The sequence below is a fragment of the Tamlana sedimenti genome, from assembly GCF_038148895.1.
Lineage (GTDB): Bacteria > Bacteroidota > Bacteroidia > Flavobacteriales > Flavobacteriaceae > Tamlana.
The window spans coordinates 115343-173013 of sequence record NZ_JBBVGQ010000003.1 but is presented as its reverse complement, the minus strand read 5'-3'; the positions used below and the strand labels follow the sequence as shown (position 1 = coordinate 173013).

Annotated in this window: 56 protein-coding genes (1 of these 56 cut by a window edge); 34 read left to right on the top strand and 22 right to left on the bottom strand. The window is 35.7% G+C overall.

Going from position 1 to position 57671, the window contains the following annotated elements:
• Positions 1-653, top strand: partial view of a polysaccharide biosynthesis/export family protein gene (locus WJN01_RS09140; protein WP_445196850.1) — the 3' portion only. The gene continues 124 nt to the left of window position 1, outside the view; the window shows 653 of its 777 coding nt (coding positions 125-777); its start codon lies beyond the left edge, outside the window; its stop codon occupies positions 651-653.
• 10 nt (positions 654-663) lie between these two features.
• Positions 664-3060: a GumC family protein gene (locus WJN01_RS09135; RefSeq protein WP_445196849.1), complete on the top strand. Its 2397-nt coding sequence runs from the start codon at positions 664-666 to the stop codon at positions 3058-3060.
• Between the two features lie 76 nt (positions 3061-3136).
• Here WJN01_RS09135 and aroB read toward each other — a convergent pair whose 3' ends face one another.
• A complete protein-coding gene (gene aroB / locus WJN01_RS09130; RefSeq protein ID WP_445196848.1) occupies positions 3137-4204 on the bottom strand; it encodes a 3-dehydroquinate synthase in 1068 nt (355 codons plus the stop codon).
• A 92-nt stretch (positions 4205-4296) separates the two neighbouring features.
• Between aroB and WJN01_RS09125 the strand changes: the two genes are divergently transcribed.
• A complete protein-coding gene (locus tag WJN01_RS09125) occupies positions 4297-5472 on the top strand; it encodes a proline dehydrogenase family protein (protein WP_445196847.1) in 1176 nt (391 codons plus the stop codon).
• Between the two features lie 2 nt (positions 5473-5474).
• On the opposite strand, the gene WJN01_RS09120 is transcribed toward WJN01_RS09125, so the two are convergent.
• From WJN01_RS09120 to WJN01_RS09105, 4 genes are all read right to left on the bottom strand, one after another.
• Positions 5475-6545 (bottom strand): polysaccharide biosynthesis protein, encoded by a 1071-nt coding sequence (locus tag WJN01_RS09120; RefSeq protein ID WP_445196846.1) that lies wholly within the window; start codon positions 6543-6545, stop codon positions 5475-5477.
• A 92-nt stretch (positions 6546-6637) separates the two neighbouring features.
• A complete protein-coding gene (locus WJN01_RS09115) occupies positions 6638-7234 on the bottom strand; it encodes a sugar transferase (RefSeq protein WP_445196845.1) in 597 nt (198 codons plus the stop codon).
• The gene (locus WJN01_RS09110) at positions 7234-7608 is read right to left on the bottom strand and encodes a hypothetical protein (RefSeq protein WP_445196844.1); all 375 of its coding nucleotides are present in this window, start codon (positions 7606-7608) and stop codon (positions 7234-7236) included. The genes WJN01_RS09115 and WJN01_RS09110 overlap by 1 nt, the downstream gene beginning before the upstream one ends.
• A 38-nt stretch (positions 7609-7646) precedes the next feature.
• Positions 7647-8846: an alanine dehydrogenase gene (locus WJN01_RS09105; RefSeq protein WP_445196843.1), complete on the bottom strand. Its 1200-nt coding sequence runs from the start codon at positions 8844-8846 to the stop codon at positions 7647-7649.
• 188 nt (positions 8847-9034) lie between these two features.
• Between WJN01_RS09105 and WJN01_RS09100 the strand changes: the two genes are divergently transcribed.
• Positions 9035-11449 carry an outer membrane beta-barrel protein gene (locus WJN01_RS09100; RefSeq protein ID WP_445196842.1) on the top strand — a complete coding sequence of 805 codons (2415 nt, stop codon included), beginning with the start codon at positions 9035-9037 and terminating at the stop codon, positions 11447-11449.
• Positions 11450-11466: 17 nt separating this feature from the next.
• Here the strand turns inward: WJN01_RS09100 and WJN01_RS09095 are convergent, their stop codons facing one another.
• From WJN01_RS09095 to porX, 3 genes are all read right to left on the bottom strand, one after another.
• Positions 11467-12018, bottom strand: a complete 552-nt coding sequence (locus tag WJN01_RS09095; RefSeq protein ID WP_445196841.1) for a hypothetical protein — start codon at positions 12016-12018, stop codon at positions 11467-11469.
• A gap of 282 nt (positions 12019-12300) precedes the next feature.
• On the bottom strand, positions 12301-12705 hold the full coding sequence (gene tsaE / locus WJN01_RS09090) for a tRNA (adenosine(37)-N6)-threonylcarbamoyltransferase complex ATPase subunit type 1 TsaE (RefSeq protein ID WP_445196840.1): 405 nt from the start codon (positions 12703-12705) through the stop codon (positions 12301-12303).
• A gap of 90 nt (positions 12706-12795) precedes the next feature.
• Positions 12796-14349, bottom strand: coding sequence for a T9SS response regulator signal transducer PorX (porX, locus tag WJN01_RS09085; protein WP_445197069.1), 1554 nt, complete (start codon positions 14347-14349; stop codon positions 12796-12798).
• Between the two features lie 91 nt (positions 14350-14440).
• Here porX and WJN01_RS09080 point away from each other — a divergent pair, with 91 nt between their 5' ends.
• The 20 genes from WJN01_RS09080 to WJN01_RS08985 all read left to right on the top strand — a co-directional run bounded on the left by WJN01_RS09080 (position 14441) and on the right by WJN01_RS08985 (position 34275).
• Entirely contained in the window at positions 14441-15661 is a 1221-nt protein-coding gene (locus tag WJN01_RS09080; protein ID WP_445196839.1) for an HD domain-containing protein, read from the top strand.
• Between the two features lie 53 nt (positions 15662-15714).
• On the top strand, positions 15715-16737 hold the full coding sequence (gene lpxD, locus WJN01_RS09075) for a UDP-3-O-(3-hydroxymyristoyl)glucosamine N-acyltransferase (RefSeq protein WP_445196838.1): 1023 nt from the start codon (positions 15715-15717) through the stop codon (positions 16735-16737).
• On the top strand, positions 16728-18134 hold the full coding sequence (locus tag WJN01_RS09070) for a bifunctional UDP-3-O-[3-hydroxymyristoyl] N-acetylglucosamine deacetylase/3-hydroxyacyl-ACP dehydratase (RefSeq protein WP_445196837.1): 1407 nt from the start codon (positions 16728-16730) through the stop codon (positions 18132-18134). The genes lpxD and WJN01_RS09070 overlap by 10 nt, the downstream gene beginning before the upstream one ends.
• Positions 18135-18136: 2 nt before the next feature.
• Positions 18137-18922, top strand: coding sequence for an acyl-ACP--UDP-N-acetylglucosamine O-acyltransferase (lpxA, locus tag WJN01_RS09065; RefSeq protein ID WP_370476194.1), 786 nt, complete (start codon positions 18137-18139; stop codon positions 18920-18922).
• Between the two features lie 4 nt (positions 18923-18926).
• On the top strand, positions 18927-19493 hold the full coding sequence (efp, locus tag WJN01_RS09060) for an elongation factor P (RefSeq protein WP_445196836.1): 567 nt from the start codon (positions 18927-18929) through the stop codon (positions 19491-19493).
• 3 nt (positions 19494-19496) lie between these two features.
• The gene (locus WJN01_RS09055; protein WP_445196835.1) at positions 19497-20444 is read left to right on the top strand and encodes a UDP-3-O-(3-hydroxymyristoyl)glucosamine N-acyltransferase; all 948 of its coding nucleotides are present in this window, start codon (positions 19497-19499) and stop codon (positions 20442-20444) included.
• 84 nt (positions 20445-20528) lie between these two features.
• On the top strand, positions 20529-21401 hold the full coding sequence (sucD, locus tag WJN01_RS09050) for a succinate--CoA ligase subunit alpha (RefSeq protein WP_445196834.1): 873 nt from the start codon (positions 20529-20531) through the stop codon (positions 21399-21401).
• Between the two features lie 127 nt (positions 21402-21528).
• A complete protein-coding gene (gene fabG, locus WJN01_RS09045; RefSeq protein ID WP_445196833.1) occupies positions 21529-22275 on the top strand; it encodes a 3-oxoacyl-[acyl-carrier-protein] reductase in 747 nt (248 codons plus the stop codon).
• An 80-nt stretch (positions 22276-22355) separates the two neighbouring features.
• Entirely contained in the window at positions 22356-24389 is a 2034-nt protein-coding gene (locus WJN01_RS09040; RefSeq protein ID WP_445196832.1) for a VWA domain-containing protein, read from the top strand.
• Between the two features lie 12 nt (positions 24390-24401).
• On the top strand, positions 24402-25217 hold the full coding sequence (locus tag WJN01_RS09035) for a prohibitin family protein (RefSeq protein ID WP_445196831.1): 816 nt from the start codon (positions 24402-24404) through the stop codon (positions 25215-25217).
• 312 nt (positions 25218-25529) lie between these two features.
• Positions 25530-26387: an ATP phosphoribosyltransferase gene (gene hisG, locus WJN01_RS09030; RefSeq protein WP_445196830.1), complete on the top strand. Its 858-nt coding sequence runs from the start codon at positions 25530-25532 to the stop codon at positions 26385-26387.
• 48 nt (positions 26388-26435) lie between these two features.
• A complete protein-coding gene (hisD, locus tag WJN01_RS09025; RefSeq protein ID WP_445196829.1) occupies positions 26436-27722 on the top strand; it encodes a histidinol dehydrogenase in 1287 nt (428 codons plus the stop codon).
• Positions 27719-28756 (top strand): histidinol-phosphate transaminase, encoded by a 1038-nt coding sequence (gene hisC, locus WJN01_RS09020; RefSeq protein ID WP_445196828.1) that lies wholly within the window; start codon positions 27719-27721, stop codon positions 28754-28756. Before hisD ends, hisC begins: the two co-directional genes overlap by 4 nt.
• On the top strand, positions 28756-29889 hold the full coding sequence (gene hisB, locus WJN01_RS09015; RefSeq protein WP_445196827.1) for a bifunctional histidinol-phosphatase/imidazoleglycerol-phosphate dehydratase HisB: 1134 nt from the start codon (positions 28756-28758) through the stop codon (positions 29887-29889). The genes hisC and hisB overlap by 1 nt, the downstream gene beginning before the upstream one ends.
• 67 nt (positions 29890-29956) lie before the next feature.
• A complete protein-coding gene (gene hisH, locus WJN01_RS09010) occupies positions 29957-30538 on the top strand; it encodes an imidazole glycerol phosphate synthase subunit HisH (protein WP_445196826.1) in 582 nt (193 codons plus the stop codon).
• Positions 30539-30592: 54 nt separating this feature from the next.
• A complete protein-coding gene (hisA, locus tag WJN01_RS09005; protein ID WP_445196825.1) occupies positions 30593-31324 on the top strand; it encodes a 1-(5-phosphoribosyl)-5-[(5-phosphoribosylamino)methylideneamino]imidazole-4-carboxamide isomerase in 732 nt (243 codons plus the stop codon).
• The gene (gene hisF, locus WJN01_RS09000; protein WP_445196824.1) at positions 31324-32079 is read left to right on the top strand and encodes an imidazole glycerol phosphate synthase subunit HisF; all 756 of its coding nucleotides are present in this window, start codon (positions 31324-31326) and stop codon (positions 32077-32079) included. The genes hisA and hisF overlap by 1 nt, the downstream gene beginning before the upstream one ends.
• 66 nt (positions 32080-32145) lie before the next feature.
• Positions 32146-32739 (top strand): bifunctional phosphoribosyl-AMP cyclohydrolase/phosphoribosyl-ATP diphosphatase HisIE, encoded by a 594-nt coding sequence (gene hisIE, locus WJN01_RS08995; RefSeq protein WP_445196823.1) that lies wholly within the window; start codon positions 32146-32148, stop codon positions 32737-32739.
• Positions 32740-32745: 6 nt separating this feature from the next.
• On the top strand, positions 32746-33522 hold the full coding sequence (locus WJN01_RS08990) for a tRNA pseudouridine synthase A (protein ID WP_445196822.1): 777 nt from the start codon (positions 32746-32748) through the stop codon (positions 33520-33522).
• Between the two features lie 72 nt (positions 33523-33594).
• On the top strand, positions 33595-34275 hold the full coding sequence (locus WJN01_RS08985; RefSeq protein ID WP_445196821.1) for a DUF2461 domain-containing protein: 681 nt from the start codon (positions 33595-33597) through the stop codon (positions 34273-34275).
• Here WJN01_RS08985 and WJN01_RS08980 read toward each other — a convergent pair.
• Positions 34268-34714, bottom strand: a complete 447-nt coding sequence (locus WJN01_RS08980; RefSeq protein ID WP_445196820.1) for a hypothetical protein — start codon at positions 34712-34714, stop codon at positions 34268-34270. The two genes, WJN01_RS08985 and WJN01_RS08980, sit on opposite strands and share 8 nt — an antisense overlap.
• 7 nt (positions 34715-34721) lie before the next feature.
• Entirely contained in the window at positions 34722-35138 is a 417-nt protein-coding gene (locus WJN01_RS08975) for a glyoxalase (RefSeq protein ID WP_445196819.1), read from the bottom strand.
• 169 nt (positions 35139-35307) lie between these two features.
• On the opposite strand from WJN01_RS08975, the gene WJN01_RS08970 reads away from it, so the two are divergent.
• From WJN01_RS08970 to WJN01_RS08940, 7 genes are all read left to right on the top strand, one after another.
• Positions 35308-36207: a DUF72 domain-containing protein gene (locus WJN01_RS08970; RefSeq protein ID WP_445196818.1), complete on the top strand. Its 900-nt coding sequence runs from the start codon at positions 35308-35310 to the stop codon at positions 36205-36207.
• A gap of 16 nt (positions 36208-36223) precedes the next feature.
• The gene (locus tag WJN01_RS08965) at positions 36224-36610 is read left to right on the top strand and encodes an acyl-CoA thioesterase (protein WP_445196817.1); all 387 of its coding nucleotides are present in this window, start codon (positions 36224-36226) and stop codon (positions 36608-36610) included.
• Between the two features lie 231 nt (positions 36611-36841).
• Positions 36842-38236 (top strand): 3-isopropylmalate dehydratase large subunit, encoded by a 1395-nt coding sequence (leuC, locus tag WJN01_RS08960; protein WP_445196816.1) that lies wholly within the window; start codon positions 36842-36844, stop codon positions 38234-38236.
• A gap of 81 nt (positions 38237-38317) precedes the next feature.
• The gene (gene leuD, locus WJN01_RS08955; RefSeq protein ID WP_370476160.1) at positions 38318-38914 is read left to right on the top strand and encodes a 3-isopropylmalate dehydratase small subunit; all 597 of its coding nucleotides are present in this window, start codon (positions 38318-38320) and stop codon (positions 38912-38914) included.
• A 5-nt stretch (positions 38915-38919) separates the two neighbouring features.
• Positions 38920-40443 (top strand): hydroxymethylglutaryl-CoA lyase-like TIM-barrel protein, encoded by a 1524-nt coding sequence (locus tag WJN01_RS08950; RefSeq protein WP_445196815.1) that lies wholly within the window; start codon positions 38920-38922, stop codon positions 40441-40443.
• Between the two features lie 51 nt (positions 40444-40494).
• Positions 40495-41553, top strand: coding sequence for a 3-isopropylmalate dehydrogenase (gene leuB / locus WJN01_RS08945; protein ID WP_445196814.1), 1059 nt, complete (start codon positions 40495-40497; stop codon positions 41551-41553).
• A gap of 124 nt (positions 41554-41677) precedes the next feature.
• Positions 41678-43270, top strand: coding sequence for an alkaline phosphatase PhoX (locus tag WJN01_RS08940; protein ID WP_445196813.1), 1593 nt, complete (start codon positions 41678-41680; stop codon positions 43268-43270).
• On the opposite strand, the gene WJN01_RS08935 is transcribed toward WJN01_RS08940, so the two are convergent.
• From WJN01_RS08935 to WJN01_RS08925, 3 genes are all read right to left on the bottom strand, one after another.
• Positions 43271-44512 carry a mechanosensitive ion channel family protein gene (locus WJN01_RS08935; RefSeq protein ID WP_445196812.1) on the bottom strand — a complete coding sequence of 414 codons (1242 nt, stop codon included), beginning with the start codon at positions 44510-44512 and terminating at the stop codon, positions 43271-43273.
• 7 nt (positions 44513-44519) lie between these two features.
• Positions 44520-44810, bottom strand: coding sequence for a DUF3817 domain-containing protein (locus tag WJN01_RS08930; protein WP_445196811.1), 291 nt, complete (start codon positions 44808-44810; stop codon positions 44520-44522).
• Between the two features lie 64 nt (positions 44811-44874).
• Positions 44875-45492 carry a YqaA family protein gene (locus WJN01_RS08925; protein WP_445196810.1) on the bottom strand — a complete coding sequence of 206 codons (618 nt, stop codon included), beginning with the start codon at positions 45490-45492 and terminating at the stop codon, positions 44875-44877.
• Positions 45493-45835: 343 nt separating this feature from the next.
• Here WJN01_RS08925 and WJN01_RS08920 point away from each other — a divergent pair, with 343 nt between their 5' ends.
• Both WJN01_RS08920 and WJN01_RS08915 read left to right on the top strand, forming a co-directional pair.
• Entirely contained in the window at positions 45836-47962 is a 2127-nt protein-coding gene (locus tag WJN01_RS08920; RefSeq protein ID WP_445196809.1) for an elongation factor G, read from the top strand.
• 16 nt (positions 47963-47978) lie between these two features.
• The gene (locus WJN01_RS08915) at positions 47979-48359 is read left to right on the top strand and encodes a hypothetical protein (RefSeq protein ID WP_370476146.1); all 381 of its coding nucleotides are present in this window, start codon (positions 47979-47981) and stop codon (positions 48357-48359) included.
• A 391-nt stretch (positions 48360-48750) separates the two neighbouring features.
• Here the strand turns inward: WJN01_RS08915 and WJN01_RS08910 are convergent, their stop codons facing one another.
• The 4 genes from WJN01_RS08910 to WJN01_RS08895 all read right to left on the bottom strand — a co-directional run bounded on the left by WJN01_RS08910 (position 48751) and on the right by WJN01_RS08895 (position 52359).
• On the bottom strand, positions 48751-50190 hold the full coding sequence (locus tag WJN01_RS08910; protein ID WP_445196808.1) for a hypothetical protein: 1440 nt from the start codon (positions 50188-50190) through the stop codon (positions 48751-48753).
• A gap of 367 nt (positions 50191-50557) precedes the next feature.
• Positions 50558-51184, bottom strand: coding sequence for a dioxygenase family protein (locus WJN01_RS08905; RefSeq protein ID WP_445196807.1), 627 nt, complete (start codon positions 51182-51184; stop codon positions 50558-50560).
• A gap of 121 nt (positions 51185-51305) precedes the next feature.
• Positions 51306-51737, bottom strand: coding sequence for a hypothetical protein (locus tag WJN01_RS08900; protein ID WP_445196806.1), 432 nt, complete (start codon positions 51735-51737; stop codon positions 51306-51308).
• A 76-nt stretch (positions 51738-51813) separates the two neighbouring features.
• Entirely contained in the window at positions 51814-52359 is a 546-nt protein-coding gene (locus WJN01_RS08895) for a DUF4251 domain-containing protein (protein ID WP_445196805.1), read from the bottom strand.
• Positions 52360-52477: 118 nt separating this feature from the next.
• Here WJN01_RS08895 and WJN01_RS08890 point away from each other — a divergent pair, with 118 nt between their 5' ends.
• Entirely contained in the window at positions 52478-53296 is an 819-nt protein-coding gene (locus WJN01_RS08890; protein ID WP_445196804.1) for a DUF1853 family protein, read from the top strand.
• Between the two features lie 57 nt (positions 53297-53353).
• Here WJN01_RS08890 and WJN01_RS08885 read toward each other — a convergent pair whose 3' ends face one another.
• The 5 genes from WJN01_RS08885 to WJN01_RS08865 all read right to left on the bottom strand — a co-directional run bounded on the left by WJN01_RS08885 (position 53354) and on the right by WJN01_RS08865 (position 57576).
• Entirely contained in the window at positions 53354-53773 is a 420-nt protein-coding gene (locus WJN01_RS08885; RefSeq protein ID WP_445196803.1) for an OsmC family protein, read from the bottom strand.
• Positions 53774-53783: 10 nt separating this feature from the next.
• Positions 53784-54617 (bottom strand): dienelactone hydrolase family protein, encoded by an 834-nt coding sequence (locus tag WJN01_RS08880; RefSeq protein WP_445196802.1) that lies wholly within the window; start codon positions 54615-54617, stop codon positions 53784-53786.
• A 90-nt stretch (positions 54618-54707) separates the two neighbouring features.
• Entirely contained in the window at positions 54708-55754 is a 1047-nt protein-coding gene (locus WJN01_RS08875) for a glycosyltransferase family 9 protein (RefSeq protein WP_445196801.1), read from the bottom strand.
• Between the two features lie 72 nt (positions 55755-55826).
• The gene (locus WJN01_RS08870; RefSeq protein ID WP_445196800.1) at positions 55827-56672 is read right to left on the bottom strand and encodes a DMT family transporter; all 846 of its coding nucleotides are present in this window, start codon (positions 56670-56672) and stop codon (positions 55827-55829) included.
• Entirely contained in the window at positions 56662-57576 is a 915-nt protein-coding gene (locus WJN01_RS08865) for an EamA family transporter (protein ID WP_445196799.1), read from the bottom strand. Before WJN01_RS08865 ends, WJN01_RS08870 begins: the two co-directional genes overlap by 11 nt.
• Positions 57577-57671 lie beyond the last annotated feature (95 nt).

The window sequence follows — 57671 nt, the reverse complement described above, 5'->3', positions numbered from 1 at the left end:
CTGTTGTAGATACCGATACGTTTGTTCCAAAATTTAAAGTAGACGATAATGTTAGTATCTTTGTCTCTACTTATGACATGGAGGCATCAAGGCCATTCAATTTAGTTAGGCAGATTGGTACGGCAAGTGGTGAAGTTGTGAACTATTTAATTGATATTGATGGCAATATTGATTTTCCTGTACTTGGGAAAATTAAATTATTGGGTTTGACTGTTGACGAGGCTAAAGAACTTATAAAAAGTAAGTTGGAAGAAGGATATTTGAAAGACCCTGTAGTGAATATTAGGATTTTAAATTTTAGGGTTTCTGTTTTAGGAGAAGTTACAAGACCTGGAACTTATACCATTACAGGCGAACGAATAACTTTAATGCAAGCATTGGCTACAGCAGGAGATTTAACCATTAAAGGAAGACGAGACAATGTTTTGGTTGTTAGAGACTTTAAGGGAACCAAAACTTATACCCGCGTTGATTTGACCAATAAGGAACTTTTTAATTCCCCAGTATATTATTTAACACAAAATGATATTGTATATGTAGAACCAAATCATTCGGCGTCGTCCGGATATTTTGTTGATGCTCGATTGGGAACCATTCTCTCAATATCGTCTTTCATAACTGGTGTACTAATACTTGTTACCCGTTCCCGTTAATTTTTTTGTCATGACATCAAATAAAGATAATTCCTTTTCAAATGCATCAGTTTCGCAGGATTTTAATCTTCAGAAGATTTTATCCTCTTATACAAAAAAGTGGAAATGGTTTGTACTGAGTTTGGCCTTGGCATTGGGGGTTGCATTTCTGTATATTAGATATGAGGCCCCGCAATATGAAGCTGTAGCAAGAGTGAAAATAGTTAGTGATGAAGAAGGCACTTCAGCAAATGCTATTTTCAAAGATTTATCACTTTTTTCAGATGCGGAAAGTGCAAGAATTGAAGATGAAGTGGCGGTTGTGAAATCCAGAAAAATGATTCGGGATGTTATAGAAGAGTTAGATTTAAACGTGCAATACTTTATACAAGGTAGAATTCACGAAACCGAGCTTTACGACGATACTCCATTTAATATTAATTTTATTGAGTCGGATTCAATAGTCAACAGTTCTTATTTGAATTTTTATGTTGAAGTTTTGTCCGATATTGAATTCTATTTTAGAATTAACGAAGATGATACCCCTGAAAAAAGGGCGTTTGGGGAAAATATTGAAACACGGATTGGAGGCATAGTAATTACTCCTAAAAATGATGATGTTTCAAAAACTGTTGGAAAGAATATCAGAGTACAGGTCAGCCCTGTTTCAAGTTTAATAGGATATTACAAGTTTCAAATTCAACTAGAACCAATAGAAAAGAATTCAAGAATAATTAGAGTTTCTTTACAGGATCCTGTAAAGTCTAAGGCTATTGATTTTGTAAATACTTTAATTGATGTTTACAACAAAAATACAATTGAAGAAAAAAACATTAAGTCCAAGAATACGGCAGATTTTATTGATGCCAGGATAAAACTTATCGAGGCCGAATTAGCAGCTGTTGATGATGTGGCTGAAAGTTATCAAACAGGAAACAAACTAACTGATATAGGGGCCGAGGCCAACTTGTATTTAGATTATAGTTCGCAAAGTGAACAAGAGCTGAATGCTATCCAGAATGAGTTAAACACTATTAATTTCATGAAAGGTCAATTGGGCGAGTCTGGTGACCCATTTGAGCCTTTACCTACAAATTTAGGTCTTGCAGATCCGTCTGTAGCTGGAACAGCTGCAAAGTATAATGAACTTTTAACGGTAAGACAAGCTCGCTTAAAAAGTTCTAGTGAAAAAAACCCAGTAATTGTCAATCTCGACCAGGAACTAAATACATTGAGAAATAGCTTAAAACAAAGTTTGGATAATTCGGCCAAAACTGTAAAACTAAGAATGAATAGTGTTCAAAACCAATTGAGTAAGATTAATTCTAAACTTTATGCTGTACCAGGTCAAACCAGAGAATTAAGAGATATTACTCGAGAACAAGGTACTAAAGAAGCTCTGTACCTCTATTTGTTGGAAAAAAGGGAAGAAGCCACGATTTCATTAACTGCTACTTCCCCGAATGCGGTTGTTGTTGAGAGTGCCTATGCCTATTCAAAACCAGTTTCTCCTGACAAGGATATTATTTATATTGCCTCAATTTTTATTGGGTTGCTACTTCCTTTTTCCATTATTTATGTTCGTGATTTATTGGACAACAAAATTCATAATAAAGAAGACTTGGCAGCCGCCATTAGTAATATTACGATTTTGGGTGAAATACCTAGGTTAAAAGGACGAGACATTAAGAATAGCTATGTTCAAAGAAATGACCGTTCATTATTGTCGGAATCGTTTAGAATCATTCGAACAAATTTTGACTATGTAAAAAGAGCTAGGGGAGCAAAGGCTTATGACAATGTTGTTTTTGTTACATCAACCATCAACGGAGAAGGAAAATCCTTTTTTTGCGCCAATTTTGCATTGACCTTGGCTAATACAGATAAAAAGGTGTTGTTGATTGGTGCCGATATTAGAAATCCTAATAAGGGAATCATTAAATCTAAGTTAAATAAGGGTTCCAAACCTTCAAAAATTGGGTTGACGGAATATTTAAATGATGACTCCATCGACTTAAAAGATACTATTGAAACCTATGACTTGGGTGATAACAAAATTGATATCTTATTAGCGGGTAAAATTCCCCCAAATCCAGCAGAATTGTTGATGAATGATCGGATGAAACCGTTATTTGACCAGGTTTCTGCTCAATATGATTTTGTAATTGTTGACACGGCACCGACCATGCTAGTTACAGATACATTATTGATTAGCCAATATGCGGGTCACACAATTTACCTAACCAGAGGAGGCTATACAGAGAAATCTATTTTGAGCTTCACGAAAGAGCTTCATGAAAACAATAAGCTTAATGGTATGATGCTGGTAGTGAATGATGTTGACCAAGAAAACTTTGGTTATGGAGCTAAGTACGGTTATTATGGTGCGCCCGAGAAAAAAGGGTTTTTAAAGAAAATATTTTCATAGATAAATTGATGAATAAACAAAAAGGCCAAATCTAAGATTTGGCCTTTTTGTTTATGAGATATCCCAATTAAAGGTTTTATTTTGAATAATATTCGAAAGCCTCTATAATCAACTTTTCGTCAACTATGCTGTCTAGTTTTGGCTCACCAATGGCCTTTAAAAGCACAAAATTGATGTTGCCATAATCGTTTTTCTTATCGTATTTCAGTAAGTCCATTATGGGCGAATAATCATCTTTGTTTATGTCTACTTTACCATAATAACCAATAAATAATTCTTTAATTTCAGAAACTGTTTCCTGTGGAAAACCTAACATTTTAGAAGAAATATAGCATTCTAAAATCATACCTACTATAATGGCCTCGCCATGCAGCAAGGTGGGTTTTTCAGGGTGGCTTAAAAAGTATGATTCTACGGCATGACCAAGCGTATGACCAAAATTGAGGGTTTTACGGATGCCATTTTCAAATTGGTCTTCTTCAACCACATTCTTTTTAATGATTACAGATTCATGAATTAGCTCATCTAAATCATTCAGGGACAGTTTTGATAAATCTAAAAAATTGTTCCAGTAGTCTTCACCTGTTATAAGTCCGTGTTTTAGCATTTCCGCTAGTCCAGAACGCATCTGGTTTTTTGGTAAAGTGTTTAAAAACTCAGTGTCAATCAATACTAAGTCAGGATTACTGATGACGCCGATTTGATTTTTTAAATGCCCCAAATCAACACCGGTTTTTCCACCAACAGATGCATCAACCATAGACAATAGGGTAGTGGGCACGTTTACGTAGGCTATGCCACGTTTAAATGTGCAAGCTACAAAGCCGCCCAAATCGGTTATTACCCCGCCGCCAATATTAATGAGTAAGCTTTTTCTATCGGCATTCAATTCAGAAAGGGTATTCCAAACGCCTACACAGGTATCAATAGTTTTGTTGATTTCACCAGATTCTATTTCAACGATTTCCACAACAGCATTCGTTTCAAGATTGTTCAAAAACTTGGGTAAACAGAATTGATGCGTATTTTCATCAACAAGAATAAAAATTTTTGAAAAATTTCGTTGTTTAAGATGTTGATTTAATGACGTATAGCATACATCGTTAAAATGAATGATACTGTCATTAGCCGTAATAGAATCCATAAAATATTTTGGTATTTTTTAACGCTGCGAAATTAAGGAGATTTTATAAAAAATGATAACTTCGTTACAACTAATATTATTTAAAATTTTTAATGAACACAGATTTAATTTTTGACAATACGGAAATAGCATTTTCGCTGAAAAATGATTCGGAATTAGAGCGTGCTTATTTTTTATTTAAAATGATATCTATTGAACCGCTTGTTAAAATTGGAACGGCAGCAACAAATTTTGCCATTAAGGCCCATTTACCCATCGAGGGATTAATAAGGTCTACGGTTTTCGATCATTTTTGTGGCGGAGTGAATGAAGCGGATTGCCTTAATGTGATTGAAAAAATGCACTCTAAAGGGGTGAGTTCGGTTTTGGATTATTCGGTTGAAGGAAAGGAATCTGAAAAGGAGTTTGATGCAGCCAAAGATAAAATATTGGGTATTATTGATTTTGCAAAAGAAATTGAAGCTATTCCTATTGCCGTTTTCAAGCCCAGTGGTTTTGGACGTTTTTCGTTATACGAAAAAGTAAGTAGGGAAGATATTTTGACGGAGCCTGAAAATGGCGAGTGGAATCGGGTTATTGGCCGATATGACGAAGTGTGTAAAAAAGCCAAAGAAAATGATGTCGCCATACTCATTGATGCAGAGGAAAGCTGGATGCAACATGCTGCAGATAGATTGGTAACCGAAATGATGCAAAAATATAATACCGAAAAGCCAATAGTTTACAACACCCTGCAAATGTATCGGCATGACAGGATGGCCTTTTTACTAGAAGAGCATAAAAAAGCCAAGGAAGGTAAATATTTTTTAGGTTATAAGTTAGTAAGAGGTGCTTACATGGAAAAAGAAAATGATAGGGCAGAAGACAAAGGTTATGTGTCCCCAATTTGCACAAGTAAATTTGCAACAGACGAAAATTTTAACAAGGCTGTGCGCTATATGATGGATCATTTAGATGATATGTCATTATTTGCAGGAACCCACAACGAGGACAGTTGCTATTTGTTGATGAATTTGATGGCCGAAAAAGGACTTTTGAACAACGACCCAAGGGTGTGGTTTGGCCAATTGTATGGCATGAGCGACCATATTAGTTTTAATTTGGCTAATAAAGGTTATAACGTGGCAAAATATGTTCCTTTTGGGCCGGTAAAGGATGTGATGCCCTATTTGATAAGAAGAGCAGAGGAAAACACCTCAGTTGCCGGGCAAACTGGTAGAGAACTTGCGCTTTTAACCAAGGAAAAGAAACGCCGAAAAACGCTATAGCTTTAAATGTAACTTTTTAAAACACACGTTATTTCTGTGTTCGGCATATATGGCGTTACTCGGTAGAGTTCAGACAAATCTATTGGTTTTGGTTCTGAGCCCATTTTTTCTTTAACAGCTAAAATATCCTTAATTTTAGTGGGAATTAAAATTTCATTTTCAGAAATAATGTCCTCATCAAGCTTTTCACCAGGACGCAACCCTGTGTACCTTATTTCAATATCTTGAGTTTGCTTGTTGCACATGTGAATTATCCGTTCTACCATATCAACCATCCTGATTGGTTCGCCCATATTGAACGTAAATGTGTTATGAACTTTTTCGTTAAGCAAGGCAATTTTTAAAATGAGATTACAGGCCTTACGCTTGCAAATAAAATACCTTGACATCCTTCTGTCTGTCAAGGTAATGGGCATATCATTTTCTAATTGCTTTTTAAATAATGGGATTACAGAACCATTTGAGCCTAAAATGTTTCCAAAACGTGCATTGAAAAAAGCTGTTTTATGTTTGGAATTTAGACTGCTCAAGTATTTTTCACCTATTAGTTTGGTCGTTCCCATAACACTAACAGGATTTACCGCTTTGTCCGTAGAAATAAAAATAAATTTCTTAACGCTGTGCTCTATCGACAAATCGGCCAATAATTTAGTGGCAAACACATTATTCTTTACGGCCTCATAAGGGTTTTCTTCCATTAAGGGCACATGTTTGTATGCTGCAGCATGAAAAATAAGCGAAGGTTTATATTTTGAAAAGATATGACGTACTGATTCTTCTTCAATAATGTTAAGCAAAAGGAACTCTACACGCTCAAGATTTTCAAATTCCAATTCTTTAATGAGTTCATAAAGTGGAGATTCGGCCATGTCAACCAAAATGAGTTTTTTGAATTTGCAGGTTAACAATTGCTTGCATAGCCCGCTTCCTATAGAGCCCGCAGCTCCAGTGATAAGAATAGTTTCTTCAGCGAAGTTGAAATTGGAACTGTATTCAGTAGGTTTTTGATTTGTGGGAAATAGACCGCTATCAATTAATAAACGGTCTATATGGTTGGCTAAAATTTTATTCATTTAGGGCTTAACTTCGCTGACATGTGTTTTTTACGGGTTGAAATACACTTGCAAAGTATGAATAATATTATTTTAAGCCAAAAGTATGTTGATTATTTGGTTATTACTTTTACGACGGTTAAACCTATTAGTTTTAAATCAAAAAAGAAGTTTCTTTTTTTTATATATTCTTTGTTGAATTTCAATTTATCAGGGATTATGGTTTTTATGAAGAATTCTTCAGGGTTATCTGCGGCCTTTAAAAGTTCTACTTCATTTCTGTATTTCAAAGAAGCCAAACCTGTAATGCCGGGCCTTACCTGAAAAATTTTCATATCGTCTTCGCTATAAAAATTCACATAATATCTTAATTCCGGACGTGGTCCGACAAAACTCATATCCCCTTTTAAAATATTGATTAGTTGCGGAAATTCATCAATTTTATAACGGCGTAAAAAATAGCCTATTTTCGTAATTCTTGAGTCATTATTTCCCAATGTTAGCAGTCCTTTTTTTTCAGACTGAACACGCATGGTCCTAAATTTATAAATATTAAAGTCCCTGTTATTTTTACCTACACGCCCTTGAATGAATAGCACAGGGCCTTTGGAGTCCAGTTTTATAAGAATGGCCAATAAGAGTAAAATAGGGGATAAGAGAATCAATCCGATTAGGGACAATATAACATCAAAGATTCGCTTTACAATCATTATTGTTTTGTCTTCAAATTAATAATAGTAGCCGTGCTATCACAATTTTCAATCGTTAAAAAAATTTCCTTGTTTTTTGTGCTGCCTTCTACCATATAAATGGCACATGGTGTTTTTCTAGGGTCGCTTTCTGAAAAATTAATATCCCCCTTTTTTAATACAAAATCAATTTCAACGGAATCAATAACATAGCTATTTAAGGCATTTTGAACAGACTGGCTGTAAATTAATTTCTTGGAGTTTATGTTCTTTAATACCCGTGCATCAGGGCCATAGCTGCAGGATGTTTTTTTTCCAGTCAGGAAAAAGGCCAATATAATCAAGCCAATAGCAAAGCCACCTAAATAGTAGCCAATGCGCTGTATTAGTTTCATATTAAAATATGGTAAAGAAAATGAACAAAGATTTTGGGTTAAAAAATGAGCAGATTAACATCGTTGTAATCCAAATTAAACCATTCGGCCACAGATTTGTTTGTTAAAATGCCGTGGTAAAAGTACAACCCATTTTTTAAACCTCTATCAAATCTGATGGAATTTTCCAGTCCGCCATCTTCGGCAATTTTTAATAAGTAAGGGGTGAATATGTTACTGATGGAAACCGATGAAGTTCGGGGGTATCTGGCAGGAATATTTGGAACGCAGTAATGCACTACATCATGCTTTATGAAGGTGGGTTGGTTATGTGTGGTTACTTCACTGGTCTCGAAACAGCCACCCATGTCTATGCTTACATCTATTATGATCGCTCCCTTTTTCATGGTTTTCACAAGGCTTTCGGTAACAACTATAGGCGATCTGTTCACACCACGTACCGCTCCAATAACAACATCACATCGTCTTAAAGCTTTTTTTAAATTTTTGGGCTGTAGTGTAGATGTGAAAATAGGTCGTCCAAGGTGAGATTGCAAACGCCTGAGTTTTGTTATTGAATTATCAAAAACCTTAACGCCGGCACCTAGGCCTATGGCTCCTCTGGCAGCAAACTCGCCAACCGTGCCAGCACCTAAAATTACGACCTCTACCGGAGGAACACCACTAATGTTTCCAAACATGAGTCCGTTGCCACTTTCCGTGTTCGATAATAATTCAGAAGCAATTAAAATGGAAGCGGTTCCTGCAATTTCGCTTAATGATTTTACTGCGGGATAGTTGCCATCTGCATCTCTTATGAACTCAAATGCAAGTGCAGTAATGCGTTTTGATGCAAGGGTTTCAAAGTATTTTTTTGACTGTGTTTTTAATTGTAACGCAGAAATCAGGATGGTTTGGGGATTAATGAGTTTAACCTGCTCAAGACTAGGTGGTTCAACCTTTAAAATCATAGGGCATGAAAACACTTTTGCTGTATCCTTCGTTATTTCAGCACCAGCTTCACTATAATCTCTATCACTAAAATTAGCACCTTCACCAGCTCCAGACTCCATTAAAACTCTATGACCATTACTAACAAGCGCATATACGGCATCTGGTGTTAAACACACTCGCTTTTCTTGAAAAGCTGTTTCTTTTGGTATTCCAATGAATAATTCGCCTTTCTTTTTAAATACTTCTAACGTTTCTTCTTGTGGCAAAAGTTGTTGTTTTGTGAAAGGTGAAATAGATTTAGCCATGTTCAGTTTTTAAGAAAAATCAAATTACAAATTATTTTCTAAAGGTAACAGAAACTGAAAAATAATTTATGTTTTTATAAGCCAATAATCGAGAATTAATAATGGTAGGAAAAAGGCACAATTTAGTTGTGGGTTTGCCACACATTCATTTGATTAAAAAATTATAAATTTGTCATATAAGTTGCTTTATGACCAGATACCTGCTATTGCTTTATGGTTTATTGATTCCCTTTGTAAGTTTCTCTCAAGAATTCAAAATTTCGGGCTACGTAAAAGATAACAATAACCAGCCTATTGCTTATGCCAATGTGGTATTGATTGTTACTAACGAGAATCCTGAATTTGGAGATACTACCGATGATTCTGGAAAGTTTTTAATTGATGGCGTGTCCTCGGGAAATTATAAACTTAAAGTTAGTTTTTTGGGTTATAAGGAGTTTTTGAAAGATATTAATCTTGAGAGCGATGTTGATTTAGGGACAATGGTTTTAGAGGAAAGCTTGCAGGAGCTTGATGGGGTTACGATTGTTACCAAAAAACCGACTGTTAAAAGAATGGTAGACAGGTTGGTATTTAATGTTGAGAATTCTACGATATCAAACGATAATGTACTTGAAGTTTTAAAGTATACGCCAGGCGTGTTAATTGTAGACGACAAGATTAAAATAAAAAATTCAACGCCTACAGTTTACATCAATGATAAAAAAGTTCATTTATCTTCAAACGAAGTAATTCAATTGCTTGAAGGAACAAATGCCAGTGGTATAAAATCAATTGAAGTTATTACAAACCCACCTGCAAAATATGAGGCTGAGGGAGGAGCGGTATTAAACATTGTAACGAGTAAAAATATTATTTCCGGTTACAACGGAAGTGCTTTCGGAAATTATAAACAGGGTCATGAATTTCCGAAATATAGTTTTGGAACCAGCCATTTCTTCAAGACCAATAAACTAAATACGTATTTAAACTATAGTATCAGCCCCAGGAAAGATTTTAGTCAAATTCTTCAAAAAATAAATTTTATTGAAAACGGCAACACCATGAGCACATGGGAAAGTGATTTTGAAAAAGTTGAGAAATCTGCGAACCAAAATATAAATGCCAATATTGATTATGAAATAAATGCCAATAATTTGCTTAGCTTTTCTGCTTTAACAATTTTGGCTCCACGAAACAATTCAAAAACCACTTCAAATGCTGTTGCCGAAATATACAACTCTAATCAGTTATTGGATTCCACTCAAAGTACGTTAAACAAAAAGGTAAACGAAACGATTAATACATCAATAGACCTAAATTATGTGCATAAATTTAAAGAGGATGGTGAAAAAATTACGGTTAGCTTGCACCATACAGATTTTGACGATTCAAGCTACCAAGATGTAAGCACAACATATTTGTATCCTGGAGGCGCAACCAATCCTAGAAACAACAAGTTTCAAACATTTACAAGTCAAGAGATAAAACTTTACACTGGGCAAGTAGATTATGAATTGCAAACAGGAGTATCTGGAATGTTTGAATCTGGATTGAAGTTTTCAAGTATTGATTCAGATAACATTTTAACTCAATATGATTTTGATAACGGGGTAAAGGTTGAAGACCTTGATAATTCAGATCAATTTTTATATGATGAAAAAAATTACGCTTCTTACGTAAGCTATTCACAAGATTGGGATGATTGGAGTTTGAAGACAGGGCTTAGGTTTGAATATACAGAAATAATGGGCAATTCAATATCTACAGGTCAAACAAACAAATCAAATTACGCGAAGCTTTTTCCGTCGCTTAGTATTTCAAAAACACTAAATGATAAAAATGAACTTTACCTGAATTATAGTAGGCGAATTTACAGGCCTCGTTACAGTTTACTTAATCCGTTTAAGTACTTTTTTACCGATAATTCATATATTGTTGGAGACCCCAAGTTAGTTCCGCAAATAGATGACACGTTTACTTTAGGGTATACGTTTAACAATAATTATACTTTTGAATTTTATTACCGAAATGAAAACAACCCAATTCTTGAATACATATATCAAGATAACGATGATAACTTGTTGATTTATAAAAGAACAAATTTAGATCAATCTATTTCATATGGACTTGATTTCATTACCTACAAACAAATATTAAATTGGTGGACTATTTATTCGGTTAGTTCTATTTTTTATTATGAGAACAATTTTTTCACTCCAGATAGTAGTTCCATTTTCACAACAGATATCTGGTCCTTTTATACGGAAATAAACAACTATTTATCCTTGCTAAAGGATAAAACCTTAACTACGGATGTCTCCTTTGTTTATTCCTCTCCAACAAGTTATGGCCCTGAGAGAACGAGTTCATCATCTAGCCTAAACATCAATATAAAAAAGACCTTTTGGAATAATAGAGCCTCATTAAATTTAGGGGTTACTGATGTTTTCAACAATCAAAATTATTCAAGCACCATTAAGTATTTAAATCAAGACAATTATTCCGATTTAAGAAGAGAAACCAGATTATTTGTTCTTGGCTTTAATTATAAATTTGGAAATGTTTTCTTGAAAAACAGAGAACGACACGCAGAATTGGAAGAGCGTAATAGGTTGGATTAGCGGTTTTCAATCAAAAATTAAAAATACTGCTTAATCCGTTCCCAAAAATTCTTGGGCTTTAATTTAAATTCATCCTCAAGCTCTTGCATGGTCTTGGTGGTCGTGTTAATCTTATTAAACATTTGGGCCCTTATCAAATAAATGGTTGGAATAACAATGGCCATAACCGGTATTAAATATATGAGCTGAAATTCATCTATAAATTTAGAATCGGCATTTAAAACTACAATTGTTTGAAAAACATACATGGCAATAGGCACCAAAAGCACGTGGTACCACCAATGGCGGCATGTAAAAAACCATATAAATAAAAGATAAAGCGGTATAAGTTTGCCTGTAATAACCCAAACAAAGTAATTGGCATCTTCCCACCATTGGCTATCGTAAGTAAATAAAAAAGTGCTCCAAACACGTTGTTGTGGAACACTTTCATATAAGGAAAATAGGTAAGGAGTTATTGCAATAAATACAGCAATTAAACTTCCTGTAAAAAGTTGTTTTCCCTGATTACCGCTTTTAAGCGGCGATTGGTCTGGCTGTTTTTGATACTTTTGCTGTTTGTTGTGCATCTACGTTATACTGATTAGCAGCTTGAGCTAAAAATAACATACCACCGAAAATTGCTATCGCAATTAAATACTTTTTTGTTCTCATAATGTAAGGGATTTAATTAATTAATTACTCAAATGTAAATAAACACTATAGCTGAGAGAGGCTGTAAATGTTAAAAAAATGTTAAAATGAGTTGTTTTTGAATTTTCCGCTGTGGGTTTCCCGTAAAGAACAAAAAAAATAGGTTAAATCATGTTATTATAGGCTCATTGGCTATTTATTTTAAGGGTTATTTCAGTTTAATCTAGACTTAAAATTCTCCTATTTTTAACGTCGGATTTTAATTTTATTTCGTCAAAATCATTGCCTAAAATGGGTTTTATTTTTTCAGGCCACTCGATTAATTTCCAACTTTCAGAATCTAAATAATCTTCGATTCCAAAATTGTAGGCTTCTTCTAAGTCTTTAATTCTATATAAATCAAAATGATAAATTTTACCATCTTTCAACTTATACTCATTTACAATTGAAAAGGTAGGGCTGCTGGCTTCATCATTACTTCCCAAAACTTTAACTACGGCCTTGATTAATGTGGTTTTGCCCACACCCATATCTCCATAAAATAATAAAGTTCTGGTTTTAGAGTTTTTAATGAGCTGTTTAGCAACAAGCTCAACCTCATCCAGGTTATAGGATATTTTCAATGTTCATAAAATTTATGGCAATAATAGTGATTATATTCCTAAAATCCTAGGAATTTACGCATTTCATCGGGTTTATTTGCTTTTTGTGGATTATTTTGGGCTCAAAACTACAAAAGGAATAATCATTTCTTCAAGAGAAACGCCGCCGTGTTGGTATGTATTTCTGTAATAACTAACATAATGATTATAATTGTTCGGATATGCAAAAAACAAATCGCTTTTAGCAAAAATGTAAGAACTGCTCATGTTTATGCTGGGCAAATGAAGTTCTTTGGGGTCTTTGGCAACTAAAACATCCTTACTGTCGTAGGTAAGACTTCTACCTGTTTTGTATCTTAAATTTAAACTTGTATCCCTATCGCCAATAACTTTAGAGGGGTTTTTAACGTTGATGGTTCCGTGATCAGTGGTTAAAATCAACTTGAAGCCCAACTGTTGTGCTTGCTGGATCATCTCAAGTAGAGGAGAGTTTTTAAACCAACTAAGGGTGAGGGATCTGTATGCCTTATCATTTGAGGCCAATTCTTTCACCACTTCCATTTCGGTTTTGGCGTGCGAAAGCATATCAACAAAATTATAAACAATTACGCTTAAATCATTTTTCTTTAACGAATTGAAATTTTCAACGAGCTTTTTCCCGGTTTTTAAATTTGTGATTTTGTGGTATTCATATTCCAAATGCGTTAAGCCGAGACGTTTTATTTGGGTTTCAAGAAATTCGGCTTCATGCAGATTTTTACCACCTTCGTCGGTATCGTTTTTCCAATATTGAGGAAACAATTTTTCCATTTCACTAGGCATTAAGCCTGAAAAAATGGCATTTCTCGCATATTGTGTCGCTGTTGGAAGAATACTGAAAAACGCTTCCTCTTTGTTTTTTTTAAAGTAATTGTTCACAATAGGTTCAAAAACTTTCCATTGGTCGTAACGAAGATTGTCAATAACGACCAAGACCGTAGGTTGGTCTTTGCTTATTTCGGGAACAATTTTTTCTTTAAAAAGGGTATGCGACATAATGGGGGCAGAAGCATTTCTGCCAAACCAATTGGCATAGTTTTTTTCAATAAATTTTCCAAATTGAATATTGGCCTCAACCTTTTGCGATTCAAGGATTTCAAACATACTGGCATCTTCAATATCTTCCAATTGAATTTCCCAATAAATCAGTTTTTGATATAAGTTAACCCATTCTTCGTAACTATTTACCATGGCCAAGTCCATGGCAATCTTTCTAAATTCTTGTTGATAGTTCGAGGTTGTTTTTTCTGAAACCAATCTGGAATTATCCAAATTCTTCTTCAGGCTCAATAAAATTTGGTTCGGGTTAACTGGTTTTATTAAATAATCGGCAATTTTATTACCAATGGCTTCTTCCATGATATATTCTTCCTCACTCTTGGTAATCATCACCACAGGAAGATTGTCTTTCTTTTCCTTTATTTCATTCAGTGTTTCGAGCCCTGTAAGTCCGGGCATGTTTTCATCTAAAAAAACAATATCAAAGTTTTCATCATCCAGAATATCAATAGCCTCAGAGCCACTTTGGCATGTGGTAACGGCGTAGTTTTTTTTCTCAAGGAATAAAATATGTGGTTTTAATAAATCAATTTCATCATCAACCCAAAGTATTTTTATCATATCAATAATCTTTTTTATGTGGAAAACGCTTCTTTTAAATGCCCCTGTATGGCACATATGGTTATATTTGCAAGTACTTAATATAAAAAGTTAAAACTTGAACAAACTTAAAATATTAAACGACCCAATTTACGGATTTATTACTATTCCAAATTCGTTAATTTTCGATTTAATCCAGCATAAATATTTCCAGCGTCTGCGCAGAATTACCCAAATGGGTATGTCGTATTTGGTTTACCCGGGTGCGCATCATACCAGATTTCATCATGCCATTGGTTGCGTACATTTAATGCAACAGGCCGTTAATGTGCTTCGTTTTAAAGGGATTACAATTTCTAAGGATGAAGAAACAGCGCTTTATGTTGCCATTTTATTGCATGATATTGGTCATGGTCCGTTTTCGCATGCTATGGAGCACAGCATAGTAGATAATGTCTCCCATGAAGAAATTTCATTGCTTTTTATGGAGCGTTTAAATGAAGAATTTAACGGAAGTTTAACGCTTGCCATTCAAATTTTTAAAGGTGAATACCCAAAAAAATTCATGTGCCAGCTAATTTCTGGACAACTTGATATGGATAGGGCAGACTATTTAAAACGCGATAGTTTTTATACTGGTGTTGCCGAAGGAAACATTAACAGTGAACGCTTGATAACCATGTTAAATGTAGTGAACGACGAATTGGTCATTGAAGAAAAAGGCATTTACAGTGTCGAAAAATTTATTGTAGCAAGGCGTTTAATGTATTGGCAGGTTTACTTGCATAAAACGGGTTTGGTCGCCGAGCAATTACTGATTAGGGTTTTAAAAAGAGCCAAAGAATTGCATGAATCTGGCGAAAAATTACGGGGTAGTAATGCGTTAATGCATTTTCTGGGCCATAAGGTGTCTTTTGAGAATTTTGACCATGAAACTTTGGATGTTTTTTCGCGTCTGGATGATTATGATATTATTTCGGCGATGAAGCATTGGCAATTCCATGACGATTTTGTGCTAAGCAATTTGTGTGAAATGATAATCAACAGGAATTTACTTAAGATTAAGATGAAGAAAAAGAAAATTAAAAGTGAAAGCCTTCAAAAGCACGTTGACTCATTTGTTTATGAATATAAAATTACCCCAGATGAAGCGAGTTATTTTGTCTTTACGGGTAGTATTTCAAACCAAGCTTATCAATTAAAACATAAGGGAATAAACATTTTGCATAAATCTGGTAAAATCGAGGATATTGTTAAGGCATCAGATCAATTAAACCTTAAAGCCTTATCAAAACGAGTGACGAAATATTATATATGTTACCCTAAATGTAAAGTTTAGGACATTTTTCCTATTTTTGCGTATTCAAACAAAATTGAACTAACTTTTTAAGTGTGAAATTTACAGCCCAACAAATAGCGGGAATTTTAGAAGGTGATGTAGTTGGAAATCCCGATGTTGAAGTTTCTAAACTTGCTAAAATAGAGGAGGGCTTTGAAGGTGCTTTAACGTTTTTGGCCAATCCTAAATATACGCCACATATATACAAAACAAAGGCGTCCATTACCATTGTAAATAGAACATTTAACCCTGAGAATAGTTTAAAAACCACCTTAATAAAGGTTGATGACGCTTATTTGGCGTTTTCAAAAATCCTGGAATATTACAACTCTGTTAAGCTCAACAAAGTTGGTATTGAACAGCCTTCGTTTATATCCAATTCATCTAAATATGGTGAAAATGTTTATATAGGAGCTTTCAGTTACATTGGTGAGAATGTGGTTATGGGCGATAACGTCAAGATATTTCCAAATACATTCATTGGAGATAATTCAGTAATTGACGATAATACTGTGATCTTTTCGGGTGTAAAAATTTATTCTGAAACTATTATTGGGAAAAACTGCGTGATTAACTCAGGAGCAATTATTGGTGCTGATGGGTTCGGTTTTGCGCCAAATGAAGATGGCAGTTATAGTAAAATACCCCAAACAGGGAATGTAATTATTGAAGACTTTGTTGACATAGGCGCCACGACAACCATTGATAGGGCTACTTTGGGATCTACAATAATTCGATCAGGAGTAAAATTGGACAACCAAATTCAAATAGCGCACAATGTTGAAATTGGAAATAATACAGTCATTGCTGCGCAAACAGGAATAGCTGGCTCTACCAAAATAGGCCAGAATTGCCAAATTGGGGGTCAGGTTGGTATAGCGGGACACATGACTATAGGTAATAACGTACGGATTCAAGCTCAGTCTGGTATAACTAGAAATGTAAAAGATAACGAAGTACTTCAAGGGTCACCTGCAATAAAATTAAGTGACTATAATAAAGCTTATGTTCATTTTAAAAACTTGCCAACGATTGTAAAAAACATAAATGAATTAGAAAAAAATAAATGGGAATAATTAATACTGAAATCAAGCAAAAAACCATTAAAAAAGAGATTTCTTTAACAGGAGTTGGATTGCATACAGGTAAAAATGTAACCCTAACTTTTAAGCCTGCTGAAGCAAACTCTGGAATGGCATTTAAACGAGTTGATTTAGAGGGCGAGCCAGTAATTGAGGCAGATGCAAATTATGTAACCAATACGCAGCGTGGTACATGTTTGGAAAAAAATGGAGTAACCATACAAACTTCAGAACACGTGTTGGCAGCATTGGTAGGAATGGATATAGATAATGCCGTCATTGAACTTAACGCATCAGAGCCGCCAATTATGGATGGGTCTTCTAAATTTTTTGTTGAAGCTATTGAAAAGGCAGGAGTTGAAGAATTGGATGCTTGCAGAGAAGAATTTGAGATCACGGATATTGTTTCTTATGTAGATGAAGAATCTGGAAGCGAAATTTTGGTTATGCCTGCCAAAGAATACCAAATTACAACAATGGTTGATTTTGGTACAAAGGTTTTGGGTACCCAAAATGCAACTTTAAATCAAATATCTGATTTCAAAAAAGATATAGCTGACTCTAGAACCTTTAGTTTTTTACATGAAATTGAAATGCTATTGGAGAATGGCTTGATTAAAGGAGGTGATTTGAACAACGCCATTGTTTATGTTGATAAAGAATTGTCACCCAAAACCATGGAAAAGTTGCGGGTTGCATTCAAAAAAGACAAAATAGCAGTAAAGCCTAATGGTATTTTAGATAATTTAACGCTACATTACCCTAATGAGGCTGCCCGACATAAATTGCTTGATGTTTTGGGAGATTTGGCATTGGTTGGCACTAGAATTCGTGGAAAAATTATTGCGAATAAACCTGGTCACTTTGTTAACACGCAATTTGCCAAAAAGCTGTCTAAAATAATTAAGAATGAGCGCCGTAATAACGTGCCAAACATAGATTTGAATCAACCTCCTTTAATGGATGTTACCCAAATTATGGCTATGTTGCCGCATAGGCAGCCGTTCTTGTTGATTGATAAAGTCTTTGAACTTTCAGACAAGCACGTAATAGCGACAAAAAATGTTACGATGAACGAAGAGTTCTTCAAAGGACATTTTCCTGGAGCTCCTGTTATGCCCGGTGTTTTAATTGTAGAAGCTATGGCGCAAACCGGTGGTATTTTAGTGTTGAACACGGTTCCTGATCCAGAAAACTACTTGACGTTTTTTATGAAAATGGACAATGTTAAGTTTAAGCAAAAAGTAATGCCTGGTGATACGCTAATTTTTAACTGCACCTTAATAACACCTATCCGCCGCGGTATTTGCCATATGCAAGGTTATGCATATTCCAACGGAAAGCTTTGTGCAGAAGCCGAACTTATGGCGCAAATTTCAAAAGTTAAATAATTATGAACCAACCCTTGGCATATGTGCACCCCGGTGCAAAAATTGCAAAAAATGTGGTTATAGAACCATTTGCGACCATACATAACAATGTAAAAATAGGTGAAGGCACTTGGATAGGAAGTAATGTTACTATAATGGAGGGCGCGCGTATTGGTAAAAACTGCAATATTTTCCCTGGATCTGTTATTTCAGCGGTACCTCAAGATTTGAAATATAATGATGAGGAAACTACGGTTGAAATTGGAGATAATGTAACTATTCGTGAGTGCGTTACGATTAACAGGGGCACAGCAGATAGAATGAAAACGGTGGTTGGCAACAACTGTCTTATTATGGCATACTGCCATATTGCGCACGATTGCATCGTTGGTGATAATTGTATTTTTTCAAACAACAGTACCTTGGCTGGGCACATCACCATAGGAGACTATGTGGTTTTAGCGGGAATGACCGCCGTCCATCAGTTTGTTTCTGTTGGAAACCATGCCTTTGTTACGGGTGGGTCTTTAGTTAGAAAAGATGTTCCTCCATTCGTAAAGGCAGCTAGGGAGCCATTGTCTTATGTCGGAATCAATTCAGTGGGGTTAAGACGGAGAGGATTTACAACCGAAAAAATAAGGGAAATCCAAAATATTTACAGAATTCTGTATCAAAAAAATTATAATAATACTCAGGCTTCAGAAATTATAGAAGCTGAAATGGAAGCTACTCCAGAGCGCGATGAAATACTTCAATTCATAAAAAATTCGCACCGTGGCATCATGAAAGGATATTTTAAATCAAACTAAATAAATGGCAACAACATCAGATATTAGAAACGGATTGTGCATCAGATACAATAACGATATCTACAAAATCATAGAGTTTTTACATGTAAAACCTGGTAAAGGACCAGCATTTGTAAGAACAAAATTAAAAAGCGTTACCAACGGCAAGGTATTAGACAACACATTTTCCGCTGGTCATAAATTAGAGGATGTGCGTGTGGAAACACATAAATTCCAGTATTTATACAATGATGGAGAATTTTATCATTTTATGAATGAGGCGGACTATACGCAGATAAGGTTAACCGAAGCTGCTTTAGATAGGCCCGATTTAATGAAAGAAGGAGAAGTTGTTACGGTTTTAATTAACACAGAAGACAACCTACCATTGTCGGTTGAAATGCCTGCTAGCGTAATTTTAGAAGTAACTCACACCGAACCAGGCGTAAAAGGTAATACCGCTACAAATGCTACGAAACCGGCAACAGTTGAAACAGGGGCAGAGGTTAATGTTCCTCTATTTATCAACGAAGGTGATAAAATTAAAATTGAAACGGAGAAAGGCACCTACAAAGAACGCGTTAAGGAATAGTTTTTGAAATTTCCAGTTCCACATACATTAAAACAGATTGCAGACTTAATTGATTGTAAGTTTGTTGGTGGTGATGATTTTCCTGTTTTAGGCATGAACGAAATCCATGTGGTTGAACCAGGAGATATTGTTTTTGTTGACCACCCTAAATATTACGGAAAGGCTTTGGATTCTGCAGCTACTATTGTTTTAATTAACAAAGAGGTTGATTGTCCAGAAGGAAAAGCGCTTTTAATCAGTGACGATCCATTTAAGGATTTCAACAAACTTACCAATCATTTTAAGCCCTTTAATGCTTCTAATGCGGCTATTTCCCCAACTGCTAAAATTGGAAAAAACACAGTTATTCAGCCAAATTGTTTCATTGGCCATAATGTAGTAATCGGAGATAATTGCATCATTCATTCCAACGTAAGTCTTTATGATGATACTATTATTGGTGATGGAGTAAACATTCATTCAGGTTCAGTATTAGGAGCCAATGCATTTTATTACAAAAACAGGCCTGAAGGTTACGATAGATTGCAATCTTGTGGGCGTGTAGTTATTGAAAACCATGTTGATATTGGTGCATCTTGTACAATTGACAGAGGAGTAACTGCAGATACCAGAATCTGTGAAGGTTCAAAAATAGATAATCAAGTTCAAGTTGGCCATGATACCCTTATTGGTAAAAAATGTTTGATTGCGTCGCAAGTAGGTATTGCTGGTTGCGTGGTTATTGAAGACGAAGTTATCATTTGGGGCCAAGTGGGCATTACCAGTGGAATAACTATCGGTAAAAAAGCCGTAATTTCCGCAAAAGCTGGAGTCAGCAAATCTTTGGAAGGCGGAAAAAGTTATTTCGGCATTCCTGCGGATGACTTTCGTTCAAAATACAAGGAAATCGCATCAATCAAAAAAATCCCAGAAATTCTTGAAATATTAAAAAACCAAGATAAAAACGTTTAAATAAAATCCATATTTCCTTTAAAGTTTATATGCAAAAAATTACTTTTGCTTAAAATCAAAAATTAATCATCAAAATAATCACTTATGAGTGTTTTAGTAAATAAAGATTCCAAAATAATTGTTCAAGGTTTTACAGGTAGTGAAGGTACTTTCCACGCTAGCCAAATGATAGAATATGGAACAAATGTTGTTGGTGGCGTAACCCCAGGAAAAGGAGGGCAAACACATTTGGATAAACCTGTTTTTAATACGGTTTTGGAAGCCGTTGAGCAAGTTGGTGCGGATACAACAATTATTTTTGTACCACCTGCCTTTGCTGCCGATGCCATTATGGAAGCTGCCGATGCTGGAATTAAAGTGATTATTACTATTACTGAAGGTATTCCTGTTGCCGATATGATAACGGCTTCAAATTATATTAAAAACAAAGATTGCAGGTTAATTGGTCCAAACTGCCCCGGTGTAATTACCCCAGAAGAGGCTAAAGTAGGTATCATGCCTGGTTTTGTTTTCAAGAAAGGTAAAGTAGGTATTGTATCTAAATCAGGTACATTAACTTATGAAGCAGCCGATCAAGTTGTTAAACAAGGTCTAGGAATCACAACAGCGATAGGTATTGGTGGTGACCCGATTATTGGTACAACCACAAAACAAGCTGTTGAATTACTAATTAATGACCCAGAAACAGAAGCTGTTGTAATGATTGGTGAAATTGGTGGGCAATTAGAGGCCGATGCTGCTAATTGGTATAAAGCCAGCGGAAGCAAAAAGCCTATTGTAGGTTTTATTGCAGGTGAAACTGCACCTGCAGGACGAACCATGGGTCATGCCGGAGCCATTGTTGGTGGAAGCGATGATACCGCACAAGCTAAAAAGAAAATCATGAGGTCTTGCGGCATACATGTGGTAGATTCTCCTGCTGAAATAGGAAAGAAAGTAGCTGAAGTTTTGGCATAAAATAACATCTAAATACTTATAGCCTCACAATATTTTGTGAGGTTTTTTTATTTGATGCCAGTGGTATTTGCTATATTTGAATAAACAGAAAATTTCTTTATAATCAGGAATAAACTAACTAGATAAGATGAAATTATTAGAAGGAAAAACAGCCGTAGTAACAGGAGCAAGTCGTGGAATTGGTAAAGGGATAGCCCAAATATTTGCGCAACAAGGTGCAAATGTGGCTTTTACCTATAGCTCTTCGGTTGAAGCTGCAAAAGAATTAGAAAATGAACTAAACGCTTTAGGGGTTAAGGCCAAAGGTTATAAAAGTAATGCGGCCAGTTTTGAAGAAGCTCAAAAATTGGCTGATGATGTTGTGGCAGAATTTGGAAGCATTGATGTTTTGGTAAACAATGCCGGTATTACAAAAGACAATTTATTGATGCGTATTACTGAAGAAGATTTTGATACTGTTATTGAGGTTAATTTAAAATCAGTTTTTAATATGACCAAAGCAGTACAAAAAACCATGTTAAAACAACGTAAAGGCTCAATCATCAATATGAGCTCGGTTGTTGGAGTAAAAGGTAATGCAGGCCAGACCAATTATGCCGCTTCAAAAGCCGGTATTATTGGTTTTTCTAAATCGGTTGCGTTAGAATTGGGCTCAAGAAACATTAGAAGTAATGTGGTTGCTCCAGGTTTTATAGAAACTGAAATGACCGCCAAATTAGATGAAGAAGTAGTGAAAGGTTGGCGTGCTGGAATTCCTTTAAAACGTGGTGGAACACCTGAAGACGTGGCAAATGTTTGCGTGTTTTTAGCTTCAGACATGAGCGCTTATGTTACTGGGCAAACCTTAAATGTTGATGGTGGTATGCTAACTTAATTTATGAAACAGATTTCAGAATTGCGACTTTTTCAATCCTTAATTTGTCTATCCTAAACTCGTAATTCGTAAATCAAAAAATGCAAACAGAAACTTTATTATATATCATACTAGCTGGAATCATCGCCTTGTTGCTGTCTTTTTTCCAGTATTTCAATAAAAAGAAAAGCATGTCTCAATTAAACATGCTTTTTGCTTTTTTAAGGTTTATCACAATTTTTTCTGTTTTGCTTTTGATTATCAATCCCAGTTTTAATAAAGTCACTTTGTCTACTGAAAAGCCAAATTTAATCTTGGCCATTGATAATTCAAGTTCAATCAAACATTTAAACCAAAAGGATAAAGCCCTTAATTTTATTGAAAGCATATCCAAAAATGAGGATTTAAAAAACAAGTTTAATTTAGAACTATATACTTTTGGAGAATCGATTTCCGCTTCAGACTCTATTGATTTTTCTGAAAACCAGACGAATATTTATAATGCCTTCACACAATTAGGCAAAATTTATAAGCAGACAACTTCACCCACTTTGTTGCTTACCGATGGCAATCAAACCTATGGGAATGATTATCAATTTGTGGATAATACGTATGGTCAGCCCATTTTTCCAATCATTATGGGAGACACAACCAAGTACACCGATTTAAAAATCCAACAACTCAATGTCAATAAATATGCCTATTTAAAAAATAAATTCCCTGTTGAAGCCATATTGGTTTACAATGGTGATGAAAGTGTTAATTCAAACCTTGTTGTGACTAGGGGAAATTCCATAGTTTACTCTGAAAACCTAAACTTTTCCAAAACCAATAACTCCAGGATTTTGAATTTTAATTTGCCTGCCAATTCGGTTGGTGTTGGTCAATATAAAATTACACTTACTCCTTTGGGTCAGGAGAAAAACAAAATAAATAATGAACAGAATTTTGCGGTTGAAGTGATAAATCAAAAAACTAAAATAGCTATTGTTAGTGATTTTTTGCATCCAGATTTAGGAGTGTTAAAAAAGAGTATTGAAAGCAACGAACAGCGCACGATATCGTTTATTGGCTTAAATGATGTTATTGACAAAATAAATGATTTTCAATTAATTATACTCTATCAGCCAAATAACAAGTTTAAGTTGTTGGTGGAAAAATTAAATGTACAAAAGAAAAATCAATTTATCATTATTGGCCCAAAAACCGATTTAGATTTTTTGAACGAAGCTTATCCATTTTTGAATCAACAAATAACAAATCAAACAGAAGATTATCAAGCTGAATTAAATAGAAACTATGCACCATTTTTGATTCAAGATTTAGATTTTGAGTCATTTCCACCGTTGTTATCCAATTACGGAACTGTTCAATTTTCTGTGCCGTTTGAAACCATTTTGAACAAAACATTTAAAGGTGTTTCGGTAGGGGAACCACTTCTGGCCACTTTTGAAATTAACAGTTGGAGGCAAGCGGTTTTATTTGGTGAGAATATTTGGCAATGGCGAGCACAAAGTTTTATCAATGAGAAATCATTCAAACCGTTTGATGATTTCATTGGAAAGCTCATTCAATATCTAGCCACAAATCAACAAAAAAGTCGACTTAACATTGAATATGAATCCTTTTACAAAGGAAACAATAATGTTATTGTGAAAGCAGAATTCTTCGATAAGAATTATGTTTTTGATGCCCGTGAAAGTCTTGAAATCACAGTTGTTGATAATAATTCCAATGAAACCAAAACATTTCCCTTGGTTTTAAAAAACAACTATTACCAAGTTGATTTAAGTGGTTTGCCTCCCGAAACATACAACTTTGTGGTTAGGGCAAAAAATGATAATTTGTCAAAGTCTGGCAGCTTTCAAATACTAGAATATAATGTGGAACAGCAATTTTTAAATGCCGATGTAACAAAACTGCAAAAGCTTGCTACTAACAGCCAAGGCAAAAGTTATTTTATAGACGATTGGCAAAATCTTATCAAAAATTTATTGGATGATAAACGTTTTGTTCCAATTCAAAAAAGCGTAAAAAAAACCATACCTTTGGTAGATTGGAAATATTTATTGGCTATCATAGCTTTAAGCCTAGGATTAGAATGGCTTATTAGAAAATATAACGGATTAATTTAATTAAACAAACACATGGACAAATTACCAAAAGTGGCACTCCCATTTATTATTGGAGTAATCGTATTAGTGATAATTTTAACTAAATCTGCAGTTACCATCGGTTCTGGTGAAGCTGGGGTGCTTTATAAAACCTTTGGAGGAGGTGTTGTAACAGACCAACCTCCGTTGGGTGAAGGCTTCCATATTGTGGCACCTTGGAACAAGGTTTATGTTTACGAAGTAAGGCAACAAGAACGTTTGGAAAAAATGAATGTTCTGTCTTCCAATGGATTGGATATAAAATTAGAAGCCTCAGTTTGGTTCCAACCTATGTATAACGAGTTGGGTAAATTACACCAAGAAAAAAGCGAACAATATATTGACCGTGTCCTGTTGCCGGCTATACGTTCTGCTGCACGTAGTGTTGTTGGACGATATACACCAGAGCAATTGTATTCCAGTAAGCGGGACGCCATCCAGCAGGAAATTTTTGAGGAAACACAAAAAATTGTTGACGACCAATACATCCAATTAAACGAGGTTTTGGTACGTGATGTTACCTTGCCACCAACAATTAAAGATGCCATTGAGCGAAAATTAAAGCAAGAGCAGGAGTCTTTAGAGTATGAATTTAGATTGGTTACTGCTCAAAAGGAAGCTGAAAAACAACGTATTGAAGCACAAGGGAAAGCCGATGCCAATAAAATTTTAAGTGCATCGCTCACAGATAAAATTCTTCAAGATAAGGGCATTGAGGCTACAATTAAATTATCGGAATCCTCAAACAGCAAAGTTATTGTTATTGGTTCTGGAGAAAGCGGTATGCCAATTATACTGGGAAATCAATAAGGTTTAAATAATTTAGATATCTAGGCAATCCTTTAAAGATTATTGATTTTTTTGTTACCGAATGTTGTTAATTTTCAAATGTTTTAATAATTGCAGTTAATATTTGGAATTATCGACATAAATTATAGATATTTGCAAAAGACAAAAAAGACATGAATTTTATTCAAAAACATCATCATTTTCACATTTGCCCTCAAGCGAAGTGAGAATGTATTGAGTAAAGTCAACATATATTTAAACCCGTTTGAGACCATCAAACGGGTTTTTTTAATAAAACCAACTAGATTGTTTCAAACTCATAAAAATTAGATAATGAGTAAATTAAGAATTGCAGTGCAAAAGTCGGGTCGATTGAACGAAGACTCGATGCAGATTTTAAAAGACATTGGTATTAACATTGACAATGGTAAGGACCAATTAAAAGCTTCCGCTAAAGGTTTTCCTGTTGAAGTTTTTTATTTAAGAAATGGTGATATTCCACAGTACTTAAAAGATGGCGTGGTTGATGCCGCTATTATTGGTGAAAATGTTTTGATTGAAAAAGGAGAAGGCATTAATGTTGTTGAAAAGCTTGGGTTTTCAAGCTGTCGTGTTTGTATTGCTGTGCCAAAATCCGTCAAATACAATGGTGTAAAGGATTTAGAAGGCAAGCGTATTGCTACATCTTATCCGCATACCGTTCAAACCTATTTGGATAAAAATGGAGTGAATGCAAATCTGCATATCATTAATGGCTCGGTAGAAATAGCACCAAATATCGGATTGGCAGATGCCATTTGTGATATTGTTTCTAGTGGAAGTACCTTGTTTAAAAACAATCTAAAGGAAGTTGAAACCATTTTAAAATCGGAAGCTGTATTGGCTGTTTCTCCCGTTTTAACTGAAGACAAACTTGATATTTTAAATAAGATTCAATTTAGGATTAGATCGGTTTTAAAGGGCAGAAATTCAAAATACGTTTTGTTGAATGCACCAAACGATAAAGTTCAAGATATCATCAGTGTGCTTCCAGGTATGAAAAGCCCAACTGTTTTGCCGTTAGCAGAAGAAGGTTGGAGTTCTGTGCATTCCGTAATCAATAAAAATGAATTTTGGGAAGTAATTGACGATTTAAAAGCCAAAGGCGCCCAAGGCATATTGGTATGTCCTATTGAGAAAATGGTATTGTGACCTTTGTCATTCTGAACTTGTTTCAGAATCTCATTAATTAATTTGATAATGCAAATAATAAACAATCCAAATAAAAATACTTGGTCAGAAATTTTAAAAAGACCTACACAATCTGTCGATGATATTGAGGGTATCGTAAATCAGGTTTTTGATGATGTACGTCAAAATGGTGATGAAGCAATTGCGAAATACACCGAACGCTTCGACGGGGTTTCTTTAAAATCGAATGTGGTATCTTCTGAAGAACTCCAAGAAGCTAGTTCAAAGGTTTCGGAAAAACTTCAAAATGCCATAAAAAATGCAAAGCATAATATAGAAGCCTTTCACAAGGCACAAAAAACAGGAAAAGTTGAAGTAGAAACTGCCAATGGCGTGCTGTGCTGGCAAGAAAAACGACCCATTCAAAAAGTGGGATTGTATATCCCCGGTGGAACAGCTCCTTTGTTTTCAACGGTTTTAATGTTGGCGGTTCCTGCCCAAATAGCTGGTTGCAAGGAGATTGTTTTATGTTCACCGCCCAACAAAGAAGGTAAATTGGCTCCTGAAATTTTGTTTGCTGCCCAACTTTGTGGGGTAACAAAAGTCATTAAAGTTGGTGGAATTCAGGCCATTGCAGGATTGACATTTGGAACAACCATAATTCCTCAAGTCTATAAGATTTTTGGTCCAGGAAATCAATTTGTTACGGTTGCAAAGCAATTGGCCACTAAATTTGGTGTCGCAATAGATATGCCCGCAGGTCCGAGTGAATTGTTGGTCGTGGCAGATGAAAGTGCCAATGCTTCTTACGTGGCATCAGATTTATTAAGTCAAGCTGAACATGGTGCGGATAGTCAGGTTATTTTGGTTTCAACATCCAAAGAATTAATAAATTCTGTTTCTGAAGAAATTGAAAAGCAGCTAAATGTGCTTCCGCGTAAAGCCATTGCCGAAAAGTCTATTGCAAACTCAAAGTTGATTTATGTGGAAAATGATGCTGTTGCGCTTGAATTAATTGATGAATATGGCCCTGAGCATTTTATTGTTTGCTCAAAGAATGAAGATTTATATGTAAATGGGATTAGTAATGCCGGTTCGGTATTTATTGGAAATTACACACCTGAAAGTGCTGGAGATTATGCTTCTGGAACAAACCATACATTGCCAACAAATGGTTTTAGTAAAGCCTATTCGGGAGTAAATTTAGATAGTTTTCAAAAGAGTATGACCTTTCAAAAAATATCAAAGGATGGCATTTTAAATATTGGTGAAACCATAGAGCTCATGGCAGAAGCAGAAGGCTTGCGAGCCCACAAGAACGCTGTTTCCATTCGTTTAAAGGATTTGAAAAAATGAACGTTAAAGACTTAGTCAGGAAAAATATAAAAAACTTAAAACCCTATTCGTCAGCAAGAGATGAATTTAAGGGTGATGGTGATGATATGGTGTTTTTGGATGCCAATGAAAATCCATTTGAAAATGGCGTGAACCGTTACCCAGACCCGTTACAGCGCAATTTAAAATCAATGTTATCTAAGATAAAAGGCGTTTCTGAAGAACATATCCTTTTGGGCAATGGGAGTGACGAAGTTTTAGACCTTATTTTTAGGGCGTTTTGTGAGCCGAATCAAGACAACATCATAACCTTGCCACCTACATACGGTATGTATGAAGTTTTGGCCAATGTTAACGCCATTGATATTAAAAGTGTTCAACTGGATGACAACTTTCAGCCTAAAGTGAATGAGATTTTGGAAATTGCTGATGCAAATTCAAAATTGTTGTTTTTGTGTTCCCCAAACAATCCCACAGGGAATAGTTTTGAAGCCAAGTCAATTGAAAAGTTGATAAAAAACTTTAAAGGAATTGTTGTTATAGATGAAGCATATATTGATTTTTCAACACAAGAGAGTTGGGTAAATAGTTTGAGCGAGTTTCCCAACTTGATTGTTACGCAAACCCTTTCCAAGGCTTACGGAATGGCAGGTATTCGTTTAGGTATATGCTATGCTTCCTCAGAAATAATTTCAGTTTTAAACAGAATAAAACCACCTTATAATGTTAATGAATTGACCCAAAAACGAGCCATGATGCGTTTAAAGGTACAAGAAAAAATTGATGAGGAGGTTAGAAATATTTTAAAGGAAAGAACCATTTTAATATCGGAGTTGAAATCTGTTAATTTTGTTTCAAAAATATATCCTTCTGATGCTAATTTTATTTTGACCAAGGTGGATGATGCAACAGGGAGATACAATCAATTGTTGGAAAAGGGAATTGTTATTAGAAACAGAACAACCCAACCCGGATGTGAAAATTGTCTGCGCTTTACCATTGGAACACCTGAAGAGAATGAGAAATTGATAAAAACATTAAAATCCATTTGTTAATGAAAAAAGTACTATTTATAGATAGAGACGGAACCATCATCAGGGAACCTGCTGATGAGCAAATAGATTCATTTGAGAAATTGGAATTTTACCCTAAAGTGTTTCAATATTTGGGCAGAATTGCCAGAGAGTTGGATTATGAACTTGTAATGGTAACCAATCAAGATGGTTTGGGTACCGAGTCATTTCCGGAAGATACGTTTTGGCCAACGCACAATTTCATTATTAAATGTTTTGAAGATGAAGGTATTGTATTCAAAGAGCAAATCATTGATAGAACCTTTGCCAAAGACAATGCTCCAACCAGAAAACCCAATACGGGGCTTTTAACACAATATTTTTCTGAGGATTATGACCTGGAGAATTCCTTTGTCATCGGCGACCGTTTAACAGATATTGAACTTGCTAAAAATCTTGGAGCAAAAGGGATTTTTATTAATGATGAAACCCATTTGGGAACAGACGAAATTACGGTTAAACGTGAAGAATTAGAAAACTATATAGCTTTAGAAAGTAACGATTGGGCTAGAATCTATGCCTTTTTAAAAGCCGACGAACGTTCAGGAGGCATTATTAGAAACACGAATGAAACAAAAATCGCCATTCAAATAAATCTTGACGGTACTGGAAAAAGCAAAATTGAAACAGGCATTGCCTTTTTTGACCATATGCTCGACCAAATTGCAAGACATGGCCAACTTGATTTAAACATAAAAGTTGATGGTGATTTGGAAGTGGATGAACACCATACAATCGAAGACACGGGCATTGCCCTTGGCGAGTTGTTTCATAAAACGTTAGGCAACAAGTTAGGCATTGAACGCTATGGGTTCTGTCTGCCAATGGATGATTGCTACGCCCAAGCAGCTATAGATTTTGGTGGAAGAAATTGGTTAGTCTGGGAAGCGGACTTTAAACGTGAAATGATAGGAAAGATGCCCACGGAAATGTTTTATCACTTTTTTAAATCCTTTACAGATGGAGCAAAGTGTAACCTGAACATTAAAGCAGAAGGTACCAATGAGCACCACAAAATTGAGGCTATTTTTAAAGCTTTTGCCAAAGCAATAAAAATGGCGGTAAAACGGGATATTGAAAAAATGATTCTGCCATCAACAAAAGGCATGCTTTAAAAGAACTTAAGAATGTGGATTTACGTTTGGCGAGTGAAGTTGGCGTAAATCGAAAATTGTAAATCAATTGAAATTAGTAATAATAAATTACGGAGCTGGGAATATAAAAAGCATTCAATTTGCATTTAATCGTTTGGGATATGATGCCGTTTTATCAAATAATCCTGAAGAAATAGCATCTGCAGATAAGATTATTTTTCCAGGTGTAGGTGAGGCTAGTAGTGCCATGGGCATGCTTAAGGAAACGGGGTTGGACAAATTGATTCCAAACTTAAAGCAGCCTGTTTTGGGCATTTGTTTGGGTATGCAGCTGCTTTGCAGATATACTGAAGAAGGAAACACAAAGGGTTTGGGCGTTTTTGATACAGATGTTAAAAGGTTTTCAGATACAGTAAAAGTGCCTCAAATGGGTTGGAATGTCATCAAAGACTTAAAATCTGATTTGTTCAAAGGCATTAAAGAAAATGAATACATGTACTTGGTTCACAGTTATTATGCCGAGCACTGTGAGCAGACCATTGCTAAAACAGATTATGGTATTAATTATGCGTCAGCTTTGCAGCATAACAATTTTTACGGTGTTCAATTTCACCCAGAAAAAAGTAGTACAGCTGGAGCAAAAATATTGCAGAACTTTTTAAACTTATAGATTAATTTTGACAGTGAGTTTCAAACAATGGCTAAAAGCAAATAGCGTAAAAAAATGAGAATAATTCCAGCTATCGATATTATTGACGGAAAATGTGTCCGATTGACAAAAGGCGATTACGATACAAAAAAGGTTTACAACGAAAATCCTTTGGAAGTTGCCAAAATGTTTGAGGGTTCAGGAATCCAGTATTTGCATTTGGTAGATTTGGATGGGGCCAAAGCACAGCACATCGTTAACTATAAAGTTCTTGAGCAAATTGCTTCAAAAACCAAATTAAAAATTGATTTTGGAGGCGGTTTAAAGGCTAATGAAGATTTGCATATCGCTTTTAATTCTGGCGCAAGACAGATTACAGGAGGAAGTATTGCCGTTAAAAACCCTAAAATGTTTGAAGGTTGGATTAGCAAATATGGAAGTGAAAAGATTATTCTTGGTGCCGATAGCAATGATGGTAAGGTTGCCATAAGTGGTTGGCAAGAAGAAAGCACAAATGAAGTGATTCCATTTATAAAGGACTATCAAAAGAAAGGAATAAAATATGTTATTTGTACTGATATTTCTAAAGATGGCATGCTTGAAGGTCCTTCGGTGGAATTGTACAAAAAAATCCTTTCGCAATGCAGCAATAGCAGCATGCAATCCATAAAGTTGATTGCTTCAGGCGGTATTTCAACAATTGAAGAGCTTCCAGTTTTAAAGGAAATAGGCTGCGAAGGTGTTATTATTGGTAAGGCCATTTATGAAAACAGAATCAGTTTGCATCAATTAGAAAAATTTGTATAATGCTTACTAAACGAATCATACCTTGTTTGGATATTAAAAACGGACGCACCGTAAAAGGTGTTAATTTTGTTGATTTACGTGATGCCGGAGATCCTGTTGAACTAGCAAAACAATATGCAGAATTAGGGGCTGACGAATTGGTGTTTTTAGATATTTCGGCGACTTTGGAAGGTCGTGGGACGGTTTTGGATATGGTATTGCATGTAGCTGAACAGGTTAATATTCCATTTACCGTTGGTGGAGGTATCTCAAGTGTAGAACATGTTGACGATTTGTTGCAATGTGGTGCTGACAAAGTATCGGTCAACTCTTCGGCAGTTAAAAGACCTGAATTGGTCAATGAATTGGCCGACAAGTTTGGGAGTCAATGTGTTGTCGTAGCTATAGATGCCAAGGAAGTGGACGGGCAATGGAAAGTCCATTTGGCAGGTGGAAGTATTCCAACTGACATCGATTTGTTTGAATGGGCAAAAGAAGTTGAAAAACGAGGCGCAGGTGAAATTTTGTTCACGTCAATGAATCATGACGGTACTAAAAATGGATTTGCAAATAAAGCTTTGGCTCGATTATCGAAAGAATTGAATATTCCAATTATTGCCTCCGGAGGTGCTGGAACCATTCAGCATTTTATCGATACCTTTAAGGAAGGAAAATCTGATGCGGCCTTGGCGGCTAGTGTGTTCCATTTTGGTGAAATCCCTATTATGGAATTGAAAAAAGAATTAAAAAAGAACAATATAGAAGTGCGACTTTAGTCGTCATGCTGATTGCCATACTGAGCTCAGTCGAAGTATTATTTTAGCATTCCATAAACCGAAATTATGAAAATTAAATACGATGCCCACGGATTAGTTCCTGCAATAATTCAAGATGCAACAACAAAAAACGTTTTGATGTTGGGATATATGAGTGAAGAGGCTTATCAAAAAACATTGGAAACAAAAAAGGTTACTTTTTATAGCCGAAGTAAACAACGTTTATGGACAAAAGGTGAGGAGAGCGGCAATTTCTTAAACCTTGTTGATATTAAAAACGATTGTGATAACGATACCCTTTTAATACAAGTTAATCCTGTTGGCCCAACCTGTCACAAAGGTACGGACAATTGTTGGGGCGAGGACAATACGCCTAATTATGGATTCTTTTCAACTCTTGAAAATGTTATAGCCCAACGAGTGGCAAATAAGGATACCGCAAAATCTTATGTGGCTAGTTTGTTTTCAAAAGGCATCAATAAAGTGGCCCAAAAAGTAGGAGAGGAGGCTGTGGAAACGGTCATTGAGGCCATGGATAACAACGATGAACTATTCTTGTACGAATCAGCCGACCTATTTTTTCATTATTTAATGTTGCTTCAAGCTAAAGGTTTTACCTTAAAAGACATCGAAAAGGAGTTACAGGGGAGACATAAGTAGTTCAGTTTGAAAAAGTTCTTCTACGTTATAAAAATTCAATATTTGGGCTATCGGTTTCATGGTTGGCAAAAACAGCCAGATGTTAAAACCCTTCATTTGATGGTAGATAGAACCTTGAAATTTATTCTGGAAGGTAAACCATTTAAAACCTTAAGTTCTGGTAGAACTGACGCGATGGTTTCCGCCGAATGTGCGGCCTTCGAGTTATTTTTGAATGAACCAATTGAAAATGAATCAGAATTTCTGAATCTTTTTAATTATAACCTTCCGCAGGATATTCGAGCGCTCAGAATCAAAGAGGTTGATTCTAAATTCAACATCATCAACCATTCAAAAGTAAAGGAATACCTTTATTTATTTACTTATGGTGAAAAATGTCACCCTTTTTGTGCTCCGATTATGACCACCATTTTAGATGACTTAGACATTGAACTCATGAAACTTGGAGCTAAATTATTTCAAGGTAAAAATTATTTAAGGTCTTATTGTTACAAACCCACGGACAATGGTGTTTATGCGAGAGAAATCTTCACCTGTGAACTTATTGAAAACACACTTTATACCGCAAGTTATTTTCCTGAAAAAACCTATTTACTGCGAGTAAAAGGAAAAGGTTTTATGCGCAACCAGATTAGACTGATTATGGGAGCGCTTATTGATTTAGGGAAAGGAAAATTATCTTTGGATGATATTCGCGCAAGCTTATTGCCCAATAGCAACATGAAGATGGAGTATATAGCCCCGGCCTCAGGGTTGATTTTAAAAAACATAGAGTTTGAATAATTAAGGTTTCATCAGCTGAAACTTCATAAATCGACTTAATTTTCATAATTTCATCAACCAAAAATTTCTTCAATGAGTGCTACTATTCCAAAATCCGTCTTCGAATTTTTCAAAAACCTTGAAAAAAACAATAACCGCGATTGGTTTAATGAAAACAAATCCGAATTCAAAGCAATTGAAAAAGAGGTTAAATTATTCTATAAAAATGTTTTTGAAAACCTAAATAAGCATGATGAAGTAGATAAACTAAAAATATTCAGGATTTATAGAGATGTCCGATTTTCAAAAAACAAATTACCATACAAAACCCATTTTGGTGGTTCGTTCCATAGAGTAAAACCACGATTAAGAGGTGGCTACTATCTTCACATTCAGCCCAACAACGAAAGTTTTATTGCCACAGGGTTTTGGGAACCGGCACCAGCAGATTTATTACGCATTAGAAAGGAATTTGAAATGGATGATGATGAAATTCGTGAAATCCTGGACAATAAAAAATTCAACAGCGTTTGGGGTGACACCTTTGTTGGTGATGAAGTAAAAACAGCCCCAAAAGGGTTTAGCAAAGACCATAAAGCCATAGATTTAATCAAAAAGAAACAATACATTTTCACCAAAAAATTTACGGATAAAGAAGTTTTATCTCCAGATTTTATAAATGAATTAGATGTTGCTTTTAAGGCCGTAAGACCATTTTTTGACTATATGAGCGATGTGCTAACCACCGATCTAAATGGAGTTTCGCTTATTTAATTTCTTTAATGATATATTTGGATTGGTTGAATTCAAATTGGTCGTTCACCTTTTTGTTCCTCAGTAATTGTCCAATAGGTGAGCTGAATGAAATGGCATAATAGCTTTCATCCTCCAAATCAATTTTACCCAAGCTTACAGCAATGTAAAAATTCATTAAATTGGTTTTTACAATACTTCCTAAAACAGCCTCAGCATTAACAATATTGGGTTTAATAAGCAGTAATTGGGCCTTGTTTTTTTGTGCATCAGCTAAATAACCAAGGTTCTTTTCCAAGTCGCTAAGTAAGTTGCTATTTCCAACATCATCATCTTCAAGGTTTCCTTTATCGCTACTCTCAATGGCATCCTTTATTAAGCTGATTTCTTCTTTATAGCCATTAATGCGCTTATCCACAAGATCATTACAAATCTGCAGAAGTTTTAGTTTAGTGGTCATCAAATATTTAAACTGCTGTTAGTAGTTCAGGTTTTTCAAACAATTGAATTTGGCTTAGTAAACGTTCCTTTACAAGGTTCATCATGCGCTTGTTCAATGCTGAAGAGTTTTCAATGTAAATAAGGTATTCTTCAACGCTAAAAACGCCTATCACCATGCCTTTCATGGAGTTACGAAACTTCATGTCTTTATGAATGGCATTTTCAATGTAAAGAATACGCTTCTCCAAAGATAAATCATAAAACACAGATTTGTGCTTGGCAATGTAATTTCTAAAAACTTCAATTAATAAATCATTTTGGAACTTAATAACAGGGCGCAAAACTAAATTTTGAAACCGCTCGTCGCTGCTCATGTTGTCATTAATTGTGGTGCTTAAAATTTCTGGGCGAATGCCGTTAATTTGGGATTTTCGGGTGCTCATGTTGAAAGATTTGCATTAAAATTAAATATTATCAAACCTGATAGAAGTATTCGTATTTATTATTATTAACGAGGTTATTAACATTTCTGATTTTTCTATCTTTATTGTTCCTTAGAAGTGATTTTATAATCCGGCCATTGGCCAAAATTTTAATGAAACTAATTAGGATATGAAATTTGGAAGCACAGATAATCCCGGAGGCGTTGATTTTACTTTACCAAAAGATCATCCAGACACCAAGGGTGCTTTGAATAAGGTGAAAGATGATAACGTGCCCGAAATTTATGTAGGCTGTGCAAAATGGAACAAGGCTGATTTAAAAGGGTTTTACCCAAAAGGTATAAAAGATGAATTGGTATACTACTCCAAACAGTTTAATTCCATTGAGTTAAATGCTACATTTTACCGCATATTTCCGGCAGAACAGTTTGCAACATGGTACGATAAGACACCCGAAGGATTTAAGTTTTTTCCAAAACTTAACCAAGAAATAAGCCATTGGAAACGTTTGAATAACACCAATGAGGTGGTTGAAAACTACTTGTACAACGCTTCAAATTTAAAAGAAAAACTGGGTACTATATTTTTGCAAATGCATAATAATTTTACGCCAAAGGATTTTAATAGGGTAATTGATTTTGTTGAAAAATGGCCTAAGGAAATTCCTTTAGCCATTGAGTTTAGGCATACCGATTGGTACAATGACACATCCGTTTCTGAAGATTTATACCAACTTTTGGAGAACCATAATATTTCAAACGTCATTGTCGATACCGCTGGCCGTCGCGATTTATTGCATATGCGATTAACCAATCCCACAGCTTTTGTCAGGTATGTTGGTGCAAACCACCCTAGTGACTATAGCCGATTGGATGATTGGGTAGAGCGTTTAAAAACATGGAAAGACCAAGGTATTAAGGAAATTGATTTTTTCATTCATCAAAACATAGAAAAAGAATCACCATTGCTGTCCACATATTTTATCAAAAAAATAAATAAGGAATTAGGTTATGGTTTGAAAATACCAAACGATGATTCGGATGATGACATGCAACCACAACTATTTTAAAAACAATTAAAAAAAGATGAGATTTCACACTAGAAAATGGGTAAAACCCGAAGATTTAAATGCCAACGGGACTTTATTTGGAGGAAGGTTGCTAGAATGGATAGACGAAGAAGCAGCGCTTTACACCATCATTCAATTAGAAAATCAAAAAGTAGTGACCAAGTACATGAGTGAAATCGATTTCAAATCGTCTGCAAGACAAGGCGACATTGTAGAAATTGGTATTGAAGTTGTAAAATTTGGCAAAGCTTCTTTGGTTTTAAGTAGTGAAGTTAGAAACAAAATGACTCATGAAACCATCATCACCATTTCAAATATAGTTATGGTTAATTTGGGGCCAGATGGAAAATCTAAACCCCATGGGAAAACGGAGGTGGAATATGTGGCTGATAGACTAGATTAAACGGTATATAAATTTGCTTTAAAATTTATAATCATAATTGCTTTTCTATTAAAAAATTATTGATTATTTGAAATTCCATTAACAATTTTATAAAAATAAATGGACTAGTGGGTTAAATTTTATTATATGCTGAAAAAACAAGGACTTTTTCCTAAATTTGCAAGCCTTTTGGCAGTTCAAGTCTTTTGCCAAAGCACATTCTTTTAAGATTTAAAATAAAATTAAACATATATGAGTAAGACATTGTTTGACAAAGTGTGGGATTCGCATGTTGTAAGGAAAATTGAAGGTGGCCCAGATGTATTTTTCATCGACCGTCATTTTATACATGAAGTAACAAGTCCTGTTGCGTTTTTAGGATTGAAAAACAGAGGTTTAGAGGTATTGTATCCTGAACGTACATTCGCCACTGCAGATCATAATACGCCAACAATTAACCAACATTTACCCGTTGAAGACCCGCTTTCTGCAAATCAGCTTAAAGCTTTAGAAGATAACTCAAAAGAATATGGCATTAGCCATTGGGGACTTGGGCATAAAAAGAATGGTATTGTACATGTTGTTGGTCCAGAAAATGGAATAACCTTCCCAGGAGCTACCATTGTTTGTGGAGATTCACATACTTCAACCCACGGTGCTTTTGGAGCTATTGCATTTGGTATTGGTACTTCCGAAGTAGAAATGGTACTATCCACACAGTGCATCATGCAGCCTAAGCCAAAGAAAATGCGCATTAATGTTAACGGACAATTGGGCAAAGGAGTTACACCAAAAGATGTGGCGCTATATATCATTTCAAAATTAACAACTTCCGGAGCAACCGGTTATTTTGTGGAATATGCTGGTGATGTTTTTGAAAACATGACCATGGAAGGCCGTATGACAGTTTGTAACCTGTCAATTGAAATGGGAGCTCGTGGCGGTATGATTGCTCCTGACGAAACCACTTTTGCATACTTAAAAGACAAACCACTTTCGCTTAAAGGTGAAGAATGGGATAAGGCTGTTGCGCATTGGAAAACCTTAAAAACTGATGCAGATGCAACTTTTGATAAGGAAATAACCTTTGATGCTGCTGATATTGAACCAATGATTACCTACGGAACAAATCCGGGTATGGGTATTGGCATTACCAATAATATTCCTGATGCTGAAGATGTTGAAGGTGGTGTGGCTACCTACAAAAAATCATTGGAATATATGGGTTACGGTGAAAACGACCAAATGATAGGCAAAAAAGTGGATTATGTATTTTTAGGTAGCTGTACCAATGGAAGAATTGAAGATTTCAGAGCTTTTGCTTCTATAGTAAAAGGTAGAAAAAAGGCAGACCATATTACCGCTTGGTTGGTTCCTGGATCTCATGAGGTAGAAGACAAAATCAAGGAAGAAGGTATTTTGGATATCATTCACGAGGCTGGTTTTACATTGAGACAGCCAGGTTGTTCTGCATGTTTGGCAATGAACGACGATAAAATTCCTGCTGGGAAATATGCCGTGAGTACATCAAACAGAAACTTTGAAGGACGTCAAGGACCTGGTTCAAGAACCATGCTTGCAAGTCCATTGGTGGCAGCAGCAGCAGCGGTAACAGGTGTAGTAACAGACCCTAGAACGCTTTTATAAGTCCTAAAACCTAAAAAGGAAAAATTAATTTAAAATAAAAAATGACTGCCAATTGAAAATTGGTAACTGAATACTAAAAACATGGCTTACGATAAATTCAATATATTAACAAGTTCAGCGGTTCCATTACCATTAGAAAATGTAGATACCGATCAAATCATCCCTGCACGTTTCTTAAAAGCTACAGAACGTAAAGGGTTCGGCGACAACTTATTTCGCGATTGGAGATACAATTCTGATAACTCACCAAAAGAAAGTTTTGTTTTAAACAACCCCATTTACAGTGGTAAAATATTAGTTGGTGGAAAAAACTTTGGTTCTGGTTCTTCTAGAGAACATGCAGCTTGGGCGGTTTACGATTACGGTTTCCGTTGCGTGGTGTCCAGTTTTTTTGCCGATATTTTCAAAAACAACTGTTTAAACGTTGGCGTGCTTCCTGTACAGGTTAGTCCTGAGTTTTCTGAGAAAATATTTGAGGAAATCTACAAAGACCCCAATACAGAAATTGAAGTAAACCTTCCGAACCAAACCATTACTATTCTTTCAACTGGTGACCAGGAATCTTTCGAGATCAACTCTTACAAGAAACAAAATATGTTGAATGGCTTTGATGATATTGATTACCTTCAAAATATGAAAGGTGACATAGAATCCTTTGCCAATGATTTGATGCTATAACCTAAATGGCAACAAAACGAATAGAAATAATGGACACGACATTGCGTGATGGTGAACAGACCTCAGGCGTGTCGTTTTCTGCTTCTGAAAAATTAACAATCGCCAAGCTATTGCTTGAAGAGTTAAAGGTTGACCGAATTGAAATAGCTTCAGCTAGAGTATCTGCAGGTGAGTTTCAAGCGGTAAAAGATGTTACCCAATGGGCTTCTGAAAATGGTTATATCGACAAGGTTGAAGTGCTCACTTTCGTTGATAAAGGTGTTTCTATCGATTGGATGATTGAAGCAGGCGCAAAAGTTCAAAATCTGCTCACAAAAGGTTCGTTAAATCATTTAACCCATCAGCTTAAAAAGACTCCTAGTCAGCATTTTAAGGGAATTTCGGAAGTCATTTCTTTAGCTTCAGAAAAAGGTATAGAAACCAATGTTTATCTTGAGGATTGGAGCAATGGTATGCGAAACTCAAAAGATTATGTTTTTGAGTTTTTGGCCTTTTTGGCAACGCAGCCCGTTAAACGTATTATGCTTCCAGACACTTTAGGTGTTTTAACCCCAAGCGAATCTTATAATTTCATTAAGGAAATAAAGGATAAATATCCTAACATTCATTTCGATTTTCACGCGCACAACGATTATGATTTAGGCGTTGCCAATGCCATTGAAGCGTTAAAAGCAGGGGCAGATGGTTTGCATCTTACCATTAATGGAATGGGTGAACGCGCTGGAAATGCGCCTATGGCAAGTACTATCGCCGTAATCAATGATTATTTGCCAAGCGTTGAAATAGGCGTGAATGAAAAAGTTTTATATACGGTAAGCAAATTGGTTGAGAACTTTTCAGGGGTTATGATTCCTGCAAACAAACCGATCATTGGAGCTAACGTGTTTACGCAAACTGCTGGAATCCATGCAGATGGCGACAACAAAAAGAATCTCTATTTCAGTGATTTGATGCCAGAGCGTTTTGGAAGAACCAGAAAATATGCCTTGGGAAAAGCCTCTGGCAAGGCCAATATCCAAAAGAATTTACAAGAACTTGGGCTTCAGCTCAATGACGAGGATTTGAAGAAAGTCACCCAACGCATCATCGAATTGGGCGATAAAAAACAGGTAGTCACCAAAGAGGATTTACCTTATATCATCTCGGATGTATTGGATTACAACTATGTGGAAAAGGTAAAGGTGAATTCATATGTGTTAACACATTCAAAGGGATTAAGACCTTCAACAACAGTTTCAATTACGATTGAAAATAATACCTTTGAAGAAAACTCGCAAGGTGATGGACAATTTGATGCCTTCATGACGGCAATTAGAAATGTTTTCAAAAAGCAAAAACTGGGCATACTGCCAGATTTGGTTGATTATGCTGTTAGAATCCCTCCGGGAAGTCGTTCGGATGCATTGTGTGAGACCATCATCACTTGGAGAACACCTGAAAAGGAATTTAAAACACGTGGTTTGGATTCCGATCAAACCGTTTCGGCCATAAAAGCAACTGAAAAAATGCTTAACATTGTGATAAGTTAGAAGCTTGAGAAAAATACTGAGAAATAAAACTAAATAAAAAATAAATCAACAATGAAATTTAATATAGCCCTTTTAGCCGGAGACGGTATAGGACCTGAAGTAATAGACCAAGCCGTAAAAGTTAGTGACGCCGTTGCCAAGAAATTTGGCCATGAAATAACTTGGAAACCTGCCTTAACAGGTGCCGCAGCCATTGATGCCGTTGGGGAACCTTATCCTGATGAAACTCATGCTGTGTGTACCTCTGCAGATGCGGTATTGTTTGGCGCTATTGGGCATCCAAAATTTGATAACGACCCTTCTGCACCGGTTAGACCAGAGCAAGGCTTATTGAAAATGCGTAAAAAATTGGGACTATTTGCTAATGTGCGTCCTACGTTTACATTTCCCTCGTTGTTAGATAAATCACCATTAAAAAAAGAACGTATCGAGGGTACGGATTTGGTGTTTTTACGTGAATTGACCGGCGGTATTTACTTTGGTGAAAAGGGTAGAAGAGATGAAGGCGAAACAGCTTACGACAATTGTGTTTACACCCGTGAAGAAGTAAAGCGATTGGCCAAGAAAGGTTTTGAATTGGCTATGACCCGTCGTAAAAAATTATGTTGCGTTGATAAAGCCAATGTATTGGAAACTTCACGTTTATGGCGTGAAACAGTTCAAGCTATGGAAAAAGATTATCCAGAAGTTGAAGTAAGCTATGAATTTGTTGATGCAGTGGCCATGCGCTTGGTACAATGGCCAAATAGCTATGACGTATTAATTACCGAAAACCTTTTTGGAGATATTTTAACGGATGAAGCTTCAGTGATTTCAGGTTCTATGGGCTTGATGCCTTCTGCTTCAATGGGTGCCGATATCGCCTTGTTTGAGCCTATTCATGGTTCTTATCCACAAGCAACAGGTTTGAACATTGCCAATCCTATGGCGACAATCTTATCGGCAGCTATGATGTTCGAGACTGCTTTCAACTTACCAGAAGAAGGAAAAGCGATTAGGGATGCTGTTAACAAAGCTTTAGCTGAAGGCGTCGTGACAGAAGATTTAGCCAATGGCGGAAAAGCTTACGGCACTAAAGAAGTAGGCGATTGGTTGGCTGCTAACATTTAGTCATAAAAATACATATCAAAAAATCTAGCCCTGTGGAATTTAACGTCACAGGGCTTTTTATTAACAATTATTGCGATAAACCATTGTTTTTTGTAACTTACTGGTAACCTTAAACTTAAAGATTATGACAACACTTTTACGCTTCTCTTTTGTCATCTTATTTCTGGGATTTCAAAGTATTTACGCTCAAAACATGGCTGATTTTACATCAGTAACACCGACCACCCAAACAGGGCAATTCATCATTCCTTCAAGTCATTCTTTTCAACGTATTATAAAAGTTGGCGACCCTTTGTCAGCAGGAGGAAATATGCTGCCAAAGCCTGATTTTACAGGATATGTGCCCATCGCTTCAAGTAGCACTAATGGGTATTTAAGCATTAACTCGGAAGACGCTCCGGTAGCCATTGGTGGTACTGGAGGAGGAGGAGTTACTGTTCTTGATATAAACTTAAATGGAACTTCAAACCTTTGGGAAACAACGGCTTCCCAAACGCTAAATTTCGCTGCGGTAGGGAACACAGCAGCCAACTGCTCCGGTACGGTTACGCCATGGGGGACGGTCATATCTTGCGAAGAATTCGCCTATAATGCGCTTATCGGGCTCATTGATTTTAATTTTGACGGTTATAACGATGTGGGCTGGAATGTTGAAATTAATCCAGCGACAAAAACGGTAATTGGCAAACATTGGGCCATGGGCAATATGGCTCATGAAAATGTAACCATTCATAGCAATGAACGGACGGTTTATCAAGGAGCGGATTCCAATCCTGGGTATTTATACAAGTTTGTGGCAACAAACGCGCAAGATTTAAGCGCCGGAAATTTATACGTGTTCTCAGGCTCTAAAAATGGCGCTGGAGCTTGGGTGCAAATTGCAAATAGTTCCATTACCGAACGAAACACCACGATTGATTTAAGTGCTGCAGCCGGAGGAACCGTTTTTAATGGAATTGAAGATGTTGAAATCGGCCCGGATGGCATGGTTTATTTTGCAGTCAAAAATGAAGGACAAGTTTACCGCTTTTCAGACTCTGACCCTCTGGAAGCATCAGCTTCTACAGTAACCATGGAAACCTATGTTGGCAATATGAGTTACGATATTAATGACGGCAGCTCAACAACTTCAGTGCCTTGGGGTAATGGGAATGACAACTTGGCTTTTGATGGCCAAGGCAACCTTTGGGTCTTGCAAGATGGCGGTAACAGCTATATTTGGGTAGTTAAAAATGGACACACGCAAGCCAGTCCTGATGTTGAAATTTTCGGTATTGTACCAAACGGTTCGGAGCCAACGGGTATTACGTTCACGCCAGATTACAAATACCTATTCATGTCTATTTTATTGCTTAATGACCCTGTTTCAAACAACGCCAACCAAATTGATGCCGCGGGCGCAACAGTCAATTTCAATACAGGAACCAGTTTGGTAATCGCACTATCTGAAAATTTAGGCACACCGCTTTCGGTTCAAAATAACAAACAAAGCCATGAGTTTAGGGTATATCCAAATCCGTTAAAATCATCTCGAAAATTAACGATTTCGGGTCAAACGCTTAATAATGTGAAAATATATTCCATTCTTGGCAAAAAACTTTTCGACAATAATTATACAGGAATAAAAACGGCAGAACTAAATCTTAAAGACCTGAAATCCGGAATATACCTCATTCAAATCAACGATAAACAAACATCAAGGCTTATTTTAGAATAATTAGGAATTTTTAAAAACAGAATTACTAGGAAGTTCAAAAATTTCCAGATCGAAGTAGGGGAGTGCTGCTATGAGATGGTCGAATACGTCCGACATGATATATTCGTAGTTTTCCCAGCGTTTATCACTGCTAAAGGCATAAATTTCCATGGGAATACCTTGGGTTGTTGGCGCCAGTTGTCGTGCCATTATCATCATGTCTTTATTGATGGCTGAGTGTTGTTTTAAATAAGAATCTATGTATTTTCTAAAAACACCCAAATTGGTAAGGTTTCTTCCGTTTAGAAGTAACTCCTTATTAATGTCGTGCGAGGTATTGAATGATTTAATATCCGCTTGACGAGTTTCCAAATAGGAAGTAATCAATTGGACATCCTTTAGTTTTTCTACATCGGCATCTGTTAAATATTTTACGCCATTCTGTTTGATATAGAGCGCACGTTTTATTCTCCTTCCGTCTGAATTGGTCATGCCTCGCCAATTTTTAAAAGAATCGGAAATCAACGCATAGGTTGGTATGGTCGTTATGGTTTTATCAAAATTCTGCACTTTAACCGTCGCCAAGGTTATTTCAATAACATCACCATCGGCGCCATATTTTTCAAAAGTTATCCAATCGCCAATGCGCACCATATCATTAATGGAAACCTGAATACTGGCTACAAAACCTAAAATGGTATCGCGGAACACCAAAATAATAACCGCCGAAATCGCACCCATTCCTGTTAAGAACTGTAAAAACGGGATATTGGTAATAATGGCTATCGCCGACATGATACCGCCCAGCCAAGCAAAAATCATGAAGACTTGAATATAACTGGCAATCGGTTTATCCTTAAAGCGGGTAAGGGTTTTTAAATAATCCTTTAAGGAATGCAAAATGCTTCTAACAATCCATAACGTGAGTAAAATGGCAAAAACCTGAAGGCTTTTTTCCACAAAATTTTCAAAATCTGGGAAATCGGAAAACACATTGGGCACAAATTCCAGAGCAATTAAAAACGGAATGATGTGTGCCACATTTCGCGGGGTTTTATTGGCCACCAAAATATCATCAAAATTGGTTTTAGAACGTTGTGCAAACTGTGTAAAGGCAACAATCAGTATGCGTCTTATAATAAAATCAATTATGAAAATAATTAATAACAGACCGACCAAAAGTATAGCCGTCTTAAGATATTGCGCCATATTTTCAGAAAGGCCCAAGGAAAGCAAATAATCATAGATCTTAGATGTATCCATTTCCATATTATTTTTTAGAATTCAAGAATTTTTTATCCACATAAAAGGTTCCAAACGGAATAACAGAAGCCAAAAGCACCACAATAAACGTACGCTGGTTCCAGTTAAGGTCTTTTTTAAGCATAGACGCCATAGCAACATAAGCAATAAACAAAAGGCCGTGCGGCATACCCAACAATTTTACGTATTGCGGGTCATTACCGTAATACTTAACGGGCGTAGCTATAAACAGTAAAAGCAGATAAGATACACCTTCCAAAAGGGCTACTAGGCGAAATATATTTTTAAAAGAAAACATGCAGTCAAATTTGTGTGCAAAAGTAGAACACAAAGCCCAAATAGCCGTATGATTTAAGTTTTTTTTAAAAGACGTGGAATATCACCAAACCGTAAATCAAAAAGCGCAGTAATCGCAAAGACCCATAGAGCATCACATTTTTAAATGGAAACTCAATAATACCGGCGGCAATGCAAGAAATGGAAAAGGGTAGAGGTAATAGGGCGCCAACTACAATAAGAAAACCACCCCATTTTCTGGAGTTTTTAAGCTGTTTTTCCATTTTCACCTCCAAATAGTTGTGAACCGTAGGTGTTTTTGTAATACTGCGACCCATCCAATAGGCTAAAAGTCCGCCGCTATAAGACAGAATGGCCAACACGGTTAAATACAACCACGGCGCATACATTTTACCTGCCCAGGCAATAAAAATTTCTGGTGGTACAAGCCCCAAAAGTGTTTCTGAAACAAAAAAGAAAGTCAACACACCGTAAGCGGGCAATACTTCCGTAAGGTGAACTAAAGCTGCATTGATATCAAAGAAGTGATTCAATATATAGATTACGGCAATGATTCCAATGATGTAAGGCAGTGCCTTTTTAACCGCTTGCCAAACAAAGGTATAAAAGCCCGTATAGCTGTAATATTGGTGTAGCAATTGCAGTCTGGACTTGGATGTTTTGGATTTTTCTCTAGGTTTCATAGGTTGGGGTCTATTTTTTGGGAAATGCGAAAATAACACATCCATAAGTTATTCACGAATTTTTGCGGTTTTTTAACATCTATTTAGTAAATTGAGGGAATGATTTAAAAGCTTTCTTTAAATGCTGACATAAGTCATGTTATGCCCTGTTTTTTGTGATTAAATTTAATGACTAAATAAGACGAAATATACTTCCCCAGTTGAATTCCGTCGCACACCGCAATATCTTTTTAATGTTGCAAACAACCATTGAAGCCCATAATGGGCATTTAACATATAAAGGACAATACCAACCGATATAATTAAAACGTTTATTATCAGTGGTTGGTGAAATTTAAAACATATGAAAATATACGACGAAAAACACATCAAAAATGTTGTTTTTGTAGGTGCCCATGGCAGCGGGAAAACAACACTATCTGAAACCATGCTCTTTGAGGCTGGGCTAATTAACAGAAGGGGAACCATCGAGGAAAAAAATACTGTTTCCGATTACCATGACATAGAACAGGAGCGAGGTACTTCCGTTTTTGCGACACCATTGCACACCGAATGGCGTAATTACAAAATCAATATCATTGACACACCAGGACTGGACGACTATATTGGTGAAATTATTTCATCCATTAGGGTTTCAGACACCGTGGTTAATGTTATTAATGCCAAACAAGGTTGTGAAATTGGTACTGAAATCATTTGGAGCTATATCGATAAATACCATAAACCCATGTTGTTTGTGGTGAACCAAATTGATCATGAGGCTGCAGATTTTGAACAAAGCTTCAACAGTCTAAAAAAATTGGTGGGCAATAATGTGGTGAAAGTTCAATACCCTATAAAAATTGATGGCGCCCAAGGTATTGTCGATGTCCTTAAAATGAAACTCTACAAATTTGGTCCAGATGGAGGAAAGCCTGAAAAGTTGGCCATCCCAGATTCTGAAAAAGAAAAAGCGGACCAACTTCACAATGAGCTTGTAGAGAAAGCAGCCGAAAACGACGAAGAACTCTTAGAGCTATTTTTTGACAAAGGCACATTGAACGAAGATGAGATGCGACAAGGCATAAAGGCAGGAATGTTAAATCACGATTTATTTCCTGTCTTTTGTGTTTCCGCACTTAACGATATGGGCACTGGCCGCTTGATGGGCTTTATAGATAATGTAGCGCCTTCAACGGTAGATTTAAAACCCGAGCAAAGTATTGAAGGCACACCTGTGGAACACAAAAAAGAGGCACCAACGTCCTTGTTCGTGTTTAAAACTTTCCATCAGCCGAACGTTGGGCAGGTCACTTTCTTTAAGGTGAATTCTGGAACAGTTAAGGTTAACGACAAATTCGTCAATTCCAATAACGGGGAAACGGAAACCATCAACCAATTGTTCATTATGGACGGTAAGGACCGAAACAGCGTCAGTCAGTTGACCGTTGGTGATATTGGGGCTACCCTAAAATTAAAGTACACCGAAACGGGCGATACCTTGGCCGAAAAAGGCTTTGGCGTGACCATGAAACCCATCCGTTATCCAGAATCAAGGATTACCAAAGTGGTGTTGGCTACCAATAAAAATGAGGAAGAAAAGCTTAGCGAGGCCTTAAAGAAAATCCATAGTCAAGACCCAACGGTGGTCATTAATTTTTCAAAGGAAACCAAACAATTATTGTTGGGTTGCCAAGGGGAGTTGCATTTGGCTACTGTAAAATGGATGCTCAAAAACATTTATGGCCTTGATGCCGAGTTTAAAAAACCAAAAATTGCGTACCGCGAAACGGTTCAGCGTTCGTCCACAGCCAATTACAGGCACAAAAAACAATCTGGTGGCTCTGGGCAATTTGCACAGGTGCATTTAAAAATAGAGCCTTGGTACGAGGGCATTGAAGAACCCGAAGGCTTTAATATTAGGGGGAAAGAAGTGGTAGCCTTACCATGGGGCGGTACTTTGGTGTTTTACAACTGTATTGTTGGTGGCGCCATAGATTTACGCTTTTTGCCATCGGTGATGAAAGGCGTTTTGGAAGTGATGGAATCTGGGCCATTGACCAATTCCTATATCCGCGATGTACGCGTGATGGTATACGACGGTAAAATGCACACCGTAGATTCCAACGATATATCCTTTAAAATAGCTGGCGCACACGCCTTTAAGGAAGCTTTCTTAAACTCAAATCCTAAGCTGTTGGAACCTACCAACAAGCTTTCAGTAAAAGTACCTGAGGATATGGTGGGCAATGTGATGACCGATTTACAGAGCAGGCGCGCCATCATACAAGGTATATCCAGCGAGGGGCAGTACCAAATATTGAATTGTATGTGCCCAGCGGCCGAATTGTATGGCTATAGCACCGCATTGCGCTCGTTAACGCAGGGCAGGGCCACGTTTAGTTCGGTATTTTCGTCTTACGAACCCGTGCCATCAAACATACAGGCCGATTTGGTAAAACAATCAGATTTAGAAGAAATGGAAGTATAATATAAATTTTAGTAACATGTACAAAACAGTATCATATTTAAGCGATCTAAAGTTCAATTTAGAAACTTGGAAAAGAGAATTGCGTTTTCATTTTAATGAAATGGACACTTTTGAGGAAAAACTGGAGGAAATTGCCGCACGTGAGTTCGATATGGAAGCACGTTTAAAAATTGAGCAGTTTCAAAACCGTATTGAAATTGAACGCAACGAAATTTCTAAATTGATGCACCGCTGCAAAAACAAAATGAAAAATTTGCATGCTGTAGATTTAAACGAGTCTGTTGATGGTAGCCTATTGCGTAAACAAAAACCTTTAAAGGACGATATGCGCCAATATATAAAGTTGCATTACGACCTTAAGGAAGAAATGATGGATTTCTTTTCACACTGGCTGTAAATAAAAATTATGGCCAACCAAAGTCAATTAGGCGCAGTTTACCAAAACTAAATTAAACATACCCAAGATGTTTAGCTGCGCTTAATTTGATTTTTTCTTGTCCGCCGAAACAAATGCGAAGGCGGATTATATATTCCTATACTTAGATTTTATAGTTTAAATACTTTTTTATGGAAAGAGGGGTGATTGCTTAGAATTAAAATTACTATTTTACATAATGTAGATTATAGTACAAATGTTTATTATAGCAAATGGCGTATAGCTTTGCTATTTGAGCATAATAAAAAATATAACGCCTTTAGGCTTATATCGTCAAATAATTATGTAGAAGCAATTTCTGGTTCTTTAACTTTCTGCATCATTCGCACACTTGCCAATACCATATTTTCAGTTATCTACTATAAAGTTCCATTTCAAACTTTATTGGTTCACCTGTGTTTTCCTTTCTCTCGTTTATATGTTTAAATTCATCCAAATAATATGGACTAGGATTTAAATAATTGATTAATTTATTAAGAGGATAAAAAATAATATTGGCAATTATATAATAATCCTCGTTATACCTCTTATATAGTTTAATGTTACTATCTTCTATTCCTTTACGTGGATATTTTATTAATTCTTTATCAATATTATAAGCTAAAATATACTGTGAGCTATCAATCTTTAATTTATAATATGGTGTAGTTGTCTCAATTAATTTTTTCAGTTGTTTTTCCTCTGTTACTATACTATCAAATTGACTTATGTAATTAGATACATAACTTGCATATTCTCGATTTGATTTATATTTAGCATAATTCTGGAGCGAATCCATGAACTTTATATCGTGATAAAATATTTTATTAAATTCGGTCTGGAGCGAGTCTAATTGATTTAATTCTTTTTCTCCAATTGGTTCAAACAAGTGAGAAGAATTGATAGACTCTAGATAACTAGTTACTTTATTATATATTTCAAAAGGATTATCATTATAAAAGATATCAGGTCTGATACTTTTAATATATCCAAGAGGTAATTTGTTCAATTTGTTTTCTAATGTTTGTAGAATAAATTCAGAAGTATATGTTGTGGAAAATTGTACTTTATTGATTTTAACTAGTCCACTATCTTTTTTCTTAACAAAAACATAGAACATATCTTTATCTAAATACCAATCTGTTTTTTTATAATTAGACCATATTTTTCCAAACTCATCTTTTGGTGTATAATAGTCAGCTTTCTCTAAAATAGTTGATAAATCATTAGGCGTATTATGTATTTTATACATCGTATATCCAAAAATTGCAACTAATATATAATTGCACATAATCCAACATAATTTTTTCCAAACATTAATTTTTATAATTAATGGTAGTACAAACATACAAAGCAAGCCCTGTAATGCAAGAAAATTAGATGATATCAAATATGGTAATTCTACATCTCCCCAATTAGCTACTAAATTTGGGAAATGTATTAGAGGTAATAATTGAATTTCAAACACAACAAGTAGTCGATAAAGCCTATTGGCTTTAATTCTCTTTTTTGCCAATTTTGTAAAAACAAGAAATGGAATTAATAATAATAAAAAGGGAATCAAAGTAAGAATTAAAGTTAAAAATACTTTAGTAATAGCTTGCTCTAAATCCCAACTAATTAAGTATACTATGGCACTATAGAATAGAATATATATTATGAAGTATTCCAATGAAGTTTTTCGTTGGCTAATAATTCTTTTCCATGATTTTAAAGGTTTTATATATAAATCTATAAATACAGAAAAGTATTCACCGATTTTATTAATTGTGTTTTTGTTAAAAAAGCTAATGAAAGAATTTAAATCACCCAATTTATATAATAGGTTTATAGTGAAAATGGTGTCTTAAAAAGTAAAAGTAATATTTTAGAAAGAAATTGTCTACACATTTTACTTTAAATTAAAGTATTCCCATTCCACACACATTACACTACTCTCCTACTGTCGCTTCGTGTAAAGAGTGTTTCATTAACATTATAAAGAAACTTTTGGAATAAAATTTTTTTAAAGAAAACGAAGATAGGACTTTCGCTTTTATCCAAAGCTCAAGTTACATAACGCAGAACATTATAAAACAGATTGTGTTTATAAATTTTCATGGAACAAATAAATATATGGAGAATAAAAAACGCCAAAATCCCATGTGAACTTTGGCGTTTTAAGATCAAGTATTAATTAACTAGTATTCGGCAGCTATTTCTTTTCCAAGGATGATGTCTCTTTTGGCCACAAACAAACCTTCTTTTTTATCCAATTTAAGGATGCGGTTCGGGTTTGTTGCTTCTATCCTTTCTCTACAAGAATCCTTTAGTTGTGGGTCGTCATCAAAAACAAAGCTTTCAATGGCGTATTCTGGTTTGCCCGGCTCTTTTAAAACGGGCAGTATTTGTCTTAATTCATTACCATAAATGTATGACCCTGGCACGAAGGTATAAAAGGTATATTTACCATCGGCATCGGTACGTATCCAACCACGGTGGTGCACGTAGCGTTTTTTGTTTTCGCGTTTTAGTTCAAAATTACCGTCTTCATCAGCTTGGTGAATGAACAACAACACATTTTGAGCGGGTGTAACCCCATCACTTTCATAAATGGTACCCGTAATCTTTAATTTGGTGGTTCGTGAAGCAAAATCCGGAATGGTATCTACATTATTTAAATGCTTTTCAGAATAATCATAAATAGGATTTCGCTTTTTATAATTAGAAGGAATTTCTTCTTGTGAACTAGCAGTTTCTTGAGCACTTAACGTATGAAAATCACTCAAAAAAATAACTAAAACTAAAAGGGTCAAAAACTGTTTCATGGGGCGTTACGATTTTAATTCCTTCAAAACTAAATAACTAAGTCGTTTCTGTTTAAAAAAATCGTTTGAACCCTAATTTTTTACGATGAATAGATAAACTGCACGCTAATCAACAATATATCTACTGACAAATGGCCAAACCTTGCTTCACAATGGTGATGCCCTCACTTACGTAAAAGTCACCATTGGCCAATTTATACATGGGATAAAAACTTTTTCCGCCATTTTGTGCCTTATAAAGAATACCGTTTAAACCTTGTTGGTTGGTGATTTCCCAAGTGCCAAATTCCTGCCAGTTATTCTTTTGCTCGTTACCCATAACGGTGCGTTTTACCGAATTTCCATAAAGCCCGTAATAACCATTGGGGCAATAATGTATCGTGATGAAATAGTAGGTGCCATATAGCACCTCTCCTTCCCTATATGTTAAAAGAATTTGGTTATTGTTGAAAAAAGTTTTCAATTCACTTGGAGAGGCATTGGTCTGTGCCTGGGAATTTGTACCACCTAATACGGAGAAAAGCAGTAACAAAAAAGGAATAAATGGTTTCATAAAGTTATGGTTTGGATTATTGAAAAGCCAAACGCAGTAAGCAGCTAATTGGTGGATTTGGAAATGATTTAGATTATTACTCTGTGTTCTTCGCATTTCCCGAATAACCAATAGGAAATCGTGAACCACTGTTCAACAACAAATCACTTTTTAAACCCGGAGTAATGGTAAGGTAAACCCTGAAATTTTCGCGACCGCTTTTTGCATTAAAAACAAATTTATATCCATTGTTTTTGGTCTTTTCAATGGTTAAATCTTCCATAAGGCCCTTAAACTCAATAGCGTTGTCCCTTCCTCCATAATCTACTTGCATTTGGCGCTCACCAAAATAGGGCAAATAAGAAAAAATGCTATCGCCTTTAATTTTTAAAAAATTGGTATTACCAACCAAACTTATATTGCCAGCGGTATTGCCCGGCATTAATAAGCCCGAATTAGCAATCTGTTGCATGGCTCTTGTGGCCTGTGGATAGGCCCAATCGGATTCAATCGTAAATTGCCTACTATCCATTAATTCATTTAAAGCTTGCAATTGGGCTTCCGTGGGCTGGTTTTTTGAACTGCCACATGCCCAAAATATTAAAATTATACCAGTGTATACAAGGATTTTCTTTTTCATCATGCCAAAATTATACTAGCATAAATTACGAAATATCTAACAATTCTGAATTGGATTTAACCATTTTTTAAGTCCTAACGTTAAATCCATTTTTTAAGAAATTGATGTATTTTCGTTTAGTATGGAAGCTAAATCAAAACATATACAATTGCAGTTTCAGGGTTTTTTGAAAACGCCTTTTCTTTGGAAAAACCATGATGTGATGGGTTTAAAACAATTGGAACTTCCAAAAATGGATGATTTTGTTTTTGACGAACCATTGGATACTAATTTACGCTTGGGAAAACGAGTGGAACGTTTTGTAAGCGCCGAATTAAAACAGCATAAGGATGTCTCTATTTGTTGTGAAAACGTCCAAATTCAGCAGGGAAGATTAACTTTAGGGGAGCTCGATTGTATTTTAAAATGGCAGGACTCCCCTATTCACTTAGAGATTGTTTTTAAGTTTTATTTGTACGATAACCGTGTTGGAAATACTGAAATAGACCATTGGATTGGCCCAAACCGAAACGACACCCTAATTAAAAAACTGTATAAATTAGGCGATAAGCAGTTGCCATTACTGTATAATGCCTCAACCAAATTTATTTTGGATGATTTGAATCTGAACGCATCGCAAATTCAGCAACGGGTTTATTTTAAGGCGCAGTTGTTTTTGCCTTATAAAAGCGAAACCCCAAAGTTATCGTTGCTAAACAAGAATTGTTTAAAAGGGTTTTATGTGCATTTTTCGGAATTGAGACAATTTGAAAATTGCAAATTTTATATTCCAAGTAAAGTCAATTGGCTTATGGAAGTGAAAATCCAAGTGGATTGGCTTTCCTTTGCCCTTTTCTATGAAAAAATAGAGGACTTGATGAAAAACAAAGTTTCTACACTGTGTTGGATTAAATTCCCCAATGGAAATATTCAGAAATTTTTTGTTGTTTGGTGGAAATAAGGCATTGAACATTTTTTATGCTCAATGCCTTTTATAAAAACCTGTTTATGTAATAACTTAAGCCAAACTAACTTTTAACTCAATATTTGCTTTCAAAAGCTTTGATATTGGGCAAACATTCTTAGCGTTGGTTGCAATTTCCTTAAACTTATCTAAGTCTATTTTTGGTACATTTCCGGTTAAATCCAATAAGATGTTGGTTACATTGCCATCTTCAAAAGTAACGGTGGCATCCACATTTAGGCTATTGGGCGTAAAACCTTCTTCGCCCAATAAAAAACTTAGTTGCATAGCAAAGCAACCCGAATGGGCTGCCCCAACCAATTCTTCGGGATTGGTACCCTTTTCTCCGTTTTCAAATCTGGTATGAAAGGAATATTGTGTGTTTTCAAGCACCTTACTGCCTGTGGTTAAAGTTCCTTTTCCTTCTTTTCCGCTACCTTTCCAGTTAGCGTTTGCTTTTCTAGTGAATTTCATGTTTAATATTTTACTGGTTAAATGTTTCGTTTAGTAAGTCTTGTAAAGCTTGCCATGATTTGGCATCGGCTTCAGCATTGTATTCCAAAGGCAAACTAAATTTTTCGCCCAAAGCACTGGCTCCCTTACTTGTAAAGGCGTGTTTTGCATCGGGAATTTCAATATAGGTGTAGTCGGCATTAATACTATCCATAGCTTTTTTGAAAGCTGTAACAGATTCTTGGGGAATAAATGGGTCGGCACCACCATTAACCACCAAAACTTTTGCTTTCAGCTTATCATTGGGCATAACGGGTAGCCCCACACCACTATGAAAAGCGGCAACGGCATCTAAATCTTCACCAGTATTAGCAATGGTCAAAGCCATACTACCCCCAAAGCAATAGCCAATGGCGGCAATATCATTAGGGTTTACAGACGGATGGTTTTTCAAAATGTTTAAAGCGGCATCAAATCTTGCGGTGGCCAACGGTACATTATTTCTTACTACACCTGAAAACTTACCGGCATCACCTGGATGCTCAGCAACTTTACCGTCGCCATACATATCAATGGCAAAAGCCGTATAGCCCAATTCAGCCAACATATCTGCACGCTCACGCACGTAATCATTGTGGCCCCACCATTCGTGAATAACAATAATGCCGGGACGCTTGTCCGTTTTGTTTTTATCGAAGGCAATGTAGCCCTTCATTTGTACAGAATCCGTGCTATAGGTGACTTCTTCGGTTTCCAACGCTACCGTTGGAGTAGCCATTTCAGGAGTTTCTTCAGATTTTTTCTTGTCCTTGCATGAAACTAAAATAGACAGTATGATGACTGCCATAATCATTAAATTCTTCATTTTGAAAATACTTTTGTGGTTGTGTTTAAAAGTTGAGTTAACTTAACACTTTTTAAAGATTTTTCAAAATAATTGGTACGTAAATAAATACTATTTAAGAATGCCATCTATGGCTTTAATCCAGTCGCCTATTTCGGTATTTTCTGTATGAAGTGGTAAACTTCCGTTGCCATATGGGCCATAAATTTCTGGATTTGTGAAAGAAAAGAAACCAACTGTGGGCGTTAGCGAAGCACTTGCCAGATGCATCACACCATTATCTGCAGAAATAAAAATAGAGGTGTTTTTTATGATGGCCCCCATTTCCCGAATGTCTTTGCTATAAAAATGTGGAGCCTTAAAGTTTATTTTAGAAATGTTTTCAATGGGCAACATTTCAATGATGTTATAGTTGGGATATTCTTTTAGCAGTCGATTATAAAATGTGTCCCACCATGTTTCAGAATAACATTTATGCCCCGTGGCATTGGTATAAATGCAAATGGTTTTTTTGTCGTTTTTTATGATATCATCTAAAATGGCCTTTCCTTGGGCGATTTCTTCCTCGCTCAACTTAATATTTAAAACCGGTAGGGGGGTTTTATTTTTTTGAAGCCCTATCTGATCTAAAACGAACCGCAGATTATAAATGGGATATTTTGAAATGTGTTTGTAGTCACCGTATTTTTCGGTAATTGAATCATTAACATCTCCAAAAACTTTTATTTTTCCTCGTGACAAAGCGGTCAATAGCCTTCCGGAAGAAGAATCTTTATCGCCATTAATCACCAAATCATAACGTTTCCCTTTAATCTTGAACCAAGTGGCTATATATTTTAGCAGATTGTTGAATGGCTTTTTGGGGAGTTTTATAATTTTTTTGACGTGCTTGTAATTTTGAAAAACGGGATGCGCCACACCACCTTTTACAAACAAATCGATTTCACAATTCGGGAAGGTTTCAATAACCTCTTGAATTATTGGGGTTAAAAGTAACTGATTGCCAAGCCTATGGTTTGGCCTAATAATCAAGACTTTTTTAATGTCTTCAACCTTCATCGAACCTTTTTTGGGCAATTTATAGGAACCACCAACACCTTTGGTAATGTTGTGCATCACCCGTCTTCTAAAACTATTAACACGTGCTGAAAATCCCATATACTATTAGTTGGTTTGAATAAAAATCGAGCAAAAATACAAATTATAATGCAAAGCGAAATATGGTTTCCACTACCCTTTTACCTTTGATTTGTACCAAACATTTAAAACCATACCACTTATAATGAGTGCAATACCTAAAATGGTCCAAAAGGTATAGATTTCATTAAACAAAGTCATGCCCAAAGTCGTGGTGAAAATAACTTCAACATATTTTATGGGTGCCACAATATTTGTTGAAGCCGTTTGAAATGCTTTGGTCATAAATATTTGTCCGTAATAGCCAAAAACCCCAAGACTAAAAAGAAAAACCCACTCCGTTCCTTTTGGTGTTACCCAGTTGCCAATCGATAGTACACCACCCAAAATAGTAGCTGTAAGCATAAAATAATTGACAATAACCACAGGGTGCTCGCTTTTCCCTATTTTATTTATGATTACATAAACCAAACCACTTAGTACCGACGCCATCAATACCAACATAAGTCCGTATGAATTCAGTTCGGTATCCAAGCCCTTCAACACCAAAACGCCCAAAAATGAAATGATGAAAAATACCCATTGCCAAGCACGAACCCTTTCTTTTAGTAGAAAAACCGCAAATATGGCTGCAAAGATTGGGGCGATGTAGCGCAAAGAAACTGCGGTACCGACCGATAAGTATTTAACCGACATAAAAAACAAAAGCATAGAGGTTGCCCCTGTTATGGAGCGCAATATGAGCAGTTTGTTCTTTTTTCCAATAATAGGAATCTTGTTCTTTATTAAAAACCCAAACGTAAAAAACAACGAACTTAATGACCTAAAAAATACAATTTGGTAGGAGTTGACTTCACTTAAATGTTTTACCGTGGCATTCATACAAGCAAAGGCCATGGTACTGATCAGCATATATTTTATGGCCTTTTTAGCGTCCAATACCTCTTGGTTTTATTACTCGATTGGTATTAATAAAATAAACTCCTGTAAGCAATACTATTGCAGCGATAATGGATTGCATAGTAATGGTTTCATTCAAAACATACCAGCCCAAAATTAAGGCAATAATAGGGTTTACATAGGTACTGGTCGCCACTTTTTCAGGGGAAACTTCTTTTAAAAGGTAATTAAAAGCCGTAAACGCTAAAATACTTCCAAATAATATTAAAGCCAACATAGACCAGAGAACTTTACTGCTCCATGCTGTTGGCATAGTCCACGCTTCTCCAAAACAAAAACTTGCTATAGTGAGCATAATTCCGCCCATGAGCATTTGATAGCCCGTGTTTACAAAAAAGTTTGAAGGCAAATTTGCTTTACCCACAAATAGGCTACCGTAGCCCCAACTTATCATACAAACAAAAATCATAATGATACCCGTAATTTGCCCTTCCTGACTAATAAGCTGCTTCTGGCTCACTAAAAGATAAATGCCAATAAAACCCAATACAACCCCAATGTAAGACATGAGGGATATTTTCTTGCCCTGAATGATGCGCATTAAAATCAATACTACCAATGGCTGTGCTGAAATTTCAAGGGCAGCAAACCCACTATCGACAAATTTCAGTGCCCATACCACTACTCCATTTCCAAAAGTTAAAAACAAAAAACCAGCGATAGTGGTGTTTCTAAGTTGAACTTTGGTGATTGAAATATTAACTTTTAAAAGTTTAGCTATAATAAAAATAAGAATGCCCGCTAGAGTAAAACGAAGTCCTGCCAACATAAATGGAGGCAATTCTGTAACCGCAATTTTGTTTAAAAGATAGGTTGAACCCCATATAACATAAATAGCAAAAAAAGCCAGAATTATGGTAAAGGTTTTACGGTTATTCGCCATAAATAATCATAGATTTTAAAATAGTTATGATACTATTTTTATAAAAATAGAGTAAATATACGCCTTATTTGAAGGTTAAAATGATTATTGCAAGA

Bases quoted from the DNA above. Each gene is read 5' to 3' on its own strand.
- WJN01_RS08950 (WP_445196815.1), top strand. From the start codon at position 38,920: ATGGCAACAAAACGAATAGAAATAATGGACACGACATTGCGTGATGGT.
- hisA (WP_445196825.1), top strand. From the start codon at position 30,593: ATGAGAATAATTCCAGCTATCGATATTATTGACGGAAAATGTGTCCGA.
- WJN01_RS09100 (WP_445196842.1), top strand. From the start codon at position 9,035: ATGACCAGATACCTGCTATTGCTTTATGGTTTATTGATTCCCTTTGTA.
- WJN01_RS08880 (WP_445196802.1), bottom strand. From the start codon at position 54,617: ATGAAGAATTTAATGATTATGGCAGTCATCATACTGTCTATTTTAGTT.
- hisD (WP_445196829.1), top strand. From the start codon at position 26,436: ATGCAAATAATAAACAATCCAAATAAAAATACTTGGTCAGAAATTTTA.
- WJN01_RS08890 (WP_445196804.1), top strand. From the start codon at position 52,478: ATGGAAGCTAAATCAAAACATATACAATTGCAGTTTCAGGGTTTTTTG.
- WJN01_RS09035 (WP_445196831.1), top strand. From the start codon at position 24,402: ATGGACAAATTACCAAAAGTGGCACTCCCATTTATTATTGGAGTAATC.
- WJN01_RS08905 (WP_445196807.1), bottom strand. From the start codon at position 51,184: ATGAAACAGTTTTTGACCCTTTTAGTTTTAGTTATTTTTTTGAGTGAT.
- WJN01_RS08985 (WP_445196821.1), top strand. From the start codon at position 33,595: ATGAGTGCTACTATTCCAAAATCCGTCTTCGAATTTTTCAAAAACCTT.
- WJN01_RS09125 (WP_445196847.1), top strand. From the start codon at position 4,297: ATGAACACAGATTTAATTTTTGACAATACGGAAATAGCATTTTCGCTG.
- WJN01_RS08980 (WP_445196820.1), bottom strand. From the start codon at position 34,714: ATGACCACTAAACTAAAACTTCTGCAGATTTGTAATGATCTTGTGGAT.
- WJN01_RS08965 (WP_445196817.1), top strand. From the start codon at position 36,224: ATGAGATTTCACACTAGAAAATGGGTAAAACCCGAAGATTTAAATGCC.
- WJN01_RS09040 (WP_445196832.1), top strand. From the start codon at position 22,356: ATGCAAACAGAAACTTTATTATATATCATACTAGCTGGAATCATCGCC.
- hisG (WP_445196830.1), top strand. From the start codon at position 25,530: ATGAGTAAATTAAGAATTGCAGTGCAAAAGTCGGGTCGATTGAACGAA.
- WJN01_RS08865 (WP_445196799.1), bottom strand. From the start codon at position 57,576: ATGGCGAATAACCGTAAAACCTTTACCATAATTCTGGCTTTTTTTGCT.
- WJN01_RS09135 (WP_445196849.1), top strand. From the start codon at position 664: ATGACATCAAATAAAGATAATTCCTTTTCAAATGCATCAGTTTCGCAG.
- leuB (WP_445196814.1), top strand. From the start codon at position 40,495: ATGAAATTTAATATAGCCCTTTTAGCCGGAGACGGTATAGGACCTGAA.
- WJN01_RS08920 (WP_445196809.1), top strand. From the start codon at position 45,836: ATGAAAATATACGACGAAAAACACATCAAAAATGTTGTTTTTGTAGGT.
- WJN01_RS08925 (WP_445196810.1), bottom strand. From the start codon at position 45,492: ATGAAACCTAGAGAAAAATCCAAAACATCCAAGTCCAGACTGCAATTG.
- hisC (WP_445196828.1), top strand. From the start codon at position 27,719: ATGAACGTTAAAGACTTAGTCAGGAAAAATATAAAAAACTTAAAACCC.
- hisIE (WP_445196823.1), top strand. From the start codon at position 32,146: ATGAAAATTAAATACGATGCCCACGGATTAGTTCCTGCAATAATTCAA.
- WJN01_RS09120 (WP_445196846.1), bottom strand. From the start codon at position 6,545: ATGAATAAAATTTTAGCCAACCATATAGACCGTTTATTAATTGATAGC.
- WJN01_RS08875 (WP_445196801.1), bottom strand. From the start codon at position 55,754: ATGGGATTTTCAGCACGTGTTAATAGTTTTAGAAGACGGGTGATGCAC.
- leuD (WP_370476160.1), top strand. From the start codon at position 38,318: ATGGCTTACGATAAATTCAATATATTAACAAGTTCAGCGGTTCCATTA.
- WJN01_RS08935 (WP_445196812.1), bottom strand. From the start codon at position 44,512: ATGGATACATCTAAGATCTATGATTATTTGCTTTCCTTGGGCCTTTCT.
- WJN01_RS09070 (WP_445196837.1), top strand. From the start codon at position 16,728: ATGGGAATAATTAATACTGAAATCAAGCAAAAAACCATTAAAAAAGAG.
- WJN01_RS09105 (WP_445196843.1), bottom strand. From the start codon at position 8,846: ATGGCTAAATCTATTTCACCTTTCACAAAACAACAACTTTTGCCACAA.
- WJN01_RS08930 (WP_445196811.1), bottom strand. From the start codon at position 44,810: ATGTTTTCTTTTAAAAATATATTTCGCCTAGTAGCCCTTTTGGAAGGT.
- WJN01_RS08915 (WP_370476146.1), top strand. From the start codon at position 47,979: ATGTACAAAACAGTATCATATTTAAGCGATCTAAAGTTCAATTTAGAA.
- WJN01_RS08895 (WP_445196805.1), bottom strand. From the start codon at position 52,359: ATGATGAAAAAGAAAATCCTTGTATACACTGGTATAATTTTAATATTT.
- aroB (WP_445196848.1), bottom strand. From the start codon at position 4,204: ATGGATTCTATTACGGCTAATGACAGTATCATTCATTTTAACGATGTA.
- lpxA (WP_370476194.1), top strand. From the start codon at position 18,137: ATGAACCAACCCTTGGCATATGTGCACCCCGGTGCAAAAATTGCAAAA.
- hisF (WP_445196824.1), top strand. From the start codon at position 31,324: ATGCTTACTAAACGAATCATACCTTGTTTGGATATTAAAAACGGACGC.
- WJN01_RS08970 (WP_445196818.1), top strand. From the start codon at position 35,308: ATGAAATTTGGAAGCACAGATAATCCCGGAGGCGTTGATTTTACTTTA.
- WJN01_RS08975 (WP_445196819.1), bottom strand. From the start codon at position 35,138: ATGAGCACCCGAAAATCCCAAATTAACGGCATTCGCCCAGAAATTTTA.
- sucD (WP_445196834.1), top strand. From the start codon at position 20,529: ATGAGTGTTTTAGTAAATAAAGATTCCAAAATAATTGTTCAAGGTTTT.
- WJN01_RS09095 (WP_445196841.1), bottom strand. From the start codon at position 12,018: ATGCACAACAAACAGCAAAAGTATCAAAAACAGCCAGACCAATCGCCG.
- WJN01_RS08940 (WP_445196813.1), top strand. From the start codon at position 41,678: ATGACAACACTTTTACGCTTCTCTTTTGTCATCTTATTTCTGGGATTT.
- WJN01_RS09110 (WP_445196844.1), bottom strand. From the start codon at position 7,608: ATGAAACTAATACAGCGCATTGGCTACTATTTAGGTGGCTTTGCTATT.
- fabG (WP_445196833.1), top strand. From the start codon at position 21,529: ATGAAATTATTAGAAGGAAAAACAGCCGTAGTAACAGGAGCAAGTCGT.
- hisB (WP_445196827.1), top strand. From the start codon at position 28,756: ATGAAAAAAGTACTATTTATAGATAGAGACGGAACCATCATCAGGGAA.
- WJN01_RS08885 (WP_445196803.1), bottom strand. From the start codon at position 53,773: ATGAAATTCACTAGAAAAGCAAACGCTAACTGGAAAGGTAGCGGAAAA.
- leuC (WP_445196816.1), top strand. From the start codon at position 36,842: ATGAGTAAGACATTGTTTGACAAAGTGTGGGATTCGCATGTTGTAAGG.
- WJN01_RS09115 (WP_445196845.1), bottom strand. From the start codon at position 7,234: ATGATTGTAAAGCGAATCTTTGATGTTATATTGTCCCTAATCGGATTG.
- efp (WP_445196836.1), top strand. From the start codon at position 18,927: ATGGCAACAACATCAGATATTAGAAACGGATTGTGCATCAGATACAAT.
- WJN01_RS08900 (WP_445196806.1), bottom strand. From the start codon at position 51,737: ATGAAACCATTTATTCCTTTTTTGTTACTGCTTTTCTCCGTATTAGGT.